53 protein-coding genes and 1 pseudogene are annotated in these 57145 nt (G+C 68.3%); 29 read left to right on the top strand and 25 right to left on the bottom strand.

Going from position 1 to position 57145, the window contains the following annotated elements:
* Positions 1-51: 51 nt before the first annotated feature.
* From E1292_RS04155 to E1292_RS04095, 12 genes are all read left to right on the top strand, one after another.
* The gene (locus E1292_RS04155; protein WP_165974373.1) at positions 52-1164 is read left to right on the top strand and encodes an ROK family transcriptional regulator; all 1113 of its coding nucleotides are present in this window, start codon (positions 52-54) and stop codon (positions 1162-1164) included.
* A gap of 105 nt (positions 1165-1269) precedes the next feature.
* Positions 1270-2532 (top strand): ABC transporter substrate-binding protein, encoded by a 1263-nt coding sequence (locus E1292_RS04150; RefSeq protein ID WP_165974372.1) that lies wholly within the window; start codon positions 1270-1272, stop codon positions 2530-2532.
* On the top strand, positions 2529-3518 hold the full coding sequence (locus E1292_RS04145) for a carbohydrate ABC transporter permease (protein ID WP_132592141.1): 990 nt from the start codon (positions 2529-2531) through the stop codon (positions 3516-3518). The genes E1292_RS04150 and E1292_RS04145 overlap by 4 nt, the downstream gene beginning before the upstream one ends.
* Positions 3515-4366: a carbohydrate ABC transporter permease gene (locus E1292_RS04140; RefSeq protein ID WP_132592139.1), complete on the top strand. Its 852-nt coding sequence runs from the start codon at positions 3515-3517 to the stop codon at positions 4364-4366. Before E1292_RS04145 ends, E1292_RS04140 begins: the two co-directional genes overlap by 4 nt.
* A 38-nt stretch (positions 4367-4404) precedes the next feature.
* Positions 4405-5724: an ADP-ribosylglycohydrolase family protein gene (locus E1292_RS04135; RefSeq protein WP_132592137.1), complete on the top strand. Its 1320-nt coding sequence runs from the start codon at positions 4405-4407 to the stop codon at positions 5722-5724.
* A gap of 345 nt (positions 5725-6069) precedes the next feature.
* Positions 6070-6729 carry a ThuA domain-containing protein gene (locus tag E1292_RS04125; RefSeq protein WP_132592135.1) on the top strand — a complete coding sequence of 220 codons (660 nt, stop codon included), beginning with the start codon at positions 6070-6072 and terminating at the stop codon, positions 6727-6729.
* Complete coding sequence (locus tag E1292_RS04120) at positions 6714-7616, top strand: nucleoside hydrolase (protein ID WP_132592133.1); 903 nt, start codon at positions 6714-6716, stop codon at positions 7614-7616. Before E1292_RS04125 ends, E1292_RS04120 begins: the two co-directional genes overlap by 16 nt.
* 243 nt (positions 7617-7859) lie before the next feature.
* Positions 7860-8933 (top strand): Gfo/Idh/MocA family protein, encoded by a 1074-nt coding sequence (locus E1292_RS04115; RefSeq protein ID WP_220446660.1) that lies wholly within the window; start codon positions 7860-7862, stop codon positions 8931-8933.
* A gap of 146 nt (positions 8934-9079) precedes the next feature.
* The gene (locus E1292_RS04110; RefSeq protein ID WP_132592131.1) at positions 9080-9838 is read left to right on the top strand and encodes a phytanoyl-CoA dioxygenase family protein; all 759 of its coding nucleotides are present in this window, start codon (positions 9080-9082) and stop codon (positions 9836-9838) included.
* Positions 9835-10752: a sugar phosphate isomerase/epimerase family protein gene (locus E1292_RS04105; RefSeq protein WP_132592129.1), complete on the top strand. Its 918-nt coding sequence runs from the start codon at positions 9835-9837 to the stop codon at positions 10750-10752. The genes E1292_RS04110 and E1292_RS04105 overlap by 4 nt, the downstream gene beginning before the upstream one ends.
* Positions 10753-10775: 23 nt before the next feature.
* The gene (locus E1292_RS04100; protein WP_132592127.1) at positions 10776-12851 is read left to right on the top strand and encodes a type 1 glutamine amidotransferase family protein; all 2076 of its coding nucleotides are present in this window, start codon (positions 10776-10778) and stop codon (positions 12849-12851) included.
* Complete coding sequence (locus E1292_RS04095) at positions 12848-13801, top strand: zinc-binding dehydrogenase (RefSeq protein ID WP_165974371.1); 954 nt, start codon at positions 12848-12850, stop codon at positions 13799-13801. Before E1292_RS04100 ends, E1292_RS04095 begins: the two co-directional genes overlap by 4 nt.
* 17 nt (positions 13802-13818) lie before the next feature.
* Here the strand turns inward: E1292_RS04095 and E1292_RS04090 are convergent, their stop codons facing one another.
* On the bottom strand, positions 13819-14802 hold the full coding sequence (locus E1292_RS04090; protein WP_165974370.1) for a LacI family DNA-binding transcriptional regulator: 984 nt from the start codon (positions 14800-14802) through the stop codon (positions 13819-13821).
* Between the two features lie 92 nt (positions 14803-14894).
* Here E1292_RS04090 and E1292_RS04085 point away from each other — a divergent pair, with 92 nt between their 5' ends.
* The 7 genes from E1292_RS04085 (at position 14895) to E1292_RS04055 (ending at position 22507) form a co-directional block, all read left to right on the top strand.
* Positions 14895-15758, top strand: a complete 864-nt coding sequence (locus tag E1292_RS04085) for an AraC family transcriptional regulator (RefSeq protein ID WP_132592121.1) — start codon at positions 14895-14897, stop codon at positions 15756-15758.
* Between the two features lie 270 nt (positions 15759-16028).
* A complete protein-coding gene (locus E1292_RS04080; RefSeq protein ID WP_132592119.1) occupies positions 16029-17204 on the top strand; it encodes an ABC transporter substrate-binding protein in 1176 nt (391 codons plus the stop codon).
* A 241-nt stretch (positions 17205-17445) separates the two neighbouring features.
* The gene (locus tag E1292_RS04075) at positions 17446-18282 is read left to right on the top strand and encodes a carbohydrate ABC transporter permease (protein ID WP_165974369.1); all 837 of its coding nucleotides are present in this window, start codon (positions 17446-17448) and stop codon (positions 18280-18282) included.
* Positions 18270-19271, top strand: a complete 1002-nt coding sequence (locus E1292_RS04070) for a carbohydrate ABC transporter permease (protein WP_132592115.1) — start codon at positions 18270-18272, stop codon at positions 19269-19271. The genes E1292_RS04075 and E1292_RS04070 overlap by 13 nt, the downstream gene beginning before the upstream one ends.
* Positions 19272-19273: 2 nt before the next feature.
* Positions 19274-20485, top strand: coding sequence for a cupin domain-containing protein (locus tag E1292_RS04065; RefSeq protein ID WP_132592113.1), 1212 nt, complete (start codon positions 19274-19276; stop codon positions 20483-20485).
* Positions 20475-21479 (top strand): Gfo/Idh/MocA family protein, encoded by a 1005-nt coding sequence (locus tag E1292_RS04060; RefSeq protein ID WP_132592111.1) that lies wholly within the window; start codon positions 20475-20477, stop codon positions 21477-21479. The genes E1292_RS04065 and E1292_RS04060 overlap by 11 nt, the downstream gene beginning before the upstream one ends.
* Positions 21479-22507, top strand: coding sequence for a Gfo/Idh/MocA family protein (locus E1292_RS04055; RefSeq protein ID WP_132592109.1), 1029 nt, complete (start codon positions 21479-21481; stop codon positions 22505-22507). The genes E1292_RS04060 and E1292_RS04055 overlap by 1 nt, the downstream gene beginning before the upstream one ends.
* A 32-nt stretch (positions 22508-22539) precedes the next feature.
* Here the strand turns inward: E1292_RS04055 and E1292_RS04050 are convergent, their stop codons facing one another.
* Entirely contained in the window at positions 22540-22890 is a 351-nt protein-coding gene (locus E1292_RS04050) for a Rieske (2Fe-2S) protein (RefSeq protein WP_132592107.1), read from the bottom strand.
* 104 nt (positions 22891-22994) lie between these two features.
* Here E1292_RS04050 and E1292_RS04045 point away from each other — a divergent pair, with 104 nt between their 5' ends.
* Positions 22995-24143, top strand: a complete 1149-nt coding sequence (locus tag E1292_RS04045) for an amidohydrolase family protein (RefSeq protein ID WP_165974368.1) — start codon at positions 22995-22997, stop codon at positions 24141-24143.
* Positions 24144-24395: 252 nt separating this feature from the next.
* Here E1292_RS04045 and E1292_RS04040 read toward each other — a convergent pair whose 3' ends face one another.
* A complete protein-coding gene (locus E1292_RS04040) occupies positions 24396-25559 on the bottom strand; it encodes an endo-1,4-beta-xylanase (RefSeq protein WP_132592103.1) in 1164 nt (387 codons plus the stop codon).
* Positions 25560-25811: 252 nt separating this feature from the next.
* Here E1292_RS04040 and E1292_RS04035 point away from each other — a divergent pair, with 252 nt between their 5' ends.
* A complete protein-coding gene (locus tag E1292_RS04035; protein ID WP_165974367.1) occupies positions 25812-26387 on the top strand; it encodes an AfsR/SARP family transcriptional regulator in 576 nt (191 codons plus the stop codon).
* Between the two features lie 1073 nt (positions 26388-27460).
* On the opposite strand, the gene E1292_RS04030 is transcribed toward E1292_RS04035, so the two are convergent.
* The 4 genes from E1292_RS04030 to E1292_RS04015 all read right to left on the bottom strand — a co-directional run bounded on the left by E1292_RS04030 (position 27461) and on the right by E1292_RS04015 (position 30664).
* Complete coding sequence (locus E1292_RS04030) at positions 27461-28228, bottom strand: MerR family transcriptional regulator (protein WP_132592099.1); 768 nt, start codon at positions 28226-28228, stop codon at positions 27461-27463.
* Between the two features lie 371 nt (positions 28229-28599).
* Positions 28600-29088, bottom strand: a complete 489-nt coding sequence (locus E1292_RS04025; protein WP_132592097.1) for a nitroreductase family deazaflavin-dependent oxidoreductase — start codon at positions 29086-29088, stop codon at positions 28600-28602.
* Positions 29089-29167: 79 nt separating this feature from the next.
* Positions 29168-29995 carry an NAD(P)H-binding protein gene (locus E1292_RS04020; protein WP_132592095.1) on the bottom strand — a complete coding sequence of 276 codons (828 nt, stop codon included), beginning with the start codon at positions 29993-29995 and terminating at the stop codon, positions 29168-29170.
* A gap of 15 nt (positions 29996-30010) precedes the next feature.
* The gene (locus E1292_RS04015; RefSeq protein ID WP_132592093.1) at positions 30011-30664 is read right to left on the bottom strand and encodes a hypothetical protein; all 654 of its coding nucleotides are present in this window, start codon (positions 30662-30664) and stop codon (positions 30011-30013) included.
* 66 nt (positions 30665-30730) lie between these two features.
* On the opposite strand from E1292_RS04015, the gene E1292_RS04010 reads away from it, so the two are divergent.
* Entirely contained in the window at positions 30731-31372 is a 642-nt protein-coding gene (locus E1292_RS04010) for a TetR/AcrR family transcriptional regulator (protein WP_132592091.1), read from the top strand.
* A 2-nt stretch (positions 31373-31374) separates the two neighbouring features.
* Here E1292_RS04010 and E1292_RS04005 read toward each other — a convergent pair whose 3' ends face one another.
* Positions 31375-32025 (bottom strand): hypothetical protein, encoded by a 651-nt coding sequence (locus tag E1292_RS04005; RefSeq protein WP_132592089.1) that lies wholly within the window; start codon positions 32023-32025, stop codon positions 31375-31377.
* 302 nt (positions 32026-32327) lie between these two features.
* Here E1292_RS04005 and E1292_RS04000 point away from each other — a divergent pair, with 302 nt between their 5' ends.
* The gene (locus E1292_RS04000) at positions 32328-33035 is read left to right on the top strand and encodes a hypothetical protein (RefSeq protein WP_132592087.1); all 708 of its coding nucleotides are present in this window, start codon (positions 32328-32330) and stop codon (positions 33033-33035) included.
* 51 nt (positions 33036-33086) lie between these two features.
* Here the strand turns inward: E1292_RS04000 and E1292_RS03995 are convergent, their stop codons facing one another.
* Positions 33087-34592 carry a carboxylesterase/lipase family protein gene (locus E1292_RS03995; RefSeq protein WP_220446659.1) on the bottom strand — a complete coding sequence of 502 codons (1506 nt, stop codon included), beginning with the start codon at positions 34590-34592 and terminating at the stop codon, positions 33087-33089.
* Between the two features lie 96 nt (positions 34593-34688).
* On the opposite strand from E1292_RS03995, the gene E1292_RS03990 reads away from it, so the two are divergent.
* The 4 genes from E1292_RS03990 to E1292_RS03975 all read left to right on the top strand — a co-directional run bounded on the left by E1292_RS03990 (position 34689) and on the right by E1292_RS03975 (position 37596).
* Positions 34689-35300, top strand: coding sequence for a TetR/AcrR family transcriptional regulator (locus E1292_RS03990; protein ID WP_132592085.1), 612 nt, complete (start codon positions 34689-34691; stop codon positions 35298-35300).
* A gap of 90 nt (positions 35301-35390) precedes the next feature.
* Complete coding sequence (locus E1292_RS03985) at positions 35391-35855, top strand: GNAT family N-acetyltransferase (protein ID WP_132592083.1); 465 nt, start codon at positions 35391-35393, stop codon at positions 35853-35855.
* 266 nt (positions 35856-36121) lie between these two features.
* Positions 36122-37075 carry an endonuclease/exonuclease/phosphatase family protein gene (locus E1292_RS03980; protein WP_132592081.1) on the top strand — a complete coding sequence of 318 codons (954 nt, stop codon included), beginning with the start codon at positions 36122-36124 and terminating at the stop codon, positions 37073-37075.
* An 89-nt stretch (positions 37076-37164) separates the two neighbouring features.
* Complete coding sequence (locus tag E1292_RS03975) at positions 37165-37596, top strand: peptidase inhibitor family I36 protein (RefSeq protein WP_132592079.1); 432 nt, start codon at positions 37165-37167, stop codon at positions 37594-37596.
* A gap of 164 nt (positions 37597-37760) precedes the next feature.
* Here the strand turns inward: E1292_RS03975 and E1292_RS03970 are convergent, their stop codons facing one another.
* The 13 genes from E1292_RS03970 to E1292_RS03910 all read right to left on the bottom strand — a co-directional run bounded on the left by E1292_RS03970 (position 37761) and on the right by E1292_RS03910 (position 54011).
* A complete protein-coding gene (locus E1292_RS03970) occupies positions 37761-40052 on the bottom strand; it encodes an ATP-binding protein (protein WP_246089912.1) in 2292 nt (763 codons plus the stop codon).
* A gap of 485 nt (positions 40053-40537) precedes the next feature.
* Entirely contained in the window at positions 40538-41026 is a 489-nt protein-coding gene (locus E1292_RS03965) for a cysteine dioxygenase family protein (protein ID WP_132592075.1), read from the bottom strand.
* Positions 41027-41082: 56 nt separating this feature from the next.
* Entirely contained in the window at positions 41083-42318 is a 1236-nt protein-coding gene (locus E1292_RS03960) for a MalY/PatB family protein (RefSeq protein ID WP_132592073.1), read from the bottom strand.
* Between the two features lie 35 nt (positions 42319-42353).
* On the bottom strand, positions 42354-44006 hold the full coding sequence (locus E1292_RS03955) for a rhodanese-like domain-containing protein (RefSeq protein WP_132592071.1): 1653 nt from the start codon (positions 44004-44006) through the stop codon (positions 42354-42356).
* Between the two features lie 14 nt (positions 44007-44020).
* A complete protein-coding gene (locus tag E1292_RS03950; RefSeq protein WP_132592069.1) occupies positions 44021-46345 on the bottom strand; it encodes a molybdopterin-dependent oxidoreductase in 2325 nt (774 codons plus the stop codon).
* Positions 46342-47640, bottom strand: a complete 1299-nt coding sequence (locus E1292_RS03945; RefSeq protein WP_165974366.1) for an amidase — start codon at positions 47638-47640, stop codon at positions 46342-46344. The genes E1292_RS03950 and E1292_RS03945 overlap by 4 nt, the downstream gene beginning before the upstream one ends.
* Before the next feature lie 78 nt (positions 47641-47718).
* Positions 47719-48321, bottom strand: a complete 603-nt coding sequence (locus tag E1292_RS03940) for a DUF1989 domain-containing protein (RefSeq protein ID WP_165974365.1) — start codon at positions 48319-48321, stop codon at positions 47719-47721.
* A complete protein-coding gene (locus E1292_RS03935) occupies positions 48318-49352 on the bottom strand; it encodes a M14 family metallopeptidase (RefSeq protein ID WP_132592063.1) in 1035 nt (344 codons plus the stop codon). Before E1292_RS03935 ends, E1292_RS03940 begins: the two co-directional genes overlap by 4 nt.
* Complete coding sequence (locus E1292_RS03930; protein WP_132592061.1) at positions 49333-50115, bottom strand: branched-chain amino acid ABC transporter ATP-binding protein; 783 nt, start codon at positions 50113-50115, stop codon at positions 49333-49335. Before E1292_RS03930 ends, E1292_RS03935 begins: the two co-directional genes overlap by 20 nt.
* On the bottom strand, positions 50105-50887 hold the full coding sequence (locus tag E1292_RS03925; RefSeq protein ID WP_220446658.1) for an ABC transporter ATP-binding protein: 783 nt from the start codon (positions 50885-50887) through the stop codon (positions 50105-50107). Before E1292_RS03925 ends, E1292_RS03930 begins: the two co-directional genes overlap by 11 nt.
* Entirely contained in the window at positions 50884-51942 is a 1059-nt protein-coding gene (locus E1292_RS03920) for a branched-chain amino acid ABC transporter permease (protein WP_132592059.1), read from the bottom strand. Before E1292_RS03920 ends, E1292_RS03925 begins: the two co-directional genes overlap by 4 nt.
* Positions 51939-52814 carry a branched-chain amino acid ABC transporter permease gene (locus E1292_RS03915; RefSeq protein ID WP_132592057.1) on the bottom strand — a complete coding sequence of 292 codons (876 nt, stop codon included), beginning with the start codon at positions 52812-52814 and terminating at the stop codon, positions 51939-51941. Before E1292_RS03915 ends, E1292_RS03920 begins: the two co-directional genes overlap by 4 nt.
* A gap of 36 nt (positions 52815-52850) precedes the next feature.
* Positions 52851-54011, bottom strand: coding sequence for an ABC transporter substrate-binding protein (locus tag E1292_RS03910; RefSeq protein ID WP_132592055.1), 1161 nt, complete (start codon positions 54009-54011; stop codon positions 52851-52853).
* Between the two features lie 229 nt (positions 54012-54240).
* On the opposite strand from E1292_RS03910, the gene E1292_RS03905 reads away from it, so the two are divergent.
* Positions 54241-55287 (top strand): LacI family DNA-binding transcriptional regulator, encoded by a 1047-nt coding sequence (locus tag E1292_RS03905; protein ID WP_132592053.1) that lies wholly within the window; start codon positions 54241-54243, stop codon positions 55285-55287.
* A 200-nt stretch (positions 55288-55487) separates the two neighbouring features.
* Here the strand turns inward: E1292_RS03905 and E1292_RS50865 are convergent, their stop codons facing one another.
* Positions 55488-55832 carry a TetR family transcriptional regulator C-terminal domain-containing protein gene (locus tag E1292_RS50865; RefSeq protein WP_246089920.1) on the bottom strand — a complete coding sequence of 115 codons (345 nt, stop codon included), beginning with the start codon at positions 55830-55832 and terminating at the stop codon, positions 55488-55490.
* 24 nt (positions 55833-55856) lie between these two features.
* Positions 55857-55973: pseudogene (locus tag E1292_RS53440) on the bottom strand (transposase); the annotation flags it as partial.
* 140 nt (positions 55974-56113) lie between these two features.
* On the opposite strand from E1292_RS53440, the gene E1292_RS03895 reads away from it, so the two are divergent.
* The gene (locus tag E1292_RS03895; RefSeq protein ID WP_165974363.1) at positions 56114-56800 is read left to right on the top strand and encodes an alpha/beta fold hydrolase; all 687 of its coding nucleotides are present in this window, start codon (positions 56114-56116) and stop codon (positions 56798-56800) included.
* 165 nt (positions 56801-56965) lie between these two features.
* Here the strand turns inward: E1292_RS03895 and E1292_RS52520 are convergent.
* Positions 56966-57145: hypothetical protein (locus E1292_RS52520; RefSeq protein WP_220446657.1), on the bottom strand; the 180-nt coding region annotated here is incomplete at its 5' end.

The following is a 57145-nucleotide window of genomic DNA, read 5'->3' as shown; positions in this document are numbered from 1 at the left end:
GACCCCCTGTTCAAGGGGTGGTCGGACCGGTCCCTGGGATCAGGAGGATCGATGCGCCCGGATCTGCCCGACGCGTCAAAGGCGGTGGCGGTGGACGTTCTCGTGCACGGCGCCCAGTCCCGCGTCCAGCTCGCGAAGAAGACGGGTCTGTCGGCGCCGACGCTCACCCGCCTCGTGCGGCCGCTGCTGGACGCGGGTGTCCTGGTGGAGCGCGACTCGGTGCGCACCCCCGGCCGCGGCCGGTCGTCGGTCCTCCTCGACGTCGTCGCCGACGACTACCGGTACATCGGTGTGAAGCTCACCACCGAGTCGATCTACGCCGTGCTCACGAACCTCCGGGCCGAGGTGCTGGCCAGCGAGACGCTGCCCGAGCCGTCGCTCAACGTGCCGGAGGTCGTGTCCTCCGTCGCCGGCGTCGTCTCCCGGATGGCGGCGAAAGCCGGCCGGCCCGTGCGGGGCGTCGGCGTGACCGTGGGCGGCCGGGTGGACAAGGGCGAGACCGTGGCCGACTCGCCGTTCCTCGACTGGCACGAGGTGCCCTTCCGCACGCTGCTCGCCGAGCGGGTCGACGTCCCGTTGTTCCTGGCCAACGACGTGGTGGGCCTCACGCTGGCGCAGCAGTGGTTCGGCTACGGGCGCACCTACCGGGACTTCGCCCTGCTGACGGTCGGCGCCGGTGTGGGGTACGGGCTCGTGATCAACCACGAGGTCGTCCCGACCTTGGTCAGCCCGATCGGCCACCTGCCCGTCGACCCGCATGGGCCGCTGTGCCCCGCCGGCCACCGCGGCTGCATGACGGCCTTCGTCACCTCCAGGGCGATGGCCAACACCGTCTCACTCGCGCGCGGGCGGTCCACCACCTACGATGAGGTGCTAAAACTCGCCGAGTCCGGCGACCCGGCGGCCGCGCGCGTCGTCGCCGAGGCGGCACACGCCGTCGGCCGCGCGATGGCGGCGATCACCTCGCTGACCGGAGTCGAGCGCATCATCCTGTCCGGAGAGGGCGTGCGGCTCGTCGAGATCGCGCCCGACAGCCTGCACGACGGCCGGGTCGAGTACGCCGACGGGCAGGCGAGCGCCTTAGATCCCGTGATCCGGCCGATGAACTTCCTGGAGTGGGCTCGAGGGGCGGCTGTGGTCGCGATCCAGGCCAGCTTCCCGTGAGGTTGGGTCAGGCTCCTCTTGACTCCATAATTTCGCGATGAAATTATGTCGGCCGGATTGCGCCCCATATGGCATAACAGGGCACGTTCACCGAGAGGCCGACGCATGCACATCCCACCCCTGAAAATTCTGGCCGCCGCCGCGGCGTGCCTTCTGGCGGCCGCGTGCACCGGAGGGGTTTCCCCCTCCTCCGACAGCGACTCCAAGTCGCTCAAGTACCTCATCGAGGAGCCGGAGGACGCGGAAGCCCTGAAGGCGCTCGAGGAGCACATCGCCGGCTTCGAGAAGAAGTCGGGCATCGACGTGAAGGTCAGCACGCTGCCCTTCGACAACATGCGGACGGTCCTGCAGACGCAGCTCCGCTCCGGAGAAGGCCCCGACGTGTTCAGCTGGGGCTCGGGCCCGAGCTTCGGCGGGGCGCTCGTCAAGGCAGGCCTGGTGCAGGACCTGACCGGCGCCTACAAGAAGTACGGCTGGAAGGTCTTCGACTTCGCCAAGGAGCGAGTCACCTACGACGGGAAGGTGTACGGGATCCCGGGCGAGCTCGAGAGCATCGGCCTCTTCTACAACAAGAAGATCTTCGCCGATCTCGGGCTCGACCAGCCGCGGAACCTGGACGACCTCAAGGGGGCCGCGAAGGCGATCCGCGCGGCCGGCAAGGTGCCGCTCGCCGTCGGCGACAAGGAGGCCTGGGAGGGCGGGCACCTCCTCAGCATGGCCCTCTCGAGCGCGGTCGGCGGGGACGGAATGGAAGCCCTGTTCAGCGGCGAGAAGGCCTGGGACTCCCCGGAGGTCGTCGCGGCGCTGCGACTGTGGGCCGACTTCAACAAGGCGGGATATCTCCCCAAGTCGCCCACCTCGGTGGACTACGACACCTCGACCGCGATGTTCTTCTCCGGTGAAGCCGCCATGATCCCGACCGGCAGCTGGCTGGTCGGCGAGATCGACGACAACGCGGACTTCGAGGTCGGGTACATCCCCTTCCCGGCGCCCGACGGCCCCGGGATCTTCACCGGCGGCCTGGGCTCGGGGCCCTGGATCTCCGCGACCGCGTCGAACAAGCAGGCCGCGGAGAAGTTCCTCGACTTCCTCCAGTCCGAGGAGCACAGCCGCTGGACGGTCGAAAACCTGCACACCATCCCCCCGAGACCCATGGACACCGCCGGCCTCGACGTCTCGCCGCTGCTGTCCCAGGTGCTGGAAGACACCGCCAAGGTCGGCGCGGGCGGCGACTTCGGCCACAACATCGACGTGATGGCCTCCGACGCCGTCAACGAGGCCATGTACGACGGCGTGCAGGCCGTCCTCACCGGTCAGCAGACCGCTGAGGAAGCCGCCGCGAGCATCAAGACAGCGGCGAAACAGTGACCACCGGCGCCACAGCCGAGGCGGCGGCTCCGGAGCAGGAGGAGACGCCCCGTCGCCGCCGGCCCTGGCGAACCATCAAGGCGGGAACACCGCGCGTCACGCGCAAGGCGCAGGCGCGGCTCGGTGTGTTCATGGTGGCCCCGCTGGTCGCCATGGTGGCGGTCTTCCTGCTGCTGCCCATGGTCAACGCGATCTACTACGTCTTCGTCGACTTCAACGGCTTCGACCCCGACCCGCCGTGGATCGGGTTCTCCAACTTCACCGAACTGGCGCAGGACCCGGACGTATGGGCCGCGTTCAAGAACAACGTCATCTGGATCGTCATCGGCACGTCCGCTCCCATCGTCTTCGGGCTGGGCCTCGCCGTGCTGGTCTGGAACGTCCGGCGAGGGAGCGTGCTCTACCGGATCGCGTTCTTCCTGCCGTTCATGCTGCCGCAGGTGGCCGTCGGTGTCGTCTGGGGCTGGATCTACGAACCCTCGCGAGGCTGGCTCAACCGTGTCCTCGAGACGGTGGGGCTGGGTTCCCTCGCCAAGGGGTGGCTGGGTGACCCGGACACCGCGCTGTACGCCGTGCTCGGCACCGCGATCTGGGCCACCGTCGGCTTCGTCTTCGTCATCTTCCTGTCAGCGTTGCGGAACGTCGACGTGGACCTCGTCGACGCCGCCCGTCTGGACGGGGCGAACGCCTTCCAGCGGCTGCGCCACATCATCCTTCCGCAGATCATGCCGGTGTTCCTCATGGTCACCACCATCACGCTGCTGGGCGGCTTCAGCGTCTTCGACATCGTCTTCGTCATGACCGGCGGTGGCCCGGCCGGTGCCACGGAGGTGCTCGGGACCTACGCCTACAGCAGCGCATTCCAGCTCAACCGGATCTCCTACGGCACCACGCTCGCGTTGGTGATCACCGTGATCTCCATCCCGTTCGCCGTGTGGATGAACCGGCTGCAACGCAAGCTCTCACTCCAGGGAATGGGCGCATGAGGCACCGAACCGCTGGATCCAACACGCGTGGTCGCCTGTTGCTGACCGGCAAGCACCTTCTCCTGCTCGGCCTGTCGGCACTGATGATCTTCCCTCTGGTGCTGACGGTCTCCACGGCGCTGAAGAGCGGCCACGACGTGAAGGTGAACCCTTTCGGCCTGTTCTCGTCGTTCTCCACCGAGAACATCGTGCGGGCCTGGACGGTCGGGGACTTCGGCAGCTACGTGGTCAACAGCTTCCTGCTGTCGGTGCCGAGCACGCTCCTCGTCGTGGTGCTCTCCACGATGGCCGGATACGCGTTCGCGCGACTGCCGTTCGCGGGGCGCAGCCTCCTGTTCTACCTGGTGGTCCTGGGCCTGCTCGTGCCGTTCTTCACCTACATGATCCCGCTGTACTTCCAGCTCCGCAGCATGGGACTGCTGGACAGCCTGCTCGGGGTCAATCTGGTGCTGGCCAGCACGGGCCTGTCGTTCGGCACGTTCTTCATGCGCGCGTTCTTCTCGGACCTCCCCGTCGAACTGGACCAGGCCGCGCGCCTCGACGGCGCCTCCGAGTGGCAGATCTTCCTGAAGGTGATGCTTCCCCTGGTCAGCTCGGGAATCGGCGCGCTCGCCGTGTTCACCTTCCTGCAGAACTGGAACAATTTCCTGGTGCCGCTGCTGTACATCCCCAGCGGTGAGTACCGGCCGCTGACGACGGGCCTGTACCTCTTCCTCGGAGGGCGCTCCATCGACATCGGGCCGCTGGCGGCGGGCACGCTGATCACCATCCTGCCCGTCGTGGTGCTCTTCGTCGCGATGCAGAAGCAGGTCACCCAGGGCTTCCTCTCCGGGGCCGTCAAGGGTTGACCCGAACCCACCTCTAATTCTTCGAGCGAGGACGCAACGTGCACGACGTACTTGACCTGCGCGATCTCGTGCCTGACGAGGCCGAGCAGCTTGCCCTGAGCGGCTACCCGGTCGGCGGGCTGCTGGCCGCCGCCCGTGAAGCGGCGACCGAGGGCGACCTCACCAGGCTGGCCGAGGTGCGCACGCGACTGGCAGGGCTGGAGCGGGATCCCGGCTGGGACTTCGAGGAGCCGGAGGACGACCGCGTGCTGCTGGAGCACGCCGCCACCGTCCCGCCGGTCGAGGCCGACCGGGGGCTCCTGCCGGACCGGATCCGAGGCGCCTGGCTGGGCCGCGCGGTGGGCAACACGCTCGGCAAGCCGGTGGAAGGCCTGACCCGCGTGGAGATCGCGACCTACCTCCGCGCCGCGGGGCAGTGGCCGCAGACCGGCTACCTGCCCCTGCTGGATCCGTTGCCCGAAGGAGTCGGCGCGCTGCACCCGTCCGCACCGGTCGCGACGGCCGGTCACTTCGTCGACGTGCCCCGCGACGACGACATCGACTGGACGATCCTGGCCCTGCACGTCCTGGAGACCCACGGAGCCGGCTTCACGACGGAACAGGTGGCGGCCACGTGGCTGGACCGGGTGCCGTTCACCCAGACCTACACCGCCGAGCGGGCGGCGTACCGCAACCTGGTCGGCGGTCTGCGCCCGCCCGCCACCGCGACCACCGGCAACCCGTACCGGGAGTGGATCGGGGCGCTCATCCGGGGCGACGCCTTCGGCTACGTGTCGCCAGGCGATCCCGCGGGCGCGGCTCGCCTGGCCCTCGTGGACGCCCGACTGAGCCACACGGCCAACGGCAAGTACGGCGAGATGTGGGCGGCCGCGCTCGTCGCCGCGGCGCTCGCCGCCGACAGCGTCGAGCAGGCCCTCCGCCACGCGTTGTCCGTGGTGCCGCCCAGGTCCAGGCTCCGTTCCGCCCTCGCTCACGTGCTCTCGCTGCACGAGCGGGGTGCCGGGCGGGTCGAGGCGCTCGACTGGGTGGACGAGGCACTCGGCGACTACCCCTGGGTGCACACGGTCAACAACGCGGCGCTCATCTCGATCGGCCTGCTGTGGGGTGGGCACTTCATGGACGCGGTCGGCATCACCATCTCGGGGGGCCGTGACACCGACTCCAACGCCGCGACGGTCGGCAGCGTCCACGGCGCCCTGCACGGGCCGGAGGGCGTCCCGCCGGAGCTGGTCGGGACCACGCACGTGCATGTCCGGAGCGCCGTACGCGACTTCGACCGCATCACCATCGCCGAGCTGGCCGCCCGGACCACCCGGCTGGCGGGCGCACTCAAGTCCGGCGGGAGCGCCGACGCATGACCTGGCGGGGCTCCCAGGTGGAGCCCGCGGGCCGGTGAGTCCGGCCTGCTCGCCAGGGGCGGGCCGGCCGGTGGTCGCGCGAGCGCCGGCACTTCCTCGGCAACGTCGCCGGGCACGCCGCCGACCCCGACCACTTCCCGGCGCTGCTCACCGGCCCGCTTGAGGCACGCTCCCGGACGGGCGCCCGCCGGATCGGCGGCGCCGAACTCCGGGTAGTCGTGCGCCACCGGCTGCCTCCGTCGCACCCTGGGCCGGACAGGGGATGTCGAACGCCAGGTGCGGTTCTGGCGGTTTGCAAATCGATTGGCTAGAGTTCCGATCCGGAGCCTCGCACCAAGGAGGAGCATGGACACCCGTAAGGCCCTGATCGTCCGGGGTGGCTGGGAGGGGCACAGCCCGGTCGAGGCGACCGAGCGGTTCATCCCGTTCCTCGAGGAGCACGGCTACGCCGTCGAGGTGCACGAAAGCCCCGAGGTGTACGCCGACGCCGGGAAACTCGCCGCGACCGACCTCGTCGTGCAGTGCTACACCCAGGGCCTCGCCACCGATGAGCAGGTACGCGGGCTGTCCGCCGCGGTCGCCGAGGGCACCGGTCTCGCCGGCTGGCACGGTGGAATCTGCGACTCCTTCCGCGGCTCGCCCGACTATCTCCATCTCACGGGCGGGCAGTGGGCCGCGCACCCCGGCGGCTTCGTCGAGCACGAGGTGGCCGTCGTGCCGGAGAGGCGCGGCCATCGGATCGTCGAGGGCCTGGACCGCTGGGAGCTGAACACCGAGCAGTACTGGGTGCTGACCGACGAGCTGAACGACGTGCTGGCCACGACCACGTTCGGCGTGCGTGACGAGACGCCGTGGCGCGAGGAGCTGACCTGCCCTGCGGTCTGGACCCGCCAGTGGGGCAGGGGCAGGGTCTTCGTCTCGACGATCGGCCACAAGCTGGAGGACCTCGACCACCCCGATGTGCGGACGCTGACCGAGCGAGGTCTGCTGTGGGCGAGCCGCTGACCAGGGAGCCGATCCGGATCATCCTCGACACGGACCTGGCCATGGGGGCACCGGGGTCGGATGTCGACGACGGCTTCGCGCTCGCGCTGGCTCTGGCCGACCCCGGCCTCCGTGTCGAGCTGGTCACAACGGTCGGCGGCAACAGCGACGTCGTGAGCTCGACCCGGTTGACTCGTGAACTGCTCGGGGTGCTCGACCGCGGTGACGTGCCCGTGGTGCAGGGCGCCCCGGTCGATGTCGGCGCGGCCGAGGAGATCGCGCGCCGGGTGCTGGCCGAGCCGGGGCGGTTGACCGTCGTCGCGATCGGGCCGCTGACCAATGTCGCGTGCGCGCTCGCGATCGCGCCGGGGGTCGCCGGCGCGGTCCGCGAGATCGTCGTCATGGGCGGCGTGTTTCTCGAGCAGACGAACGTCGCGGCGATGCCGGGCGAGTACAACTTCTGGTGCGACCCGGAAGCGGCCCAGGCGGTCTGCGAGAGCGGCGCGCGCCTGAGGTTCGTCGGGCTCGACGTGACCCGCCGGGTGCGGCTGAGCCGCGAGGACGCCCGGGCACTGGCGTCCGGCGGGGAATTCGGCCGGATCGCCGCCCGCCACACCGAGGCCTGGATCGACTTCCAGGAGCGGGTCAAGCCGCGAGAGGCGATCGAGCAGGGCAGCTGCGCGCTGCACGACCCACTCGCCGTCGCGGTGGTCACCCGTCCGGATCTGGTGACCTGGGCCGAGGCGCACGTCGCCGTCGAAACGGCCGGCCGGGTCACCCGCGGGGTCGCGGTGGCCGACCTCCTGATGTGGGCGGACCCGCCCGCGCCCAACTGCCGGATCGCGACAGCGGTGGACGCGCCGGCCTTCAGGGAGTTGTTCCTCGAGCGGATGAGGGCTCTGCCGTGAGCCGGCCGGCCGGCGTCGTGGTCGCGGGACAGGTCGACCGCGACCGCGTCCGCCGGGCCGGCACGTCGCCACGGGATCGGGAGCGTTGACCCGCTGCACCGACGCGCCTGACCGGCGTTGACCGGAGGGTGCGCAGCACCTTACCGTTGCACTAGCAAACCGATTTGCATGCACCGGTTCTTCGACCCGCCCATCCGTCCGGCGATGAGTTGCACGCCCCACCCACCACCGAAAGGTACAGAGTTGAGCAAGCTGCGCGTCGGCGTCATCGGACTGGGCGAGGTAGCCCAGGTCATCCACCTGCCCATCATCGGGTCGTTGCCCGACCGCTACGAGCTCGCGGCGATCTGCGACATCTCGCCGGGCCTGCTGAACCGCCTGGGCGATCGCTACCGGGTCCAGCACCGCTACTCCGACTTCCGCGAGATGCTCGCCGCCGGCGGCCTGGACTGTGTGGTCGTGCTCAACAGCGACGAATACCACGCGGACTGTACGGTCGCGGCGCTCGACGCGGGTCTCGACGTGCTCGTCGAGAAGCCGATGTGCCTCAGCCCCCGCGAGGCACAGGAGATCATCGGGGCGCGCGACCGGTCGGGCAAGACGGTGATGGTCGCCTACATGCGGCGTTTCGCACCGGCGTTCACCGAGGCGGTCGAGAGGTTGCCCCAGCTCGGCCCGATCCGCTACGCGCGCGTCCACGACGTGATCGGCGAGAACCGGCTGATCGTCGACCAGACGTCGTACGTCGACCGGCCTGACGACGTCCCCCAGAAGGCGATCGACGAGAAGTGGGCGCGCCGGTCGGCGCTGGTGAAGGAGGCGCTGGGCGACGTTCCCCAGGAACTGGAGTGGACCTATGGGTTGCTCTGCGGTCTCGGCAGCCACGACCTGTCCGCCATGCGGGAGCTGCTCGGCCGCCCGAAGGAGGTATCGGCGGCGAAGATGTGGCGCAGCGGCGGCTACGTCGTCGCCCTCCTCGACTACGGCGACTTCGTCGTCACCTACGAGACGGGGGTGGACGATCAGCTGCGTTACGACACCTACATCGAGGTGTACGGCGCGAGCGGCACGATGAAGGTTCAGTACGACACGCCTTACGTCCGGCACTTCCCGACGACGCTGCACCTGGAGCTGACCGACGGCGACTCCTACGAGCGTTCCGTGCGGCGACCGCACCTCAAGGACCCCTACACCTACGAGCTCGAGCACTTCCACGAGGCGGTCACCACGGGCGCCACGCCCAAAACGACGCCCGAGGACTACCTGCATGACATGGAGCTCTTCGTCGACATCATCCGAGCCCTGGACAAGGGCTGATCGCGCCGCGACGACGTCGCGCGGCGCGGCTCCGGAAGATAAGTCGAGCCCAGCCGAAGATAGGCGTCGTGACCCCGCTCGCGGCGCCGTAGCGTCGTCCTCGCCCCTCCCCGGATCACTCGTACCTGTGGAAAGGTGCCACCGCGATGACCGAGACCCTGACCGACGCCGATGTGGCGTTCTTCCGCGAGAACGGCTACCTGCTGCCCGGCCGCCAGCTGCTCCCGGAGGATCGCCTCTCGCGGCTCGAACTGATCTTCAACGAGCACCTCAGAGACAAGGGCGACAAGCTCTCCGACGAGCTCGACACGCCGCACTACCGCGACGAGCGGCTGCTGGAGCACCTGCTCTCCGACGAGGTTCTCGACTGGATCGAGCCGCTGGTCGGCCCCGACATCGCCCTCTGGTCGAGCCACTTCATCTCGAAGGACCCCTTCACCGGCCGGGCCACCCCGTGGCACGAGGACAGCGCGTTCTGGGAGGGGCGCTTCGACAACTACGACAACATCGTCACGATCTGGCTCGCTCTCGAGGACGGCTCGTTCAAGGAGAACGGCTGCATGAGGGTCATTCCCGGCTCCCACCTGAACGGCGGCTTCTCGGACGACTACCAGCCGACCGACATGACCCGGCAGACGTTCCACGCCGAGCTCGCCGGTGTGGACGAGACGAAGGCCGTCTACTTCGAGCTGGAGCGCGGCGAGTTCTCGATGCATGACGGCCGGATCGTCCACGGCGCCCGAGCCAACACCAGCGCCAGACGTCGCACCGGCTACACCATGCGGTACTTCCCGAGCTCGGTGAAGATGCGGGACGTCCCACAGAACGAGGGCTGGAAGATCTGGCTGGCCCGAGGGGTCGACCTCGCCGGCAACGACTACGCCAACGCACCCGCCGGCTCATGAGACTGGGCCTTCTGACCGCCTGCCTGCCCGGCGAGCCGCTCGAGGACATCGCCCGGTGGGCCGGCAACCACGGATACGCCACCCTCGAGGTCGCGGCCTGGCCCGACCGGCCCGGCCGCGACTGGGAGGCCAGCCACCTGAACGTCGAGGCATTCGGGCAGGCCGACGCCGACAGGGTCAAGGCGATCCTCGACCGGCACGGCCTGACCCTGTCGGCGGTCGCGTACTACGAGAACAACCTGCACCAGGACCGGCAGGTCCGTGAGGCGACGCACGCGCACCTGCGCCGGTGCGTCGACGCCGCCCAGCTGCTCGGCGTGCGCCTGGTCGGCACCTTCGTCGGCCGCGACGTGACGCTGACGATGGCCGAGAACCTCCGGCTGGCCGAGCGGGTGCTGCCGCCGCTGGTCGAGTACGCCGCGGCCCGCGACGTTCGCCTCGTGATCGAGAACTGCCCGATGGAGGGCTGGCATCCCGACGGCTACCCGGCCAACCTCGCGTACTCGCCCGAGCTCTGGGGCTGGATGGCCGACCTCGGACTGTGGCTCAACTACGACCCCTCGCACCTGGTCTGGCTCGGCATCGACCCCTTGGCGGCGCTCGAGGCGCACGCCGGCCGGATCCTGCACGTGCAGGCCAAGGACGTCGAGGTGCACGCCGCCGCCCGCGACCGGTACGGGGTGTTCGGGCAGGTGCTCGGCAGGCAGCCCTGGGTGAGCGGGTGGTGGCGCTACCGCATCCCCGGCCTCGGCGAGGTCGACTGGCGGCGCCTGATCGACGCGCTCCACCGGCACGGGTACGAAGGCGCCGTCTCCGTCGAGCACGAGGACCCGGTCTGGAGCGGTGACCCCGGTCGCGTCCGCCAGGGCTTGACCATCGCACACCGCACCCTCGCCCCGCACGTCCACATCTGATCGACCGCCAGGAGGACCCGTCCATGCACCGCGGCGTCTACTTCGATGCCTGGTTTCCCCGCCAGCACTGCTACCACCCGAGCCTCCCGCCACGCCGGCTGCGCATGGTCGACGACCTCGTCGACTACCGCGCCACCGTGCTGGTGTGGGCGTCCATGGGCGGTGGCTCGCTGGCCCTGCCGTACCTCGAGCAGGAGGCGTTCGGCCCGGTCGACGCCCGCTCGCGCTTCTACGGCTTCGTCAACGACAGCGAGTTCATCGCCGCCTGCCACGAGAGGGGCATCAAGGTGCTGGGCATCGTCTTCGAGGCCCAGGGCTGGGAGTTCCCGGTCGAGCTGACCGACGAGGAGGACGCCGTCCTCGCCCTCAACGAGCTGCGCGGCGTGGGCAAGCGCGACTGGATGGGGCTGCGCGAGTTCTCCTCCAACCGCTACCCGAAGTTGTGGAAACCGGTCGAACACTACTTCCCCGGCGGGCTGGTGAACTCCGAGGGCGAGCCGGTCACCGACCTGATCGAGGAGTGCGTGGCCCGCGACATCCACGGCCGGCCCTGCCACGCCCACTGGGTGGAGTGCCCGGATCGCGAGCACCAGTGCTTCTACATGGACCGCAACAACCCGGTCTGGCGCGAGTACCTCAAGGCGGTGATCAGGATCCAGATCGATGCCGGTGTCGACGGGATCCAGCTGGACGAGGCCGAGCTGCCGATGGGCGCGTTCCAGTACGGCGCCTGCTTCTGCAAGGACTGCGTGAAGGGTTTCCGCGCCTACCTCCGAGGGCTGGAGCCCGCGAAGGCGGACAGCGTGCTCGACGGGGTCGACCTGGAGACCTTCCACTACGGCGAGTGGTTGCTCGCGCAGGGCTACGACTTCCGGTCGAACCGCGAGTCGACGCCGCTGTTCGGCGACTACTACGCCTTCCAGTGCCTGTCGATCAAGAAGTACTTCGCCGAGCTCGCCGGCTACGCCCGCGCGTACGCCCGGTCGCGCGGCCGCGAGATCATCGTCTCCGGCAACTTCTTCAACGTCGAGCCGATGTACCTCGCCCTCGCCGACGACGTCGACCTGGTCATCACGGAGATGCGGAACACGACGTACCGCCAGCCGGAGTGGTACCGGTACGTCGCGGCGTTCGCCGGTGACAAGGACGTGGTGGTGGTCGAGAACCCGTACGGCGGCGTCGTCCCTGAGCTGATCGACCTGCTCGGGAAGGGCAGGGGGTACGACCTGTTCCGGCTCTCGTTGTTCGAGGCGGCGGCGATGGGCTCGAACATGTCGGTGCCCTACGGCTCGTGGATGGGCAGCGTCATCGAGGACTCCTTCTACGCGCCCCACGAGCTGGCGAGCGGGGTCCAGGCGTTCCTGGCCGACCATGAGCGGCTGTTCGCGCGCCGGACCGTCAACGAGGTCGCGGTCGTCTTCGGCGTCGAGAGCACGCGCGAGCTGATCGGCAAGGCGGACGTCAGCGACAACACCACCAACGCGCGCGACGAGTCGGTGGTGGTGCCGTACCGCGTCGTGACGAAGACGCTGTCGGACGCGGCGGTGCCGTACGACGTGGTGATCTGGCCGGACGGCGTCACCGCACCGGACCGCTCGAGCGCGGAGGCGTTGCTGCGGTACTCGACCGTGATCCTGCCGGACGTCTTCGCCCTGACCGAGGGCCAGGTGGCCGCCGTCGAGGGGTACCTCGCGGCCGGCGGGACGGTCGTCGTCACCGACCGGGTGGCGCGCTCCCTCCCGCGGCACGCCAACGTCCGCACCGCGCGCCGTGGCGTGCTCGACGAACTGCTCCCGCACGGGCGGCAGGTCGAGACCGCGGTGTCGGCCGCCGCGAACGTCCAGCACCTGGCCGACGGCTCCTACGCGCTGCACCTGGTCAACTACGACTACGACCGCGATGCCGACGCGGTGCGCGAGCTCACCGATGTCCCGCTCCGCGTGCGGCTGCCCGAAGTCAGGAAGCACGCGACCGCGGTGACGTGCGACGGGACACGAACACCGCTGGAGGTGGCCCGCGAGGACGGTGCGCACGTCGTACGCCTCGGCTCGCTGGGCGTCTACGCGATCGTGGTCTTCCACGACGGGGAGCTGCCGTGAGGATCGCGGCGCTGCGCGGGCGCGAGACCTGGCAGGTCGAGGAGGCCCCGGTCCCGTCGATCGGGCCGGACGAGGTGCTGGTCCGCGTCGTGGCCTCGGGCGTGTGCGCGTCGGAGCTCGAGCCGTGGCTGACCGGTCCGCCGGCGGGGGAGGCCCGGTACCTGGGCCACGAGGTCAGTGGCGTGGTCGCCGAAATCGGCGCCGACGTGACGGCGCCGGCGGTCGGGGACCGGGTCGGCGTCTGGGTCACCGAACGAGGCTTCGCGGAGTACGTCGCGGTGCGCGCGGCCTACTGCTTCCCGGCGGGCGACGGTCCGCTGGACGAGGCGCTCGCGGAGCCGATCGCCTGCTCCGTCAACGCCGTCGAGGCCGCCGACGTGCGCCTGGGCGACGACGTGGTCATCGTCGGGGCCGGATTCATGGGCAACCTGGTGCACAAGCTCGCCGCTCTGCGCGGCCCGCGGCACCTGATCGTGGCGGACGCGCGCGCCGACGCCCTGGAGCGCGCCGCGCGGCTCGGCGCGACGCGGACCGTCGACGTGACGAAGGAGTCGCTGCCCGACGTCGTACGGTCACTCACCGGCGGGCGCGGCGCCGACATCACGTTCGAGTGCACCGGCACCCAGCGCGCGCTCACGGTGTGCGGTGACACCACCCGGATGAGCGGGAAGATCGCGATCGTCGGCTTCCACCAGGGCGCCGACCGCACCATCCCGCTGGCGTACTGGAACTGGATGGCCTTCACGGTCGTCAACGCCCATTTCCGCGACCTCGCGGTGATCATGCGCGGCATGTCGGTCGGCATGCGCCTCCTCGCCGGCGGCGTGTTGTCGATGGACGGCCTCGTCAGCCACCGCTTCCCGCTCGACGAGATCGACGCCGCCTTCGCCACGCTGCGCGGGAAGCCCGAGGGGTTCGTGAAGGCGGTGGTGACGTTTCCGGACGTGTGACCGTGGCCGGCCGCCGCTCAGGCGGTGCCGCGCTCGATCAGCGGGCAGGGCAGCACGACGGTCCGTCCGGCACCGGTGTAGCGGCCCGACATCCGGCTCATCAGCAGGTCGCCTGCCGTGCCGCCGGCCTCGTACGCCGGGTTGCGGACCGTGGTCAGATGCGGTGTCACGATCGTGGCGGCGTCGACGTCGTCGAAGCCGACGATGGCCACGTCCTGCGGGACGGAGAGTCCCAGCTCGTGGGCCACGTCGAGCGCTCCGATCGCCATCAGGTCGTTCGCGCAGAAGACGGCGTCGGGCCGGGCGTCGAGCGCCATGAGGGTCTTCATGGCTTCGTAGCCTCCCTTGCGGGTCCAGTCGCCGCGCACCATCCGTTCGGCGGGGACCTTCCGCTTCGCGGCCTGCATGGCCGAACGGAAGCCCGCCGTGCGCGCCACGCCGTAGTGGGACGGGCCCTGGATCATCGCGATCCGCTCGTAGCCGCGCGAGGCCAGGAAGGAACCGGCAGCGCGGGAACCGGTCTCGTCGTCGGGGATGACCGCGTCGCAGAGGGGGTGGTCGAGTTGGTCGCCGATGCAGATGATGGGAGTCTGCTGGTCGACCTCCCCGAAGTTGACCTGCGACGCGGTCTCGCCGGACGCGAAGACGATGCCGTCCACTCCGCGGTCCATGGCGTCCTGGAAGAACTTGCGCTCCCGGTCGTGCTGGCCGTCGGTGTTGCAGACGTACGTCCCGTGCCCGGCGGCGTCGACGGCGTCCGCGAGGCCCCGGGTGAGCACGGCGTAGAACGGGTTGGTGATGTCGGGGACGACGACCGCGATCATGTGCGACCGCCGGGTGCGCAGGTTGCGGGCCACGATGTTCGGCCGGTAGCCGAGCTCGCGGATGGCCTCCATCACGGTGCCCCGGGTGGCGGCTCCGACCGCGCGCTTGCCGGACAACACGTGGGAGACGGTCGTGGGGCTCACCCCGGCGCGGCGGGCGACCTGCGCGATGGTCACGCGAGAGTGTGGGCTGGACGCAACGTCGCTCCTCGACATGGCGGTATTCTACGGGATCTTGCGGCAAAACGATTTGATGGGACGGGTCGTCCATGACCGACCTGGTCGAGCGGTTCAGCACCGAGTCGCTGCTCCTTCCCGACAGCGGCGCGCGGGTGATGCGCCCACGGCTGCACGCCGTCGACGTGCACTGGCACGACTACTACGAGCTGTGCCTGGTGGTCTCGGGGGAGGCCGAGCACGTGGTGAACGGTGTCGCGCGATCGATCGGCCGCGGGAGCGCCTTCCTGCTGTCGCCCGCGGACTTCCACGCCATCCGGTCGATCGGCCACGAGCCGCTCGGCTGCTACAACACGGTCATCGACCCGGGGCTCATGGAGCGGCAGCTCGCCGGCCTGGGGCCGCCTTCGGTCGGTGACTTCCCGTGGCTCGCCGACGACTTCCTCGCCGCGGAAGCGGACCTGTGCCGGCTCCAGGCCGAGTTCGAGGAGCCACGGCTGGGCAGCGCGCGGCTGATCGAGGCGCTCGTGGGGTGCCTTGTGGTCGAGCTGGCGCGGCACCAACGGGTCGAGACGCCGGTCGCCGACCACCGTCCGGGCGCGGCCGACGAGTTGCGGGCCGCGGTCCGCTACGTCGACCGGAACTTCCGCGAGCCGATCTCGCTCGCCGACGCCGCCCGGCGGGCGCACCTGTCGCCGAACTACTTCAGCGAGCGGTTCCGGGAGCACACCGGCTCGTCCTTCCAGAGCTATCTGCAGGAGCGCCGTCTGCGGTTCGCCCGTTCCCTGCTCGCGTCGACCGCGTTGTCCGTGACCGAGGTGTGTCACGCCGCCGGCTTCAACACCCTCTCGCACTTCGGCCGTGCCTACCGGCGCCGGTACGGCACCGCTCCGTCAGACCGATCGAGGCGCACGGACAGCCGCGCTTCCGGGGGTCTCGGGGCCGTCACAATGTGAACGGACGCCGCCCGAATCCATTGACAAAACGCCCAGCTCTTGGCGAGACTCCCGCCAGGGCGCCAATCGATTTGCATCAGTCGGAGCTCCGTATCTTCGGCTGAGCGAGTAGTAGGGAGCGGTGTGGTGAGGTTCCATGGATCCTGGACGGCTCCGGCGATCATTGCGTTGGCGCTCGCGACGTCTCTGACCCTCTCGTCGTGCGGAAGCGACGGCAACAACCCGAACACCGAGGTCGGCAAGGGCGCAGGTCCGGTGAAGGACCCGACCTTGCCGCAGACTGTGACGTTCTTCTCCTGGGTCGGCAACGAACCGCAGATGAAGAAGATGGCCGCCGCGTTCCACAAGCAGCACCCGAACATCACGATCAAATTCGAGAACGCCCCCGCGGAACAGGCGCAGCAGGTGCTCAGCACCCGCATCGCCGGCAACACGGCCCCCGACGTCGCCTACATCAACGCCAGCGACACCAGCGACTACGCCGCCAGAGGAGCGCTCGTCGACCTCGGCAACTACATGGGCCGCAGCGAGGTCGTGAAGCCGGACGACTACGTCGACGGCTTCAGGACGTTCGTCACCTGGAACGACAAGATGTGGGGACTGCCGTTCGACGGCGAGACCACCGGTCTGTTCTACCGGACCGACCGCTTCCAAGAGGCCGGGATCGACGGCCCGCCGAAGACCTGGGACGAGTTCAGGTCCGACGCCGAGAAGCTCACCGACACGGCGAACGGCAGGTACGGCTTCGAGATGTTCGCCTCGGAGGCGGCCTACTACTTCTACCCCTGGCTCTACCAGGCCGGTGGCGACGCGCTGACCAAGGACGGCAAGGACATCGCCTTCGACAGCGCGGCGGGCAAAACCGCGGCCGCCTTCTACGTGGACCTCGCCAAGTACTCCCCGCGGGACTACCTCAACTCCAACTCCTACGACGGCCGGGTGGCGTTCGCGAAGGGGGACGTGGCGATGTACGTGGCGGGCGCCTGGTTCGCCGGCACACTCGCGGATGAGTACCCCAAGATCACCGGCAAGTGGGCCGCGGCGCCGCTCCCCGAAGGGGCCGCCGGGTGCAAGACCACCCTCGCCGGAGACTCGCTGGTCATGTTCAGCCAGACGAAGGTCTCCGACGCCGCGTGGTTGTGGATGGAGTTCCTCTCGCAGCCCGACAACCTGGCCGATTGGACGTACAAGACCGAGGGTACGCTGCTGCCCCCGACGAAGTCGCTGCTCGACGGCGACGACCTGGCCAAGGAGAAGCCGATCCTGAAGCCCTTCGCCGACCTGATGTCGTGCGGCGTCGCGAGCACGGTCGCCAACCCCAAGTACCCGCGGATCGAGACCATCCTCAACGAGGAACTCAGCAAGGCCATCTACGGCGACCAGACCGCCGCGGAGGCGCTGGACAACGCCGCCCAGCAGGGCAGGGCGATCCTCGGCCGCGGCTGACCGAGCGTCCACGGCACGGGACGACGCGCCACGGGTCGGCCCGTCCCTGCGGCGTACGGAGGAGAGGGAGAAAGTGATGGCGCAGCCGGTGGTGCGGACCGAGACGGACGCAGCGCCTGTGAAGAACGGAGGGCGGTGGTCCCGGCCACGCCCCGGGCCCGGGAGCCCGCACGCGAACCGGCGCAGCCTCCCGGCCCGGATCTGGAAGGAACGGTCGGCGTACGTCTTCCTGATGCCCGGCATGCTGATCTTCTCGGTCTTCACGCTGGCCGCGCTGATCTTCGCCGTCTACCTGACGTTCCACCGGTGGAGCATCATCGAGCCGGACAAGCCGTTCGTCGGCCTGACCAACTACCGCGACATGATCCACGACGAGCGGTTCACCGAGTCGGTGCTGAACACCATCTACTTCAGCGGCGCCTCGGTCCCGCTCTCGATGGCCACCGGACTGCTGCTGGCGCTCCTGCTCAACCTGCCGCTGCGACTGCGCGGCCTGTTCCGGACCGCGTTCTACCTTCCGGTCGTCACCCCGTTCGTGGTCTCCGCCATCCTCTGGAAGTGGCTCTACAACGGCGACTACGGGCTGTTCAACTACTACCTGCTGCAGGCGCACATCATCGATGACCCCCTGCTGTGGCTGTCGGACAAGAACCTCGCGATGCCGGCGGTCGTCCTGATGAGCGTGTGGGCGGGCACCGGATTCTCGATGGTGGTCTACCTCGCCGGCCTGCAGGCGATCCCCCAGGAGCTCTACGAGGCGGCCCGCATCGACGGCGCCGGCGTATGGCAGCGCTTGCGGTACGTCACGATCCCCATGCTCCGGCCCACCACCCTGTTCTTGCTCGTCATGGGGATCATCAGCTCGCTGCAGGTCTTCACCCAGATCTTCGTGATGACCAACGGCGGACCGGTCAACAAGACGACGACGATGGTCTATTACATGTATCTCTGGGCGTTCAAGTATTTCGACATGGGCTATGCCAGCACCTTGGCGTTCGCGCTCTTCCTCATGCTTCTCGTGTTCACGGCGCTGCAGCTGCGCCTTTCCCGGCAGGAGCCCGGCGCATGGGCGGCGTGAGCGATGGGGTCGACCTGCGCGAGGCGGCGCCGGCGGCCCCCGGGCCCACTGGGCCCACTCCGCCGGCCCGCGAGCCGCGGAACGGGAAAAACCGGTTCGGGTTGCGGCAGAAAGCGGTCACGTACCTGGTGCTCGCCCCGCTCGCGATCTTGTTCTTGGCGCCGTTCGCATGGCTGATCAGCGCTTCGTTCCAGCCGATGGGGGAGATCTTCTCCACGACGCCGCACTGGGTCCCGGAGAGCCCGACCCTGGAGGGGTACAAAGGCTTCCTGAACGTCGGTGACCTCACCAACGCCCAGCAGGCCCAGGGGCACGGTGACTGGCGGTGGTTCGCGAACAGCGCCTTCGTCGCGCTCACGATCACCGTGCTGCAGACGTTCTTCAACGCCCTGTGCGCCTACAGCTTCGCCAAGCGCCGGTTCCCCGGACGCAACGTGATCTTCGTGCTCTTCCTGGCGACGATGATGGTCCCCGGGCAGGTCACGCTCATCCCGAACTACCTGATCATCCAGCACATCCCGTTCTTCGGCGGCAACGACTGGATGGGGAGCGGCGGGCACGGCTGGCTCGACTCCTACTGGGGCCTGATCATGCCGGGGATCGTGTCGGCGTTCGGCATCTTCCTCCTCCGCCAGTACATGCTCTCCATCCCGGACCAGCTGCTGGAGGCCGCCCGCATCGACGGTGCGAGCGAGTTCCGGATCTTCCGGTCCGTCGTGCTGCCGCTGTGCGGGCCGGCGCTCGCGGCGAACGCGATCTTCACCTTCCAGGGGGCATGGGAGGACTTCTTCTGGCCCCTGATCATCATGTCCAGCCCTGACAAGATCACCGCACCCGTGGGCCTCGCCCTGTTCGTGGTGCAGAACCGCACGTCCTGGACCTTGTTGTTCGCCGGGTCGGTGATCGCGACCCTGCCGATGATCATCGTGTTCATCGTCTTCCAGCGGAGATTCGTGCAGGGCATCGCCCTCACCGGAATCAAGGGGTGACCATGGCGGCGGCGAATCCGGGCGTGGCCCGGGACGTGCTCACCCGGCTGCTCGAAGCCGGGAACGGCGTGCTGAGGTGCGAGCCGGCCTGGGTCGCGCGCGACTTCCTGCCGCCGGGCCGGCGGCTGGGCCTCCCCGAGAACGCCTACGACGTCGGGGAGCGAGGCGCCATCTGCGAGCGGTGGCTGGCCTCGACGACGAAGGCGGACAACCGCGTCGGTCCCCAGGACGAAGGGCTCAGCCACGTCGTGGGGGAGCACGGCGAGCGGCTCCTGCTGCGCGACGCCGTGGCGGCCGACCCGGCGGCGATCCTGGGCGCGGCGTACGCCGCCTCGCACCCCGCCGGGCTGGGCCGGCTGGCGAAGATCTTCGACTACGCCTACCGGCTGCCGTACCACATCCATCCGCCCCAGGAGTACGCGTCGCTGGTCGGCCGCAACGCGAAGGACGAGTCCTACCATTTCCTGCCGGGTGTCGACCGGGGCGCGCACCCGGAGACGTTCTTCGGCGTGCACCCGTGGATCGCGGAGGAGTCCGCGCACGCGGTGCTGTTGCCCTACCTCGTCGACTGGAACAGCGACCTGATCCTCCGGCATGCCCGCGCGGAGCTCCAGGTCGCCGGCGAGGGCTTCCACGTGCCGTCCGGCGTGCTGCACGCCCCCGGCACGGCCCTCACCCTCGAACTGCAGGAGGACTCCGACGTCCTGTCGATGTTCCAGGCCCTGAACGCCGGCCGGATCATCTCCAAGGACCTGCTGTTCAAGGACGTCCGCCCGCAGGACCGCGAGGAGCACGGCGAGCGGTTCGCGCTCGGCTTCGTGGACTGGGAGATCAACGGCGACCCCTGGTTCTACGAGAACCGCCACCTGAGCCCGCAGCCTGTCGCCGGCGCGACCGGCGACGGCGAGGAGACCTGGGTCTTCTACAACACCAGCAAGTACGCCGGGAAGCGTCTCGTCGTCCCGCCAGGCGGCGTCCACCGGCTGCGCGAGCCCGGCGTCTACAGCACGTTCGCCTGGACCGGCGAGGGCAGGTTCGCCGGGCACGAGGTGCGCGGCGGCGAGCCGGGCCGGGACGAGCTGGTGGTCACCCACGACGCGGCGACCCGCGAGCACGAGGTCGCCAACACCGGAAGCGAGGACCTCGTGGTGTTCCTGTTCTTCGGGCCCGACCTCCACACGGAGGCTCCATCCATCGCGGGCCATGCGAGGTGACGGCGAGCTGACGGTCGGGCTGCTCGGAGCCGGCATGATCGCCGGCGTCCACGCGCGCGCCTACCGCGGCTCCCCGGGCGTCCGGCTGGTCGCGGTCGCCGATCCGGTGCCGGGCAAGGCCGGGCGGATCGCCGGCGAGCACGGCGCTGAAGTCGTGCCGGACCTCGACGCGCTGCTCGACCTGGGCGTCGACGTCGTCGACGTCTGCACGCCGCCGACCGCCCATGCCGACGCCACGATCGCCGCCCTTCAGGCGGGCAGGCACGTGCTGTGCGAGAAGCCGATCACGCGCACCATGGACGAGGCGCGTCGTGTCCTCGCGGCCGCCGAGGCCGCACCCGGACTGCTCTCGATCGGGCAGGTGGCCCGTTACGGCCCGGACCACCGGCTCGCCCGCGACCTGGCGGCGTCGGGCGAAGTCGGGCTCGTGCGCATGCTCGGGCACTCGACGACGACCTCGCTGCCGGGGTGGAGCGAGGCGGGATGGCTCGCCGACGCCGCGACATCCGGCGGGCCGCTGCTCGACCAGGGCGTGCACGGTTTCGACTACGCCCGGTGGGTGATCGGCAGCCCCGCCGTACGCGTGCACTGCATGGCGGCCGGCAGCGGTGCGGGCGCGCTGACCTACGCCCTGGCGACCGTCCGCTACGAGAACGCCGCCATCGCCCACATCGAGTGCAGCTGGGCCCACCCGGCCTCGCGCGGCTTCAAGCTCCGGGCGGAGATCATCGGCACCGACGGCCGGCTGTCGTGGGACTACGACCACATGATGGGCGGCGTCCTGCACGCCCGCGAGGGCGACGCGGAGTGGTGGGACGTGCTCGGCGAGCGCGAGTTCGCCCTGGAGCTGAGCACGTTCTTCGCGGCCTGCCGCGCCGGCGGACCCCCGCCGGTGCCCGCCGTCGAGGCGGTCGAGTCGCTGCGCACGGCACTCGCCGCCCTCGAGTCGGCCCGCACCGGCCGGACCATCGACCTGACCACGTGGGAGCCGTGATGAGCCGGAAGCCGGTCGGCGTCGCGATCCTGGGCGCCGCGCACACGGGCCACGCGTGGGCCTACTCGCGCGCGCTCACCGAGTCGCCGAACGCCCACGTCGTGGGCCTGTGCGACCCCGAGCCCGAGCACATCCGCTGGATCCGCCAGGACTTCGGCGTACCGCTCGCGGGCGACGCCGCGGCGCTGCTGTCCTCGCCCGAGGTGGACGCCGTGCTGGTGTGCGGCGCCAACGACGAGCACCGCGCCCACGTCGAGCTCGCCGCCGCCCACGGCAAGCACGTCCTGTGCGAGAAACCGATCGCCACGACGCTCGAGGACGCCGAGGCGATGGTCGACCACTGTGCGGCCGCGGGCGTGCAGCTGCACGTGGCGTTCGTGTCCCGGTTCCTGCCCCTGGTCGAGCGGGCGCGTACGGCGGTGCGCGACGGCCGGTTGGGCGACCTGATCGGCCTGGTGGGCGCCAACCGCGGCCGCCCGCCACTGCCCCCGGCGTACCCCCGCTGGATCACCGACCCGGTGTCCGCCGGCGGAGGCGCGCTCATCGACCACTCCGTCCACGTCACCGACGTGATGCGCCACGTCAGCGGGCTGGAGGTGGCCGAGGTGTCGGCCGAGGCCGGGTCGCTGCTGTGGAACCTCGACGTCGACGACGTCGCGGTGGTCTCGCTGCGCATGGACAACGGGGCGGTCGGCAGCATCGACCCGAGCTGGTCAGTGCCGGCGGACCACCCCTGGGACTACGACTTCTCCCTCCGCCTGGTCGGCACCGAGGGCTCGCTGGAGATCACCGACGGGGCCGAGGCGCTGAACGTCGTCAGCACGCGCGAGGGCGGCCCGCGGGGCCTGCGTCGGGCGTCGTTCGCCGAGGACGCCGATCGGGCGATGATCGAGGCGTTCCTCGCGTCGGTGCGCGCGGGCGTGGTCATGGACCCGTGCGCGACGGGGCAGGACGGCGTGCGCGCCTTGGAGGTGGCGCTGGCGGCCTACCGTTCCTCGCATCTGGGGCAGGTCGTCGAGCTCCGGTAGCCCGCCGTCCCGCGAGCGGTGCCCGGTGCCGCTCACGCGTGCAGCACGACCTCGCCGTCCTGCTGGGTGACCCGGTAGGTCCTGAGTCCGAACCGCTTCGGCTCCAGGAGCGACCGGCCGCTCTCGATGTCGAACTCCCAGCCGTGCCAGGGGCAGCGGATCACCAGGCCGGCCTTGCCGTAGACGTACTCGTGCGGGCCGGCGGCGACGAAGGTGCCGCTCAGCGAGCCCGCGCACATCGACGCACCCATGTGCGGGCACCGGTCGCTGATCGCGTAGAACTCCTCTCCGACGCTGATGACGCCGACCGGCCGCCCGTTCACCTCGACGGTCCGGCACCCGTCCCGGCGCACGTCCTCGACGCTGCCGACCCGAACTTCCATGCGCCCACCCACTGACTCTCTACCGCAGTGCCAATCGATTTGCTATGCATGACTATGACGGCTTCGCGTCATCTCGGCAACCACTGTCCGGACAGGAGTTCCCCATGGCCGACCTGCGTGACCAGCCCCTCGCCGAGGCGTCCGCGACGAGCCGCTACCGGCTCGTCGACTGCGACGTCCACCCGGTCACCAAGACCGGCCTCGGGGAGCTCCGGCCGTTCCTGTCCCAGGCCGAGCAGCGCCGCCTGGGCCTCGACGAGCGCCGCGACCTCACCACGATCGGGCATCGCGAGGCGGTGTCGATCCCGCGGAACATGCTCTACATCAACCCGGCCGGGGTGCTCCGCGACGACGCCCGCGCTCCGGACGGGTCCGCGCCGGGCGCCGACCCGGCCTTCACGGCGCGGCAACTGCTCGACGGCAACGGCATCGACCGAGCCGTGCTCATCGGCGGCGAGATGCTCGGACTGGGGGCCATGCCCGACCCGGACGCCGCGGCGATGATCGCCTCGGCGTACAACCGGTGGCTCGCCGCGACCTGGTTCGACGCCGACGACCGCTACCGCGGTTACATCGTGGCCGGCGCGCAGGACCCGCTGCTGGCGGCCCAGGAGATCCGGCGCGTGGCCGAGGACGAGCGCTTCGTCGGGGTGCTGCTCCCGCTCACCGACATGCTGATGGGGCTGCGGCACTATTACCCGATCTACGATGCCGCGAACGAGGTCGGCATTCCGGTCGCCGTCCACCCCAACTCGGGCGAAGGCATCTTCCGCACCTCGCCGCCGATGGCAGGCGGGACGCCGACGTACTATGTCGAGTGGCACAGCGGGCTGAGCCAGGTGTTCCAGGCCAACCTGATCAGCCTCGTGTGCCACGGGGTCTTCGAGCGCTTCCCCAACCTCAAGGTGATCCTCACCGAGGGCGGGCTGGGCTGGATCCCCGACGTGATGTGGCGGCTCGACAAGAACGTCAGGGGCCTGCGCGACGAGGTGCCGTGGGTCAAGCGGCTGCCCAGCGAGTACATCGTGGATCACGTCCGGTTCACGACGCAGCCCCTCCCGGAGCCGAAGCGCCGCCACCACCTGCACGTGCTCTGCGAGATCGCCCACGCGGACCGCACCCTGATGTTCAGCTCCGACTACCCGCACTGGGACTTCGACGACCCGCGGCACGCCCTGGCGTCGCTACCGCCGGCGATCAGGCAACGGGTGAGCAGCGACAACGCCATGGAGACCTACGGCGACCGGCTGTGATCATGTTGCGCCGATCCGCCGATCCGCCGATCCGCCGATCCGCCGATCCGCCGATGCGCCGATGCGCCGATGCGCCGATGCGCCGATCCGCCGGGGTTCGTCGCCCTCGGCCACCACGCGCGCTCGGCGATGGACGGGGACGACGAAGGAGCAGACATGCCCGCCGGATGGCCGCCGCTCCCTCGGGATCCGGCTCTGACCGGCCCGTTCGCGCCGGCCAGAGCCCGGGAGCGCACCCCCTGCCGGGTCTGATCAGAGCGGCGGGCGTGCCGGAGCGTTCTGGAAGGCCTGCAGGATCGCGGTGTATGCCGGCTTCGGCTGGAGGTTCTCGTCGAACGGCAGCGGCCGGCGCGCGGCTCCGTCCTGGCGCGGGAAGTCCTCCTGCAACCACGTGTAGCGGTCGCTCAGCCCGAAGTTGAGCACGACCTTCACCGCGGGCTCCTGGAGGGCCACGGACAGGTACCGCGAGTACACGTCCGCCACGGCCGCGTCACGGCTGGGGATGTCGGCCTTCAGGCCGTCGTCCTGAACATCCATCTCCGTGATGAAGATCGACAGGCCTCGCGCCGCGACGTCCGACAGAAAAGCCCGGTAGGCCGCCGCATCGAACCTCCGGGCGAACCCGTCCGCATTCAGGTGTGCCTGGACCCCCAGCGCGTGCACCGGGACGTTCCTGCCCTGCAGATAGTCGATGGCCTTGAGCATCGACGTCCGGCGAGCGGCCGCGTCCGACCCGGTCTCGAATCCGAAGTCGTTGATGAGAAGCAGAGCGTTCGGGTCATGCTGGTGGGCGAGGTTGAACGCCTCCTCGACGTAGGTCGGCCCGATCGTCTGATACCAGGGCTCGACGGTCCAGAACCCGTTGGCGTCCTTACGGCGCCCGTCGGTCACCTCATTGGCCACCACCCAGGCCCTCACCTGTCCCGCGTAGTGCGCGACCTCCTGCTGGATCGTCCCGAAGAGGAGGTCGCGTGCGTCCTGCGTGCTGAGGTTGTACAGGGCATCCGGCTCCCACCCCTCACCCAGCCCCTCGTCCCAGACCAGGTGGGCCGCGAGCACCGGCTGAGCGTTGCCGGCGGCGAACGACACCATCTGGTCGCCGTAGCTGAAGTCCAGAGGCGAGTCCTGCGTCGGCTTGAGCCGATACCACAGCAGGTCGTCCTCGGTGAGCAGCATCCCGCTCTCGCGCGCGTACAGCGCCGCGTAGTCAGGGTCCGGCTGCACCTGCCACGTCGCGGCCGAGGAGCCGTACCGGATGCCCTTGGCCAGCGCTGCCTGATACAGGCCGCCTGCCGGTGCCGCCCAAGCCGCACCCATGGTCATGAACGGCGACGCGCCACCACCCAGCAGCGCCGCGGCTCCCAGGCCGCTACCGACGAGGAACGACCTCCGACGGAGACCTCCCTGACCTGCCATCGCCTACTCCTTCACCGAGTCGTCCGAAGAACCGCGCGCGATGCAAATCGATTTCCCTACAGATACACCCGTCGATCACTCGTGGGAAGGCCCAAGGGCGAGCCGACCGCGAGTCGCCGTCAACGTCACCACGCCGCCACCGTCCCCTTGGCGCCGCCGAAGTCTGGTGGTGTCCCCTCTGCAGTCGCTCGTTCGTCGTACCGGTGAGAGCCACTGCCCCGGCTGGAATGTCTCGCCGAGTAGGAGGTGCTGGTGCCCCAGGTGGAGTTCCTCCTCCTGGGGCCGCTGGAAGCCCGCGTCGGCGGCCGGGAGATCACCTTCACCGCGAAGCGCCGCGCCCTGCTCGCCGCGCTCGCGCTGGAGGCCGGCCGCGTGGTTTCCGGGGATCGGCTGATCGAGGAATTATGGGGGGACGCCGTTCCCGCCGCTGCGGCCAGCAGGGTGCGGACGCTGGTCGCAGACGTACGCAAGGCATTCGGCACGGCCGGCGTGATCCTCACGCGGCATCCCGGCTACCTGCTGGACCTGGAGCACACCGAACTGGACGTCGACGTCTTCTCGGGCCTCAAGCAGCAGGCTGCCCTGAGGCACTGCGAAGGTCGGGAGGACGAGGCCATCGAACCGCTCGACCGGGCATCGGGCCTCTGGCGTGGGGATCCGCTGACAGACCTGTACGGGCCGCGCGCCGTCAGCGAAGTGCAACGCCTGCTGGAGGAGCGCCGTTCTGCGATCGAGACGAGGGCTGAACTCAAGCTGGCCCAGGGACGTCACGCGGAAGTGATCGCGGAACACGTCACGTCGAGGTGTACTCGACGGCTCCGCTGGTGAGGATTCTCTCGGTGTCCCCGTCATCTGCCACGTCGGCCTGAGGCCCTGGACTGCCTACGGTGTAGACACCGCTCATGCGCGTGAACTTCGGCCCGCGGCAGGTGTAGGTCGTCTGCCCGCCGTTCTGGCGGATGTTGACCCCAGAGGGTTTCCGCTGCTCGTGTAGTTACACCAAGCGAGGTACGTCTTCCCGTTGGGATGCGTGATCGACAGCGGAATCCGGATGGCCACCGGCCTGCCGTTGACCTTGACGAAGTAGCGCGCGCGCCCCAGGCGAACCTGGTCTGCCAGACGTCTCCCTGGCTGTATCTGACGCAGTGCGTCGATCCGGGCGTGAGGGCGTAACGATCCTGTGCGCCGGTGGTGGCTGAAGCCGTTGGAGTGACGAACGCGCTTGTGCTGGCGAGTGCCAACACCGCGACGAACGCTCGCTTTTTGTTCATGGTCCCCTCCCAGGTATCGCCTGCTGGCGACTGTGGTCGCCGAGTTCCCGGCAACCGCTGTTTGGCGAGGTTCACATAACAGCGCAACGTCCTCCAGGTAAAAGTGCGCCTAACCCTAGGAAGCTCAGGGCGGTTTCCGTGATCAGTAACCGTGCAGGACACGGATAGCAACAGGTTGGGATCGTCCTGATATTTGGTCAGGCTTCCTCGAAGAAAACCCAGAGCATCCATCCTGGACTGTCCCAGTCACTTTGGAAGCGAATGGCGCCTACAACATGGTTGACGTAGTATCGCCCTGCTATCTCGCAGTCGGATCCCTTGGCATACGCCTGGATGGGACGCCACTCCGCCCAGGCCGGGGAGGCCAGAGCCATGGTCCCCCCGAAGGCCAGCGCGGCGGAGAGAAGGAGCGTGGTAAGTCTACGGCGCATGGGCGGTCTCCCGTCGCAGAGATGATGCCTCGGTCGTACACGCATATGTGCCTGTCACAGCGCCCAGGCCATTGTTCCTTGCGTGCCGAATTTATCGTTCGCCGCTACACGGACACCATATTCCGGCTACATCGCATGCGGCGGTACCGAAGCTGTTCTGAAGGATCTGCAGCTCCTTCAGAACCTCATTCAGCGAGATTCAGCTCAACCGGGCGTGCGCGTATGCGGCCATGGCGTCGCGCATGTAGCCTGCCAGCCCTTCGGCGATCCGCTCGTAGTTCGCCCGGAACCGCTCGTCGTCGGCCTGCATCCGGCCTAGATGCGCGTACTGCGCCGCGGTCGGCGTCCAGAACCGGCTCATATGCCGGTAGTGAGCGTCGAGCTCGGCGAGAACGGCGGGGTCGTCGGCGGGCGTGCCGGTGGCCATGAGCTCGGCCATCCGGATCATTCCCGCCGTTGCCTCCTGCTGCATGCGGTCGATCTCCTGCGGCGTCATGGTGTCCAGTAGTTCCTGCTGCCCCGACTGCTCCCATTGCTCCGGCCACCGTTCCCGGGCCTCCGCGCCGTACCGCGCCCCGTCGAACCCCTCGAACAGATTCTCTGGCCTACTGATTTTGGACATGTCGTTCTTCCCTTCGTTCGCCTGGAGTTCGGTGATGGTGCGAGCCACCATGCGTGCCACGGCATCCAGCCGGTCGCGCTCTCCCAGCAGTCGCTGGTGGTGCTCGCGCAATGCCGCCACAGGGTCGGTGTGCCGGTCGATGATCTCCTTGATCTCGGTGAGACCCAGGTCGAGCTCCCGCAGTACCAGGATCTGCTGTAACCGCAGCAGTTGGCGCTCCTCGTAATGGCGATAGCCGTTCCCGCCGACCCAGGCAGGTGCAAGCAGCCCGATCTCGTCATAGTGGCGCAAGGTTCTCGACGTCACACCCGACATCCGCGCCACCTGTGCAATCGACCATGCCATGGCCCGCTCACCCGTTCCCTGCCCATCACCGAGCCGGTTCTTCCCGGCTCGTCCATGACGGTAGATGTTGACGTAACGGCACAGTCAAGCTGGGACGACGGTCAGGTACGCGCGGACGGGGAGCCGCCCGATGAGCAGCCACAGTCCGGAGCCGACGTGCCAGCATCTCCTGCCAGCTGGTGCGGCTCTTTCACCGCTCCCAGGCGTGCGACATCCCGTACTCGTAGATCAACGACTACTCACCGGCTTTGCCGGAGCAGGATCGTCAAGAGGGCAACGAAGGGAAACGTTGTGAGCATCGGGCCGAGCCCGCGTTCTCCGTGCGCGAGGCCATGGTCTCCGCCTGCCTGAGCCGGGCAGGGCCTCAGGTGTCACACCGCTGACCAGGGGTCACCGCCGAGCGGGGTGAGCTCGAACACCGGGTGGCGTCCGGCCTCGGCGATGAAGTCCTCCACCGGGGAGTCCTTGGTGGCCTGGAAATACGGTCGGGTGGGCGCCGAGAAGCCCACATAGCGCTTCAGGACGGGTCCGGCCTCCACGGGCGCGAGCTCCCGGATGGTGTAGGCGCGTGTGGTGAACCGGCGGCGCAGGATCACCTTTCCGGCGGCGCGAGCATTGAGCACCCAGGAAACCGCCCCATAGGGGGCGACCAACCAGCGCCTGCCCTCGTGCTCGACGATTGCCATCGGCTGGGTGCGCAGGCGGCCGCTCTTGCGGCCCCGGGTGGTCAGGAGATAGCCGCGGGGGATCAGGCCCGCGCGGATGAGCACGCCGACGATCGTGTTGCCCGCCCGGATGATCCGGCCCGCAGGGTACGGTCTGGTCGGCCCGGCGGCCTCGCCGGGGTGGCTGGCGGCCATGTCATGCACCTTTCCTCGGTCGTGCCGCGGGGGCGGCTCACAGAGCGGCCTTCGGCATCGTCGTCTGCTCGCTTCGGCTTCAGCCGAAGTGGTCAGCGTGTCTGCTGGCCCACTCGGCATACGTGTTCGGCGGGCCACCGGTGGCCTGGTGTACCCCTGGGAGGATCGGGGCGGTCGTGCCGGTGGCGGCGGCCAGGACGCCGATCATGGCATCCGCGACCGCGGGTGGGTGGGAGGCGACGAGGGATGTACGGACTTCCTGCGGGGACAGCTCGGCGAAGCGGAGGGGCCGCCCGAGAACCTCGCCAAGGATCGCCACCCGTTCGACGGTGGTCAGCGGTTCCGGCCCGGACAGTTCGTACGTGTGGCCCGCGTGGTCGTCGTCCAGCAACGCGGCGGCGACGACCGCGGCGATGTCGTGTTCGTCGACCGGTGCCAGCGAGGCGTCGGGGAAGGCGTCGTACACCGTGTCCTCGGCACGGATCGCGGGCGCCCATGACAGGTCGTTGGCCATGAACGCAGTCGGCCGGACGAACGTCCAGGGCATGCCGGAGGCGCGTACGGCGTCCTCATTGGCTCGATGCTGCCGCTCGATCAGGCCGGGCCCACCGGGGAGCGACGCCGAGGACAGCAGGACGATCCGGCGTACGCCCGCCTTCCGCGCGAGCGCCAGCAGGTCGGCGACGGGCCACCCGGGCACGGGGAACAGGTGGGCCACGTCCACACCCTCGAACGCCGGCTCGACGGACGCCGCCACCCGGAGATCGCCGGACATGGCCACGGCGCCGCCGGGCAGCTGGACATCGTCGGGACGCCTGGTGAGCGCCCGCACCGCCGCGCCCGCCGCGGTCAGTTCGTGAACCACCCGGCCGCCTATCCGGCCGGTGGCCCCGGTCACAAGTATCACGTTCTTGTTCCTTCCTCAGATGTTCAGCAGGGCGATGCTGTAGGCGACGATCCAGGAGGCCCAGCCGAGCCAGCCGAGCAGGCCGGCCACCGCGCTACGGTTACGGCCGTCGGCGTTGTACGGGGCGGCCGTGGAGGAGACGAACAGCAGGGCCGCGCTGATCCAGCCCAGCCACGCGTGCCAGGCGGGGATGAACGCGAGGCTCACTCCGGCGGCGGTGAAGCCGAGCACCGCGATGGCCAGGAAGACCTGGTTGAACCCGAACAGCACGGTGCAGAACGCCCACAGCCCGGCCACCGAGCCGCGGTGGTGCCGGGCGGCCGCGGCCATCCCGAACCGCAGCGACTCGACCATCATGAAGGTGGCGTTCTGCATGAGGACGCCGGCGAAGCCGGCCAGCGCCCAGGCGTTGCTGCCGGGCTGATCGCCTCGCCAGAGCGCCGCGAGCAGCCCGGCGGCGAACAGGGTGGTGAACAGCCAGGCGGCCGGGGCGAAGACCGAGGGCGCGTTGATCCGCTTGCCGATGCCGGCCAGCGCGTCGGTGACCGCGTCCAGGGACTGGCCGGTAGTGGGCTGCGGGAGTCCGGCGCGGACGTAGATGACGTTGATGACGATCGCGAGCAGGACGAATCCCATGCCTGCGACACCCGCCAGACTGGTGATGGTCACGGTGACCACCAATTGGATTTACGACGCATATATTGAATATAAGCCACGGAAAGACTGGATGCAATCATGGAGAAGGAGACAGGGCGGCGCCGCTACAACTCGCTGCGCCGCGTGACGCAGGCGCAGCAGACGCGAGCGGAGATCGCCGAGGCCGCGCGCCGGCTGTTCCTGTCACAGGGATGGGCGGCGACCACGGTGCGCGACGTCGCCCGGGAGGCGGGGGTCGCCGTTCCGACCGTGTACGCGGCGTACCAGAACAAGGCGGGGCTGGTCTGGGCGCTGGCCGACGCCGCGGACCTGGCCGCGGACGTGCCCCAGATGATCGACGAGCTGGAGGCCACCGACGACCCCCGGCGGCACCTGGCCGCGATGGCCGGCTACGACCGGCGTCTTTTCGAGCGCGCGGGCGATCTCATCACTCTGATACGTGACGCGGGCCGTACCGAGCCTGACTTCGCGGACTTCTACCTGCGGGGCCGGCGACAGGTCGGCGAGTACCGCACCCAGGTGTTCTCCTCCTGGCCGGACGGCACGCTCCGCCCCGGACTGGACGTCGCCACCGCCGTCGACATCTACGCCGCGCTGTGCAACATCGACGTCTACACCACCCTCCGCATCGAACGCTCCTGGTCGCCCGACCGGATCGAGCGCTGGTGGGGTGAGGCGTTGGCGCGCGAACTGCTGCGCCGTTCGACCAGCGCCCCATGAGATCAGACGCCCAGCAGGGCGATGCTGCAGGAGACGATCCAGGCCCCCCACCCGAAGGCGGCGATCAAGCCGGCCAGCGCGAAGCGGCTGGCGCCGCCGACGGTGTACGGAGTCAACGAGGAGAAGACGATCATCAGCCCGGCGGTCAGATATCCCAGCCAGGTGTGCCAGGCGGGGATGAACCCGAGGCTCGTGCCGGCGACGGTGAAGCCCAGTATCGCCATGGCCAGGAAGACCTGGTTGAAGCAGATCAGCACATCGGTCAGCCTCCACAGGCCCACCACCGAGCCACGGTCATGGGCGGCGGCCGAGGTCATCCCGAACCTGAGCGCCTCCGCCGCGGTGAAGACGACGTTCTGCATCAGGACGCCCGCGAAGCCGACCAAGGCCCATGCATCCGTCTCCATGTTGCCGCGCCACAACGTCGACAGCAGCCCGGTGGCGAAGACCGTGGTGAACACCCAGGCGAAGGGCACGACCACGGAGAGCCTCTGCAGGCGGCCGCCGATCGCGGCGAGGGAGCCGGCGATCGTCTCCATGGACTGGCCCGACGTCGGGGCCGGGAGGCCGACACGGATGTAGGCGCAGTTAAGGATGATCAGCATCAGCACGAACCCGACGCCGCTCATGGCCGCCAAGGTAGTGATGGCCATCGCCACCTCCCATTGATTTGACGTAAGCTATATTGAATATCGCACAGATAAGGGCTGCGAGCGACCATAGAGGCACGGTCTTCTCGACCCGCACGAGACCCGCTGGCCCTCGCCCACTCCGCGAGCGCGCACCGAGACGAGCACATGCCCTGGCAGGAGCGCTGTTTGACGAGCAGGAGCCAGCGCCGGCAGGCGTGGAGGTGAGCTACCCCGCTTGAGCAGTGCCGCGGAGGGGGATTCCACGTCGGAGTCCCGGGTAGCAGCCGTCCCGAAGATGCAGTCTCCGCCCCAAGGAGCAGGCCATGGAGTGGTGCACCTCCCTTGTGCGGTCCGGGCTGGCTGCCACGTTCGGCACCGCCGCACGGCTGCGACGTGGGCGCCCGCTCCACCCGGCCGGGCTGGTCCTCGAGGCGCGCCTACGCCTGCACGGGACCCCACAACCGTGGGGCGCCCGGTTCCTCGACCGGCCGCTGGACCTGCGAGGGGTCGCCCGCCTTTCCCGCTCCACCGGCCTACCGCCGCCACTCCCCGACATTCTCGGGCTCGCCTTCCGCTGGCAGCAGCACGACACCACCGCCGACCTGCTGCTGGCCACCACCGGCCACACCACGCTCGGCCGTCGCCTGCTGCGGCCCGCGACCCGCTGGACGGGCATGTACACGTCCCTTTCCCCGTACCAAGCGGGTGAACGGACAGTCCTGCTCGGCGCGCTGTTGCACACACCCGCCCCGCTGCCGGCCACGCTCGATACTCTCGCCCGAGCAGTCGAATCCGGCCCGCTCCGCGCGGAGCTGCTCGCCGCCGATCCGTGGGGACCGTGGCATCTGTTCGGCCAGGTCGAACTGTCCGGCCCGGCGATCGGGGACGCGGACATGCCGATGCGGTTCAACCCCCTCCGCCACCCCATCCCGGGTCTAAGTCCGGCGGGATGGCTGAACGAAGTACGCGACGCCGCCTACGTAGCAGCTCAACAGGTGCCGGATCCTGCGGACAAAGCCCTCACCTGGTAAGGCGTTGCGCCCGCGTCCCGGCCGAGTCGTACGCCCCCGGCATCTTCACCCCTACGAGAGATCGAAGGGTGCGGGGGGGTGGCCTTCCCAGATCCGGCGGGAGGCCTGTTCGGGGTAGGGCAGAGTCTCCGACCCGGCGTCCAGGACGCGGGTGAGCCGCCGGCCGGGGCGGTAGGCGGCCCATCCCGCGTCGCCGGTGGTGACGAAGCGGATCCATGCCTCCCTGAGTTCGTGGGAGAGCGCGACGGCCTCGGGGGTGGGCTCGTCGCCGATGAGCTGTGCGCCGACAGGGCTGTCCAGGGTGCCGAACGCCAGGGGGATGTCGAGGCTGTGGCAGGCGCCCAGGGCGCCGCCGAGGGCCGGGGCGGTCCAGCGCAGTTCGAACAGGTACGAGGTGCCGCCGGCTGCGGCGTTGGCCTCGGCCAGCTGCTGTGACGGCATGCGGAAGAGGGCGTCGGAGTACACCGTCTCCACCAGCTCCTCCGGGCCGGCCTGCGGGAACGCGGCGCGGTACGCCCCGGCGCCGTGCGGCTGCGGGGCGAGCAGCTCCAGGGCGGCCTGGGCATCCTGCTCGGTGTAGGTGCCCTGGCGTCCGCTCATGACGCTGAAGAAGCGGAACTCGTCCCGGGTGTGGCCGACGAGCAGCTCGGTCCCGCTCGCGCGCCCGCCGGTCAGCGCGGGCCAGGGCGTTTCGGGGAGGACGTCGCCGTCGACGACGGGGCACAGGGCGGTGCCGGTCTCCGTGAGCCGTCCCCAGCTCTCCCGGTGTGCGTGGAGGCCGGCGTTGAAGGAGGTGAGCTCCGCGGCCAGATGCCAGGGGTCGATGTCGCGCAGGGCCGCAGCGGTGGGGGCCGCCGCGCCGAGCCGGTGCGCGAACGCGGAGGTGACCTGCCGTGCCAGCGCGGGGGTGCTGTGCAGACCCGGCACCGAGTGGGCCATGGCCCGCCGGAACAGGCCGCGCGCCGGCTTCATCGTCAGCAGGGCGGCGACCGACCCCGCCCCGGCGGACACCCCGGCCACGGTGACCCGGCCGGGGTCGCCTCCGAAGGCGGCGATGTTGCGCTGCACCCACTCCAGCGCCGCGATCTGGTCGAGGAATCCGCGGTTGGGTGGCACGTCGTCGAGGTACGCGAAACCCTCCGCGCCCACGCGGCAGTTGATGCTCACCACGACGAGTCCCGCCTCGGCCAGCGCCGCCGGGTCGAACATCGGGTCGCTCGACGCCGCCGAGAGGTAACCGCCCACGGGGATCCACACCAGCACCGGCAGTCCTGCCGCGCCCGGATCCGGGGTGCCGACGTTGAGCGTCAGCCAGTCGGTGCCCTGCGGCGGACCCACGTCGATCGGCAGGGACAGCGGCACCAAGGGGCCGAACTCCGCCGCCTGCCTCGTCCCCTCCCAGCGGTCCGGCGGGGCGGGCGCGGCGAAGCGGAGCGCTCCGACCGGGGGCCGGGCGTAGGGGATGCCGCGGAACACCGCGTGCCCCTGCCGCCGGCGCCCCTGCACCACACCTTCCGTCGTCCGCACCCTTGGCTGTTCGGGCAGTCGTTCGGGCATGACGCTTCCTTCCTCGAGTGGACCCCAAGGTTATAAGTCACCTGTATTATGTCAACTGTATGGGAAAGGCTCCGGGCAACGAGGGAGAGGCCGGCGATGCCGAAACAGGTGGATCACCGCGGACGCCGCGAAACGATCGCCCGCGCGCTGTGGCGGGTGGTGGAGCAGCGCGGCGTCGCGCATCTGACGATGCGCGTGGTGGCGCAGGAGGCGGGCATCTCCCTCGGGCAACTGCAGCACTATTTCGCCTCCCGGGCGGCCATGCTCTCCTTCGCCATGGACTTCGCGTCCGAGCAGACCTCGCTACGCGTCGACCGAGGGCTCGAGAGGCTCGGCGACCGCCCGCACCCCCGTGACGTGCTGCGGCTGACGCTCGCGGAAATGCTTCCCCTGCATGCCGACGCCCGCGCGACCAGCCGGATGAGCGCCGCCTACGTCCTGGAGGCGCTGCACGACGAGGCCGTCCACGAGCAGGCGCACCGCGGCCTGGTCCAAGGACGGGCCCTCACCGAGCAGTTGATCCGCCAGGCCATCGCCGACGGGCACATCGACCCCGACCGCGACCCGGCGACCGAGACCAACCTGCTCCTCGCCCTCACCGGCTTCACCCCCCTGATCGAACTGCACGTGATCGAGCCCGGGGACGCGCTCGCCGCGATCGATCTGCATCTCGACAGGCTCTTCAACGGGCACGGTCGGAGCACGTGACCCGGGCCGCGCGCAGGGACAGGGCCGAGGCGAGACTGGCTAGCCTGATCACAGGCACGGTGAGGACGACAGCAGAGGAAGATCACACTCATGACCGCCGACGGCTTCCGCACGCTGTCCGTCCGAGCCGGGAGAGCGGCTGACGTGGAGCATCTCGCGATCCTCGACCCGGTCGCGGGATCCGACGGTGGCGAGCGGCGCGGCAACATCCGACGTTGGTGTCGCGACGGCGCCGTCCTCGTGGCCGGCACGCCGACCGGGCTGGTCGGCTACGTCGTCGTGGAGTACACCTTCTTCGAGCAGGGCTTCGTGACGATGCTCATGGTCGCCGAGCCCGCCCGTGGTCACGGCGTTGGCGAGAGGCTGCTCCGTGCCGCAGCAGCCTCATGCAGGACCGGGAAACTGTTCACATCGACGAACCTGTCCAACCATCCCATGCAGCGACTGCTGCAACGGATCGGTTGGCGGCCGGTGGGGATGGTGCACGGCCTCGATGACGGTGATCCTGAAGTCTTCTATCTCTGCGCTTCCCAGAGCGCCGAAACCGCGGGGTGAGTCCGAACAGACAGGGCGACCGGTGACGTCCAACCGGGACACCCGGGCCGACCCCGAGGGAGCGGGGCGTGGGTGAGCGTGATCGGTCGAGGTCACCCGCACCCCGTCCGCCACCTGGTCCGCATGGTCGGCCTGGGCCAGGATCGCCGCGAGGCCGCCGCCCGCCGTCCTATCAGGAGGGGTCTCTGTCCCCTATCTGCCTGGTGCCACAGAATCCCCTTAGGCAGGATCGCTGAGAGCTGATCACGAAGAAAGGGACGGCCCTCATGCGTATCTCCAGTGTGCCGGGCTTCGGGCGCTGGTTGTGGACGGTGATAGCGCTCCTCGTCACCACCGCTGCCCTGCCGACGGCTCCCGCGTCGGCGGCCGCGTCCGCGACCGCGACGTACAAGATCTGGCACTGGAACATGGCCGGGCATCATTCGCACCTGGGCTCGACCACGAACGGCATCATCCAGGCGATCGCCGGATCGATCGGCTATCGCAAGCCGGACTTCGTGTCGATCAACGAGATCTGCCGCAACCAGTACGGCGCCGTGATCGATGCCCTGCAGGACATGGGCTGGCCGGAGAAACCCACGAACTTCGCCCGCTACGAGCCGATGACGGCGACGGGGGACCCCGGCTACTGCGCCGGGCACGGCATCGGCATCGCGATCTTCAGCCGTTTCGCGCTGGGCGACACACTACGGCAGACGTTGCCCTACGACGGGTCGGGCAAGCAGCGCAAACTCCTCTGCGCGCACGTCGCCGCGCGACCCGGGACCAGATTCTGCACCACCCACCTGACGACCGTCGCCGCCTACAAGGCCGCTCAGGTGGGCCAGGTGCACGGCGTCCTGGAGTCCTTCCGCTCCAGGGGTGACGTCCCGATCATCGCGGGCGACTTCAACGTGCAGCCGGACTCACCGCTGCTGAACACCTGGTACGACGCCTCGGTCAACACCGACGCCAACCACGGCAACCTCGGCCGTTACCACGAGCTCGACGACCGCGAGGCCCTGTGCCCCGGCTGGGGCGAGCAGACCACCGAGAGCAACAAGCTCGGGGCCTGCGGCCAGTCGGGGAAGGTCGACCTGATCTTCGTCCCCGCCGAGCGGCTGACCCGCTACAGCGCCGACGCCCATCCGATCGGGCACGTCTGCGGCGGCAACCGCGACAAGCCCTGCTCCGACCACCGCATCGTCGACGCCACCGCCTCGGTCACGACCGGGGAGTGAGGCGACCTCACTGAGCGACCCCAGGCACGTCGCCTTGGTTCGTCGTGCCCGAAATCCGTCGGGCACCGCTGATAACAGGAAGGCAAGCAATGAGTCTCACGAAGAAGGCCGCCATCGCCGTGCTGATCGCCGGAGCCTGTGTCGCCGGAACGTCCGGCGCCGCCTCCGCCACGCCCGAGCGCGCCGAACTCCCGGGTGTCGTCTCGATAGAGGCCGGCGACGCGCCGGTGGCCACTGCGGCGGCCGGCAGCCTCTGCGTCTATCAGGCCCGGGATTACCTGTCGGGACGGTACTGCCTCAGCACCGGCGACGGCGATCTGCGCAACAACCGCTACCACATCGGCACCGCGTCGGTTAACGACACCGTGAGTTCGTTCGTCAACCGGACCGACTATGTCGTCGAGTTCTGCAACGTGATCAACTTCGGAACGCCCTGCGTGTACGTTCCCCCGATGAGCGCGGCGCCGGACCTCGCCGACTGGGACAACAGGTTCTCCTCCATCCGGTTCCACCCGGCCTGACCAGCGAGTTGCCCGGCCTGGGCCGCTCACCCGCGGTCCGGGCCGGGCGGCGGCGTACGGCCGGGAGGCGGCCCGCGAGCCCCGCCGCAGGTCGCGGTAGGGCGGGATCCGGCGCGTTGGCTTCTCCTGGTGGCAGGACCTGAGGCCGGCGGCACGGATGGTTGCTAGTGCTGGCCCGTGGGTCTTTCGTTACGCGCGGGCGTATCTCGTTCCCTGGCCCAGACGGCGATCTGGGTGCGGGAGTTGAAGCCGAGCTTGCTCAGTATGTGCTCGACATGTCCCTCGGCGGTGCGCTGTCCTATCACCAGGGCGGCTGCGATCTCCTTGTTGCTCATCCCCTGCGCGACGAGGCGCGCTATCTCGGTCTCCCTGCGCGTCAGCGGCGACCATGAGGTCTTCTCGCCGGGCGGCTCGTTCGCCAGGTCGGTCTCACCCAGGGCGAAAGAGATCTTCTCGTCGTACGACAGCCCGGCACCTCGACTGACGGCGGCTTCGAATGCCTGCTTGCCGAGCGCCTCGCGGGCACACGACTCGCATTCGTCGTGTAGGCGAAGGAACTGCCTGTACCTGAACGGAACTATGTGCACCGTCCGCTCGAGGCTCCGCACGATTCCCAGCAGCGTGGCCGCTCGCCGGTGTTGCCCCTGACCGGCGGCGATCCAGGCCAGCACCTCGATGTTGAACCTGCTGCCGAGCACGTCGTCGATCGAGTGCTGGAACCGCAGGCTCTCCCGCTCCAGCGCGGTCGCGCGCTGAGCGTCGCCCCGCAACCAGAGCGGAACGCCGAGCACCGTCATCGCGTATGCCCTGACCCACCTGTCACCGTGCGCCTCGCATATGGCCAGGCACTCCTCGCCGGCGTCCACGGCGCGGGAGGTGTCGCCCAGCAGGGCGCGGGCCAGGCACAGCCGGACCAGTGCGCGGGTCAGGCCCATCGGGTCGCCGGTGGTGCGGTGACGGGCGACCGCCTCCTCGTATTGGGCGACCGCCGACCCGCCGTCCCCGCGGTACATGGTGATGGTTCCGGCGTAGAGCGCGGCGTTGGCCAGCACCGCCTCCAGCCCGAGCTGCTCGCCGATCGCCCGGGCCTGCCGGACCATCGACTCGGCGGTGACGAGGTCGGCCTGAGTGTTGGCCAGCCAGGCGTTGACCACCATGGCTCGGCCTCGAAGCTCGCTCGGCTCGGTGACCGCGGACAGCCCCTGGTCCAGGCGGTCGCGTCCTTCACTCAGGTAGTCGCCGGTCTTCCAATGCTGGACGAGGTCCGTGGCCATGCCCAGACCGGTTTCGGCCTCCTCCGGCGCGGCGAAACAGAATTCCAGGGCCTGACGTAGATTGGCGTGCTCGATCCGCAGCCTGGCGAACCATTCCACCTGGTACGGGCCGAACGATTCGGCGCGCGCCCGTGCCGCCAGGTCGCGGTAGTGGTCGCGGTGCCTGCGCCGCAGCTTCGCCTCCTGGCCTGAGGCGAGCAGTTGCTCGCGGCCGTACTGCCGGATGGTCTCCAGCATCCGGTAGCGCATCCCCGCCGGGCTCTCCTCCCGGACCAGCACCGACTTGTCCACCAGCCCGGCCACCAGGTCGAGGACCTGTTCGCGGGCGATGCCGTCGCCGGAGCACACCGCCTCGGCTGCTTCCAGGTCCAGTCCACCGGCGAATACCGACGCGCGGGCCCAGAGCAGCCGCTCCGGCTCCGTGCACAGGCCGTAGCTCCAGTCGACCAGCGCGCGCAACGTCCTCTGCCGGGGCAGCGTCGCCCGCGGCCCGGTGGTGAGCAACTGGAAGCGGTTCTCCAGCCGGGCCAGCAGCTGTTCCGGCGACAACATCCTCAGCCGCACGGCCGCCAGCTCGATGGCGAGGGGCAGGCCGTCCAGCTGGCGGCAGATCCGCTCCACCGTCTCCCTGTTGTTCTCGGTGACCTCGAAGCCGGGCAGCGCAGCCGCGGCCCGCTCGGCGAACAGCTGCACCGCCTCCCCCTGAGTCCGGGCCGGCGGCTGCGGATCATTGAAGAGCGGCAAGGACAGCGTCGGTACGGCCAGCACGCGTTCGCCGGCGATGCCCAGTGCCTCCCTGCTGGTGGCCAGGATCCGCACCTCGGGCGCGGAGCGCACCAGCGTCGCGGCCAGCACGGCGCACTCCTCCAGCAGGTGCTCGCAGTTGTCCAGGACCACCAGCATCTGCATGTCCCGCACATGTTCGACGAGCACCTCCACGGGCGGCCGGGAGGAGCGGTTCTGCACGTGCAGAGCGCTGAGCACGGTCTGGGCCAGCAGCTTCGAATCCTCCAGCGTCGCGAGCTCGACCACCCACACACCGTCACGAAAGGCCCGCTGGACCTCGGCGGCCACGTGGATCGCCAGCCGGGTCTTGCCGACGCCGCCGACGCCGGTGAGGGTCACCACGGGTGCCGTGCCGAACAGCCGTTTGGCTTCGGTCACCTCCAGCCGTCGCCCCACGAAACTGGTCACCTGAGCCGGCAGCCGGCCTGGCCTCCGCCTCCTGACACTTTCGGTTGTGCCTGTGTTCATGAGCGCCTCGCGCTGGCCTCGATCCCCAGCGGTCACCACGGTGGGACCGCCCGCAACACGCAAGCTATGAGACCGTCCGACCTGGTGTCACATCGGGTAAGTACACCGCTGCACGGATGCTAAACACCTGGCTCGCGGCATGCGGTTCTCGCCGTGCGGCCACGGTCATGGCCTTGCCCGCCGTCGACCGCCCGGCACCGTGTCGCACCCCCCATTGACAGGAAGCTATAGGGTCAAATCTATTGATCGGTTGATAAGTCGGACATTTGATCTCCCATACTGGTAAAGAGGTGGTCATGTCCGTGACCGCTGACGTCCGGAGGGACGTCAGCGCGTTCGACGGCGCTGTGCCGGACCCCGCGGACGACCGGGCCGGCGATGCCGGCTTCGGACGAGGGAGTGGGTGCGGTCTCTCAGCAGTTCATGTATTTCCCGCTCGAGAATTCCCGCATATCCCGCCCTTCCACAGTCCAGCGCCTGCGGACCAAGCCGGTCAGATCCTTGCCGTACACATGGATCTCGACGGTGTCGGTGTCGGTCAGGTTGTGCATCGAATGAATGTCGTCATCGGGGATCAGGAGGGAGACGGCTCCGTGGTCGTGCCGGTAGTTTTCGACGGGACGCACGGTGTCGTCGTCATGCAGCTCGTAGCGCCGTTCCTCGATCCGGTTGGAGATCACCCCGATGGCTCCCCACGTTTCGTGCGTATGAGGAGGTGCGACCTCTCCCGGGGCCCACACGATCGAACTGATCGTGAAGGTGGGTGAACGATGCAGGATGTAACGACCGCGTCCCCCGTGCAGCGCCGACCTCACGGTGAACTCCGCGGGGATGGGATCCGGTCGTGCGACGAGTTCCTCCAGCAGAGCGCCCACCGTGGTGGCCAGGGCGTCGTCAGGCAACCGCTGCTCCGCCGTGGTGAGGTCTCGCAGATCATGGATGAACTGTTGCAGGGGCTTCATGATGTCCTCGCTTCGCGTTGTGGTGTTCCGTTGTCGGGCGGGCCTGGCTGCGAACTTCGCGCATGCCCGGTGAGAGGATTCGGCAGTGCTGCTGTCATACGATTGAGCGCCTTGCGCAAGATGCGAGGTGAGGTGGCGAAGTTCAGCCGTGCCCACGACGTGTAGGGAACACCGAAGTCCTGTCCTGCCTGGAGAGCGACGCGGGCGGACTGCAGCAGGAAATCGTGGGCCGTACTCACGCCTGCCGGGATCCGGGTGAAGTGCAGCCAGGCGAAGTAGGTGCCTTCAGGGACGTGTGCGCGAACATTCGGATGTTGGTCCGAGACCCATTGGAAGACCTGCCGGCGGTTTGCCTCGAGCGTTTCCAGCGCGTCGCCCAGCCACTCGTCCCCTCCGCTCCAGGCGGCCACCGTCGCGGCCGCGGCGAGCCCTGACACCCGGCCCAGAGCCCGGTCGGGAAACACGTCGAGGAATCGACGATGCAGAGGTTCGGAACCGAAGTGCATGACGCCGCATCGCAAACCGGCGATGTTGAACGATTTCGTGGCCGATTGCAGGGTTACGGTGGGAGCCGCGGAAACCGTTGCGAACACCGTATGGCGATGCGGAGCGTACACCAGGTCGGCGTGCACTTCATCGGACACCACCACGATCCCGTGTTCGGCTGCGATGTCGGACACCCGGCGAAGCTCGATGTCGGTGAACACCCGGCCCGTCGGATTATGAGGATTGCAGAGCAGCATGAGGGTGACGTCGGGGCGGGCGGCTTGCTGTTCGAGCAGATCGAAATCGATGACGAAGCCGTCGGTCTCCTCCAGCAGCGGCACATCGACGACTTTCCGGCCGCTCACCCTGATGCTTCGCATGAAGGGGGGATAGATGGGGCTGAAGACGATAACGCCATCCTCTGGTTCACTGAAGGCCAGCACCGAAGTCGTCAGGCCCTGCACCAGGTCCGCGATCACCGCCACCTGGTCGGCGCCGGCCTCCCAGCCGAAGCGGGCGCGCATACGAGCCGCGAACGTCTGCGCGACACCGCGGTGCTCGGCATCAAGGGGATAGGTGAACTGCGCGGATTCGGCGGCCTCCAGCACGACGGACCTGATGGCCGCCGCGGGCTGGAAATCCATGTCAGCCAGCCACATCGGAAGCACGTCCGGGGGATAGGTGTGCCACTTCTTGCTTATCTGGGCGCGGAGTTGCATCTCCGTGAGGGGCAACGCCTCAGCCATGATCTCCCCGATTCCGCGAAATCTCGCTGGTGCGTTCACGGTGAGTCCTTTCCGGTCGAGGACTCGGTGGTGGACATGAGCTCCGCACCGAGGCGTTCCTCCCAATCGAGGTAACGCACCATGTCCTCGCGGCTGCGCTCGAGCAGCTTGGGTCGCCGGGCGACGAGTTCCGCGTCTTCCTTGGCCTCGGCCAGCGACACGTCGGCGCCGTCGAGCCCTTCTTCGACCGGGTTGCCGGCCGCGGCCCACCGGTTGACGCCCCCTTCGAGGACCACGACGTCCTGGTAACCCATGCCCAGCAGCGTTCTGGCCGCAAGCGTGGAGCGGAGCTCCCGGTCGGAGGCGACCGCCAGGGGAGTGCCGGGAGCCGCGTAGGCTCCGATGCGGCGTTCCAGATCGCCTCGGGGAACCCACACGGAGCCGGGGACGTGACTCAGCGCGTATTCGCTGCTTCGCCTTACATCGACCAGCACTCTGCTGCATCGCAGCAGCTGGGCCTGCAGCCGATCGGCATCGATCGTGCGTATGTCCGGTCGGGAGAAGCTGAGGTCATCGAGGTAGGCCTGCGGATGGCCGGCGACGACCGCGCCACCGTCACGGGACCACTCCTCGAGACCGCCGGCGAGCCACGCGACTCGGCGGTATCCGATACGCGACAGCAGTCCTGCCCCGATCCTGGCCCGTGTTTCGTCATTCGAGTAGCACACGAGGAGGGCGTCACGGACACCGATGTGTTCGTCGACCGCGTTGGCGAGCTGGCCGGCCGGACAGGAAACCGCGCCCGGGACATGCCCGGCGACGTACTCCTCCGCCAGGCGTACATCGATGATGTAGCAGGCCTCACCACGCTCTACGCTCGTCCTGACCTCAGCGGCCTGTATGGGGAAGGCCTGCGTGTCGTGGACGAAATCTGCCGCGAACGCTGCTGCTCGTGCCGGCCCGTCCTCGGTGATCATCGGTGAGTTCCAGGGGCTCGCCTCAACCGAGAGCTCGCGACCTGACATCACCCACGCCATCGTCCCGTTGCGAAGCGCGAAAACCTTGCTGAATCCGGCCCGCTTCAGAAGGTAGGCGCCGACGATGCTCCGGGTGCGTCCAGCGCAGTGAACGACGATGGGGTGGTCACTGCCCAGCCCGTCGATGCCGGAGTTGTACAGGGTGGGGACCAGCTCGCCGCCTGGGACGTGAAACGCCCCTGGAATGTGTCCCTTGGCGTACTCGCTCGCCGTACGGGCGTCGAAGATGAACGCTTGCGAGCCGGCGGCGAGGTCGGCGATCTCGTCGGGGTCGAGCTGCTGCACCTGGTCGGTGACCGAGAGCCTCTCCCCGAACGTCTTGCCGATGACGTTGACGCCGTAGACCGGCGCACGGCCCTCCTCGGCCCAGCGATTCATCCCGCCGGCAAGAACCCTGACGTCCTGATATCCCAGCTCCCGGCAGGTCTGTGCCGCCAGGCCGCTTCGATGACCTGTGTTCGAGTAGAGGACCAGGGGAATGTTCTTCCAGGGCACCAGCTGTTCCAGGCAGATCTCGATGAGACCGCGGGGGAGGGGACAGCTGCCCGGTATCTGGCCGAGCGCGTATTCGCCTCGTTCGCGTACGTCCAGGAGCGCATGAGCGGTTCCTGCGTCGCGCCACCGCTCGATCTCGCCGAACTCGATGAAGGATGCGTGATTCTCGGACGTCATGAGGCACCTGCCTTTCACAGGGGAGGAGTTTCGAGGTGGGCGTGGCCGCGTGCCCCGGAGGGAGGACGATGTGCGCGCATGGCTGGGACTCGTCCCTGGTGAAGGCGCACTTCGACACCCACCAGCTGCCCGGTGCAGCCCTGTGCGAGTCGGGACGTGCCGCGATCCCTGGTCAGGGTGTTCACGTTCCCGTGGCTGCATGGGGAATCGACATCTTGAGGGTTCAGCGGGTCGTACCACGCGCCCGTGGACAGCCGCACACAGCCCGGTTTGATGTCGGTGGTGAGGACGGCTCCGGCAAGGCAACTTCCCTGCTCGCTGGTGATGAGCACGACGCAGCCGGGCGTGATCCCGCGTGCGGTCGCGTCGTTCGGATGCATCAGCAGCGGTTCTCGTCCATCGATCTTGCTTCGCCGGCTCGTGATGCCCATGTCCAGCTGGCTGTGGAGTCGGTGCGCCGGTTGCGATGTCACCAGGACGAGCGGATACGCGGCGGTGGTGCCGGAGGTCGGCGGCAGCCAGCTGGGATGACCCGGACAGTCGTCATAAGAGAACGAGGCGATGGTCGCCGAGGTGAGCTCGATGCGCCCGCTGGGCGTCCTGAGCGGCGCGTTCTCCGGATCCCGTACGAAGTCGTACAGCATGATGTGATCGTCCGGGCCGCCCGGCAGTTCCACGTGCCCGGCGGACCAGAAGTCTTCGAACGACGGGAGATCGGCGCCGTGGATCGAGGACTGGCTCCGCCAGACCTCGTACATCTGGTGCAGCCACTTGCGTTCGGAGTTGCCCTCGGTGAAGAAGCAGCCGGCTCCCAGCGCATCCGCCAGCTCAGCGAACGTCTCGTAGTCGGTTCTCACGTCGCCGGGAGGGTCACATACCTGATGCATGGCGATGAGACAGGGGTCGCTGCGTGAGGCGCCGATGTCGGAGCGCTCCAGGAACGTGGCCGAAGGAACGACGATGTCGGCGTGTTTCGCAGTCGCAGTCCAGTACGGCTCGTGCACCACCACCGTGTCCGGTGTCGCCATTGCTCGGCGCAGCCGGCTGATGTGCTGGTGATGGTGGAACGGGTTACCTCCGCACCAGTACACGAGTCGTGCATGCGGGTAGTGGTAGGTGCCGCCGTTGTACTCGAAGGGCGCACCCGGGTGGAGAAGCATGTCGGAGATGCGCGCCACGGGGATGAAGGCGTCGACGGGGTTGTCTCCCTGCGGAAGCGTTGGCAGCGGGCCTGGCAGTCTGGGAACACCCACGTCCCCCATGGATCCGTAACCGTGCCCGAAGCCGCCTCCTGGGGTGCCGATCTGACCGAGGACGGCCGCCAACGCGATGGCCGCCCAAGGCGGTTGTTCCCCATGTTCGGCACGTTGGAGTGACCAGGTGACGGAGACGAAGGTACGGTTCGCCGCCATCTGCGTGGCCAGAGCGTAGATGTCGCTGGATGCGACCCCGGTGATCTCCTCGGCCCAATGGGGATTCTTGGGCACACCGTCCGTGTGTCCGAGGATGTAGGCCTCAAGCTGCTCGTATCCGGTGCAACGCGTGTTGAGGAACTCGGCGTCGTGCAGCTGACCCGTGATCAGCACCCAGGCGAGCGCGAGCATCATCGCCACATCCGTGCCGGGATTGATCGGACACCAGCGGACGTCAGGCCCGTCCGGGCAGTCCGTCCTCATCGGACTCACCACGACGATCGTGGTGCCGTTGTCGACGATCCGCCGGAGGGAGGCCTCGCTGCGATGCCTGGTGATTCCACCAGGGGCGACCTGCATGTTCTTGGCCGGCAACCCGCCGAAGGCCAAGATCATTGTGGTGTGCTCGGCTAGGACTGACCAGCTGGTCAGGCCATGGACGGCGTCGACGTCCGGACCGAGAACATGGGGCAGGATCACGCTCGATGCGCCGGTGCTGTAGGTGTTGACCGAACCGGTGTAACCACCGATGGTGTTGAGGAAACGATGCACCTGGCTCTGCGGATGGTGGAATCGCCCCGCGCTTCCCCACCCGTAGGAACCGCCGAAGATGGCGGCGTTGCCGTACGTGGTGATGACGCGTTCCAGTTCGGTCGCCAGAATCGCGGTGAGGTCGGGCCAGTCCACGCGAACGAACTCGTCGTTTCCCCGTGCGCTGCCGGCTCCTGGTCCGCCCTCCAGCCACCCCCGTCGCACCATGGGGTGCAGGACCCTCGCCGGATGGTCATGCGCCTCACTCATGTTGCCCAGAAGAGGGGACGGGTGCGCATCCAGCTCATGCGGGGTGACGGTGAGGGCGTCGTCGTCCAGCTGTGCCCGGAAGGCGCCCCAGTGCGAGCTGCTCGGTCGGCCTGCGTTGGCGTTCATTGCCTCAGCCCTTCCAATGACGGGCGACGACGGTGCCATTCGGTTGCCTCCTGCAGCGCCCTGGCGATGCTGAGGACCTCGCCATCCCGGCCCGGGGCGGCTGCCATCTGGAGCCCTACCGGCAGACCATCGTTCGCCATTCCGCAGGGAACCGAGATCGCCGGCTGGCCGGTGACGTTGAAGCAGTAGGTGTTCGCCAGCAATGCGGCCTGCATGTCGGCCGCTCGCGCAGGGGTGCAGTCCTCAACCCTGGGAGCGGTGATGGGGACCGTCGGACCGATGACGGCATCGAACCGGCGCTGGCTCTCCAGCATCTTCGCCGCGAGCTCTCTGCGCTCCTCCCTGGCCACGCGGTACCGCCGGCTGGAGACCGCGAGCCCGGCCTCCAGACGTGCCCTTACATCGTCTCCATAGTCTTCACGACGGTCCCGCAGCCAGCGGCGATGCACCTGAGCTGCTTCGAACGCGACGATCGTGCGGGTGGTGAGACAAGACTCCTCTTCGTGGAGAAGCTCGAAGGGCTCCACCGTCGCGCCCAGCCCTTCGACAACGTCGAGCGCGCGGCGGAAGACATCGCCGACAGCCGGGGATGACCGGGAGACATGTGACATCACCACGCCCAGACGAGCCCCGCGCAATGACGGCCGCAAAGGGCTGTCCGGTTCGATCGGGTCGTCCAGGACCAGACTCCGGAAGATGTGAGCGCAGCCGGTGGCCGTGCGGCTGAGTACGCCGATGGTGTCGCAGGAGGGACTGAGCGGAAAAACCTGTGAGGTGGGTATACGGCCCAAGGTCGGCTTGAAGCCTGTGACGCCGGTGAGGGCCGCGGGTATGCGTACGGATCCTCCGGTGTCGGTTCCGAGTGACGCGCTGCAGGAACCGGTGGCCACTGACACAGCGCTTCCGCCGCTGGATCCGCCACAGATGTGGCGACGATCCCAGGGATTGCGCGTGGTCTGGGCCTTGTGATTGACGTTGGTGGCGCCGTAGGCGAATTCGTGCAGGTTGGTCTTCCCGATATGCACCGCTCCCGACAGCTCCACGCGACGCCAGCATTCGGCGTTGTCGGCGGCCTGCTCGTTCAGCCACGATGATCCGGCCGTGGTGTGCAGTCCGGCGACGTCGATATTGTCCTTGACGCTCACCCCGATTCCTGCCAATGGCCTGGGAACGCCTTTCTGGATCTCGTCCTCCACCAGTCGAGAGACCTGGTGAACCAGGTCCTCGCTGACGGACCGGAAGGAGCTCAGCGCCGGTTCCCAGCGGTTGATCGCCTCCAAGTAGCCGGCGGCCACCTCTCGAGGAGAAACCTCTCCCCGGCGGAGAGCGGCTCTGGTCTCTTCCAGAGTCAGATCAGGCAGTGACGTTGACATTCATGTCACCCCGTCGAGGACGACGGCCGCGATCTCCCGAGGACTCCCGCCATTGATCGGCATGATGTCCATCGGACACACGGACAGGAATGCGATGAGATCTCTGTCCGCCCGCAGATCGACATAGGAGCCGGCCGGCGCGGACGATTCCCGGAAGGTTATGGTTCCATCGGGGGCGACGGGAGAGTTCTGGAACAGATTCAGAGGGTCGGGCAGCATGACGCCAGCTGCATGTCCTGCCGCGTGCAGAGCCGACCTCAGATTGTCAGCGCAGTTGCGATGGCCCGGAGCATCGAGCTGCTGATAACGCCATCGGTCGCATGGGGGCATGGTCATGTCATGGACACCGGGCGACGTATCGGCGGCCATCGTGATCAGCGGAACCCGCCGGCAGGTGACGAAGGCACTGCCCACCACCGGACGGATGGTTCGCAGAGCCGCACGGGAGTGGCTCATGCAAACGTGCTCGGTCCAGTCGTCCGCGGCGAAGAACCATGCGTCGACGACCTGCCCGCCGAGCGAGTTGACCACACGCAGAGTTTCTCCCGCAGCGACGCGAAGGGTCGCGATCTCGGCTGCTTCGACCTTGATCTGCCTGCTCATGGCGCCCTCCGAGAGGCTGAGGCCAGATCGACATCGCTCCATTCGGTGGCGACGAATGCCACGCGATCGCCGGAGTGCACGATGGGGTCACGCCGGATGCCGATCAACAGTGCCGGCGAAGGCATACTGATCGCGGCCACGACGTCGCCGAAGACGTTCCGGACCTCGCCGAGAGGTTGTCCCGCGGCGGCCACCTCGCCGGGACTGACGAGTGGATGGAAGAAACCCCCGTCAGGGGTGGTGACGTGTGTCCGCCGAGTGGCTCGGCATATGGAGGTGGGCCATTCGAACGGGGTGCCCTTCGTCGTGCCGATGGCCGTGGCGAGTCGAACGAGACCCGCAACGGCCCTGTTCACAGCCCCACGGTCGAGTCGGCCTCCTGCGCCCACCTCCAGCATGAAGGCGCGCTTGCCCAGCTCCAACATCTGGTAGTCCAACGCACCGGCTATATGACCAGGCAGTTCGCCTGGACCCGAGACGTCCATACGGCAGGCCACCCGTGGATCGAGCAGGGAGATCATGGACAGGAGATCGTGCTCCTGGGCTCCTCGCGGGTGCAACTTGTAGACGGCGTAGTTGCAGGCGTCGAGGAAGGAGCCCATCGTATGGACGTTGACCACGACGTCGGCCAGTGGTGCGAGCTCCTCGAAGAGGCGATGGGCGAGCCGCTGCGTGCCGAGGAAGTCGGCCCTTCCGGGGAAGCTCTGATCGAGATCTACTCCGTCGAAGGGAGAATGCTTGCGCCGGTAGTCGAAGGCCAGGGGGTTGGCGACGGGCGTCACCACGACGTTGCCGTACAGGGGAAGTGACGAGACGGCACGGAAGAACTCCGTCGCCACGATCGCCGATTGCGACTCGTCACCATGGACCGCCGCATTGATCCACAGGCAAGGGCCGCTGCCTTTGCCGCGGGCGACCATGTAGGGAATGCCGATCATGTTGCCGCTGGCCAAGCGCCCGGCCTCGACCAAGCCCCGGCCGGTCTCGCCGACGATCGTACGGCTCAGGTGGTCAGATACCGTCGTCGTCATGACGTCTCCTGTCGGGTTCGCGTCCGGGAGCGGCGGTATCAGGCCTGCCTCCGAGAAAGACGTTCTTCATCTCCGGATCGTTGAGGACCTCCTCGGCCGGACCATGTCGATGGATACGGCCGTCGACCATGACGACGGCGATGTCCGAGGCGGCCAGACCTTCGATCACGTTCTGCTCCACCATGACGACGGACACGCCGTGATCAGTGATCTCCTTCAGCTTGTCGAAGATCTGGCACCGCGCCTTGGGGGAGAGCCCGAGCGATGGTTCATCGATGAGCAGCACCCTCGGATGCACCATCATCGCCATGGCGATCTCCAGGAGTTGCTGCTGCCCTCCACTGAGATTTCCGGCCGCGCGCGTTCGCTGGGCGGCAAGGGCAGGAAACTGGTCCAACGCTTCGGCGACCGCGACCGCACGGTTGCTGCGCGGCAGCGTGTACACCCCTAGCTGCAGGTTCTCCTGCACTGTCATGTGCGGAAAGTTGCAGCGTCCCTGAGGCACCAGGCTGATGCCGGCCTGCAAGCGGCCCCAGGCGGGCAATGCGGTGATGTCACGATCGCCGATACGGATGGAGCCCTTGCACCACCGGGTCAACCCGTAGATGCCTTTGAGCAGGGAAGACTTTCCTGCTCCGTTGGGGCCCACGATGGTGGTGAGGCTTCCGCTGGCGAATCCGTAGGTCAGATCGTTCACGATGGGCACACCCGACAGATATCCGGCGGAAAACGCCGAGACGCTCAGATGCCGATCAGCCGGCATGACCGTCCCCCTTTCTTCCGAGGAAGGCTTCGTACACGGCCGGGTCGTCCCAGATGACTGAGGGCGGTCCCGCGGCGAGCTTCTTACCTGCGTCCAGCACGACGACTTCGGAGCAGCAGGAGGTGATGAACTCGACGTTGTGCTCGATGATGAGAAACGTCTGGCCCTCGGTGTTGGCCTGCAGAATGGCATCACGGATCAAGTCGATGATCCGCGGATTCACCCCCGCCAACGGTTCGTCGAGCAGGGCGATCCGTGGCTGGGTCACCAGCACCGCGGCCAGGGCGAGCAACTTCTTCTGGCCGTAGGACAGGATGCCGGCAGGTGCTGAACGAAGCTGCTCGAGTCCGAACTCGACCAACCAGGACGTTGCCCGCTTCCTCTCCGCCGAGCGCCGGCGAGAAGCTCCCGACCGTCCTGCCTTGTACAGTCCGCGGAGCGAAAGACTCATGTGCTCGTCCAGGGTGAGCTGGTCATACAGTTTCACGGTCTGGAACGTTCGCACCAAGCCGGCCCGGGCGATGAGGTGTGGCGCCTTGCCGAAGATGGACTCACCGTCCAGCAGGATCTGGCCGGAGTCCGGCCGCACGAAGCCGGTCACGCAGTCGAGAGCCGTCGACTTACCCGATCCGTTCGGGCCGATGAGGCCGAGCACGGTGCCCGTGCTGAGGGTGAATTCGACGTCTGACAGTGCCGCGACGCCCATGAATGACTTGCCCAGACCGGTGACCTGCAGGGCCGGCGGGGCTGCCGCTCCGAGGGTGGCCGTCACGATCGACCTCCTCTCATGTCACGTAGTTGTCTGTTCATCGCTCGTGCTCGGAGGAACCCCCCGACACCTTGCGGGAGGAAGAGCAGCCCGAGAACCAGCAGTGCGCCATAAACGATCAGGCGAGCCTCGTCGGCCATGCGCAGCATCTCGGGCAGAACGGCGAAGAGCACGGCACTGTAAGCGACAGGCCAGAAGGTTCCGGCGCCGCCAAGGATCACGATGATGAGCATGACCTGCATGAGGTAGAAGTCGAAGATCGACGGATCGATGGTGGTCAGCCGGAAAACGTGGAGCGCCCCTGTCAGCCCGGTGACGAACGCGCAGAAGGAGAAGACGGCGAGCTTGTAGTTGTTCGTGGCATAGCCTTGTGCCTTGGCCAACGGCTCGTTGTCGCGGATGGCGATCATCACGGTGCCTGCGGACGATCTGACCAAGCGCTGCATGGCCCACAACGCGAGCACAGTGAAACCGGCCAGCAGGTAGTAGTAGCTCCTCGGCGTATCCGCCACCAAGTCGACGGGGCCCAGCGACAGTGACGGGGCCGGTAGCCCGAAGATGCCCTGCCTGCCGCCGGTGACGCCGGTCCATTCCGCGGCGACGACGGCGCAGAGCAAGGTGAAGCTGAGCGTGATGATCGCGAAGGCGCCCTCCGACAAGCGCACCGTCACGGCTCCGACCACCGCGGCGACCAGGGCGGCTACTCCTCCTCCGGCAAGGAAGGCCACGGGTTGCCACAAGTCGGTGTGGGTCACCAGCCAGCTGCTGGCGTATCCGCCGATGCCGACAAAGGCGACCTGCGCGAAGGAAAGCATTCCGACGTAGCCGTACAGGAGGTTGAAGGCCGTTCCCAGCACCATGAAGGTCAGCGCCAGGTTGGCGACGTCGATGAAGTAGTCGTTGGTCACCACGGCGGGGACGAGCGCGATGGCGGCGGCTGTGGGAAGCAACGGACCGAGGTGGCGGCCTCCCAGCCACTTGTGCAGGGGAGACGAGCTTTTGCGCGACATCACGTCATTGGTTTCTTCCGGTTCATGCACGTGCAGGGCCGCCGTCATACTCGTACCTCTGTCGAGAAGAGGCCCTGCGGCCTCACCAACATGATTGCGATCATGAACAAGAAGACACTGATACTTTGAGTCATGGCTGACCCGTAACCTCCGGCGAAGCTTTCGAGCATGCCGACGAGATAGGCAACGATCACCGCACCGGGCACGCTGCCCAGGCCGCCGATGACGACGATGGCGAACACCTTGAACACGATCGTGATGCCCATCTGCGGGCTGACCGTGAAGACCGGCGTCAACGTCGCGCCCGCGATGCCGGCCAGGCCGACACCGAGAGCCATCGCAAGTCTGCCGATCCGCTCCGGGGAGATTCCCACGACCAGCGCCGCGGTGGGATTCTGCGAGACACCGCGCATGGCCCGACCCACCTGCGTGCGGTTGAGCAGCAGATAGAGCGCCCCGAGCGTGGCGACCGCCACAACGACGATGAACGCGCGTCCGGTCGGGATGATCACGTCCCCCAGCAGGAGGTGCCCCTGCGGCCTGCTGTCCTCGGGCAACTGCCGTGGCCCGGCGCCCCAGAGCACGATCGCTCCGTTCTGGATGATCATGGCCAGGCCGAGAGTCAGCAGCATGCTCCTGGAGAACGCTCCGTCTGGAGGAAGGCGACGAAGCAGACCTTCCTGCAGGACGATGCCCAAGATCGCCATGGTCGCCGCGGTGAGCAGGATGCCTATCCAGTAACCGGTGAGCGGGATGAAGAAATAGGCGGCGAACGCCCCCAGCATGTACAACGCCCCATGGGCGAAGTTCACGACATTGAGAACGCCGAAGATGACGGCCAGGCCGGCGGCGAGCAGCGCATAGCTGGACCCCAGCACCACGCCGTTGGCGAGCAATTCCCAGGTGTACGTTGCATCCATGATGACCTCCAGTCGTCAGGCTGTCGACCAGACGGATCAGGTGACGACATCCGACACGATGACGGTCTTGCCGTTCTTGATCTGCAGGATGAATGCCTTGTCATGGGCCTGGTGGTAGGCGTCGAACTTCACCGTGCCACCGGTGAGCGAGGTGAAGTCGGTCTTCACCAGTGCTTTCTGAATGGCCTTCGGGTCGGAGCTCTTCGCCCGGCTGATGGCATCCGCAAGCACCATGACAGCGCTGTAACCCTCGAATGACTCGTAAGTCGGCGGGGTCTTGTGTGCACTTTCGTAAGCCTTGGCGAACTTCGCATTCGCCGGCGTCTTGATCAGGGAGCTGTAGGGATAGACGCTGGACGATCCGGCGAACTGTTCGTCCTTCAGAATTTCGAGGTTCTGGCCCTCGAGTTCGACGCGGCCCGTCACGGGGAGTTGCAGGCGGGCGCTGGCCGCTTGACGCAGGAACGACAGGTGATCGGCACCTGAGATGTAGAGGGCAACCGACTGGGTGCCGTTGTTGCGGTACTTGCTGATCTGCGTCGAGAAGTCGGAGGTTCCCTGGGCCACGAAGTCGACGCCCGTCACCGTGATGCCCTTGTCGTTGAGCGCCTTCTGGAGAGCCGCGGCACCTGTACGGCCGTACGTACTGTCTTCAGCCAGGATGGCCACCTTGCGAACGTCGCCTGCCTTGTGCAGGTAAGAGGACAAGGCGACGGCGAGGGTCGCGTCAGAGGGATTGATGCGGAAGGTGAAGTCGTTGCCTCCCTTGCCTGCTGCCGTGGTGATGTCAGGTGATGTGGACGTCGCCACCACCAGGGGCACCTGATAGCGCTTGGCCAACGGCATCGCGGCAAGGGTGACCCCACTGCAGAGAGCCCCGATGACTGCGGAGACCTGTTGCTGGGTGATGAGCTTGGTGACGGATCCGACGCCATCGGTGGGGTTGCAGGCGTTGTCCTGGGCGGCGAGGGTGAGTTTCCGGCTCCCCAGGAGGCCGCCGTCCTGGTTGATCTGATCGATGGCCAGCTGTACGCCGTTGCGTTCGTTTTCGCCGAGTGCAGCGGCCGGTCCCGACAGAGGGGCGGAGAGGCCGATCGTGATGGGGCCGGAGTTCGTATCCGGACTGTCGGTCGAGCTTGCACAACCTACGACCGTGAGTGCTAGGGCGGCGGCTGCTGCGAGTGTTCTGGTACGCATCTTCTGTACCTCTTAGCTGATCGGACGCCGTGCGCGACGCGTCCGTTTCATGACCTGGCTTGGTGATGCCCGGTCTTGCTGGTGGCAGTCGGCCCGAGGTTCATGCTCCAACAGCTACCTACAGTCGACTGCATGTAGCTACAATCGACTGCATGTACGCTGCCTGTCAAGTGCCTCATCTGGTTGAGTTCCTGCGACCCCGCACCGCCACATGGGGAGGCAACAGTTGATGAACGAGCCGTCAGGCCGTGGATCGAAGCCACCGACGCACAAGTTGATCGCGGAGAAGGCCGGAGTGCATCCTTCGACGGTGTCGAGGATCCTCCGGCGTGCCCCCGGACCCCGCAGGTCCGATTTCGCCGAGACCGAAGAGCGGGTGCGGGAGATCGCGAAAAGTCTCGGCTATCGCCCCGACCTCACGGCGGCCAGCCTTCGCACCAAACGCAGCATGGTTCTGGGGGTCCTGCTGCCGAAGCTTCACGACGTCGTACTCGCCACGATCCTCAGCGGTATCGACACCGAGGCCTTCAGCCTCGGCTACCAGACCATCGTCACCAACACCCTGGGCGCACCCGAAAGGCGCTGGGAACGGGTCGAGATGCTGCTCAGCCGCAAGGTCGACGGGCTGGTGATCGGGGACGCCACCCTCGACGAAAGGATTTACGAAGAATTGTCCCGCTCCCGGACTCTGCATGTCCTGGTCAACCACCGCGCTGAAGGGCACGTGTCGGTGACCGGTAACGATGCTCTAGGAGGAAGGTTGGTGGGCGAGCATCTCCTGGAAGCAGGTCACCGCGAGATCGGCATCATCGCCGGGCCGCGTTACCCCACCGCTCTCGATCGAGTCCGAGGCTGTGTGGAGGTGTACGAGCGAGCCGGCATCGCCGTCGGCGAAGCGCAGATCGTACACACGGATTTCGACCCCCAGGGAGGGCGGAAAGCCGCTCAAGAACTGCTCACGTTGCCGCGGCGCCCAACGGCGATTTTCGCGGTCAACGACTCCGCGGCCATAGGGGCGATGGGGGCGTTGAGGGATCACGGGCTGGTTGTGGGACGCGACATGGCACTGGTCGGATATAACGACATCGCGATCGCACAAGATCTTCCGATCCCGTTGTCGAGCGTGCACACGCCCCTGCGGGAGATGGGGGAGACCGCGGCACGATCGCTGATCGACATGCTCGAGGGGCGCACCAGTGAATCGGTCGCGCTTCAGCCCCGGCTGGTGGTCCGTGACTCGAGCTTCTCGGCCGAATCCGTCCCGACGTCGACGTGAGCCTTCCGGAACCAGAGCCTCGGCCGGCACGAGTGCGAAGGCACGCATGTCGGCCGCGCTCGTTCTCGTTGTCGACGAGGCGCTGCCCACCAGCGACCGGGTCGACACGAAGCCATGTTCCACGTGCTCACCGAAAGGGAGGAGACCGACAGCCTCGCCAGATTCGGCCTGTTGTTGTCGTTGAGGGGCGTGGTATCCGCTTATGTGCCTGGCCCGGTGAAGAGCCGGTCGAGGTGTGCGGTAAGCAGGGCCAGGGCGGCGGGGGAGTCGTACTGGCCCGCCAGGACGCTGGACTGCAGGCCGGTGACAAGCGCCAGGGCGATGGATGCGGCGCTCTCGGGGTCTTCGCGCCCGGGGATCTGGCCGGCCTCCTGTGCCTGGCGAAGGTGTGAGGCGAGCAGGTCGCGCAGGGCGTTCGCGTACTTCAGTCCCTCGGGAGCCAGGTGCGGCTCGGTGAGAGTGAGCGTGTAGTGGGCCGTATAGGCCAGGATGATGCGGCGGCTCTCCTCGTCGGATGGGATGAGGGCGGTCAGGACGCCGTACACGAACGCCCGGGGGGTGACCGGGGATGTCTCGGGGTGCACGCCCAGGTCCCGGCCGACCGACGCGTACGTCCGGCTCGGGTCAGACAGGTACAACGCGACGGCGTCCGCCTTGAACTCCGGCGGATACGACTTCATCGCCACGTGGAACTCCTTGCCTCCGGATGTCCATCATCCGGCACTCAAGGTGTCCACACTTCGGGGGGAGGGCCCACCTCCTACGGCACGACCCGCCTCTGTCGCGGCGGCGCGGCCGAGGGGTTGCCGGTGGTGTTCCTGCCGGGATGGGCGGCAACTCCCTGGGCTGGCCCTACAGCAGTGGACCGGTGGGCAGGGCGCATCCGGTCTACCTCGTCGATCCCGTGGGCGCGGCGGGCCGCAGCGTGCAGACCCGGCCCCTGGGCGGACCGGACGACCTGGTCGGCTGGTTCGCCGAGGTGCTCGACGGGATCGCCGTCGCCGCCGCGTACGTGGTGGGCTACTCCTACGGCGGTTGGCAGGCACTGCTGTCGGCCATCCGGACCCCCGCGCGGGTGGCGGGAATGACGTTGCTCGATCCCGCGGCCTTCCGCACCGCCACGGCACGCCATCTGGCCTGGGCCATCGCGTGCGGCATGGGGCTCCACTGCCCGCCCCCGGTGCGCCGGGTCCTGGCGCGATGGTTGCACACCGACTCGATCAACAGGCCTGAACGCATCCTGGCCGCAGTCGCCGGCACGTACCTCTACCGGCAGGCGCTGCCACCGATGGTGCCCCTGACCGACGAGGAACTGGCCGAGGTGAAGGCCCCGACACTCATGCTCTTCGGCGCGCACAGCACCATGCACGACTCGGCCGCCGTGGCCCGACGGCTCGCCCGCCTGCTGCCCGCGGCCGAGGTCGAACTGCTCCCCGGCACCGGCCACTCCCTCGCCCTCGACCTGCCCGACCTGGTGAACGCACGGATCCTGGAACACGCCGCACGCTTCTGACACCGGCGACGCGAGGATCGGCGCGGACGAGACCGCCGAGCACTCCGCCGTCGCCGCCCTGGCCCCTGCCCGCCTGCGCGGCCCGGCGTTCGGGTTGCTGGCCGCCACCTTGGTGGGCGGTGAGCTACGACGGCGCCCGTACCAGGCGGCGCTGTGTCGTAGGGGTCAGCTGTGGCCAGGCGTGGGCGGTTCGGCTCCCCGCGACAGCGGCAGCACCGGAATGCGCAAGGTGGTGGTGCCGGTCGTGAAACGGAAGGTGACGTCCGTTGGAGTGGCCCCGAGCGGGCGGTTGATGTCGATGAGTTCCAGGTGCGGGCGATTGTGCCCCTGCTGCAGGGGGAGGGT

It is taken from the genome of Nonomuraea deserti, assembly GCF_004348685.1.
Taxonomy (GTDB): Bacteria; Actinomycetota; Actinomycetes; order Streptosporangiales; family Streptosporangiaceae; genus Nonomuraea; species Nonomuraea deserti.
This window is presented reverse-complemented; position numbering and strand designations above follow the sequence as displayed.

What these genes read in the sequence shown, in the direction of transcription:
- E1292_RS04110 (WP_132592131.1), top strand. Translation starts at nt 9,080, where the DNA reads ATGACCGAGACCCTGACCGACGCCGATGTGGCGTTCTTCCGCGAGAAC.
- E1292_RS04155 (WP_165974373.1), top strand. Translation starts at nt 52, where the DNA reads ATGCGCCCGGATCTGCCCGACGCGTCAAAGGCGGTGGCGGTGGACGTT.
- E1292_RS03995 (WP_220446659.1), bottom strand. Translation starts at nt 34,592, where the DNA reads ATGCCCGAACGACTGCCCGAACAGCCAAGGGTGCGGACGACGGAAGGT.
- E1292_RS03930 (WP_132592061.1), bottom strand. Translation starts at nt 50,115, where the DNA reads ATGCCGGCTGATCGGCATCTGAGCGTCTCGGCGTTTTCCGCCGGATAT.
- E1292_RS03910 (WP_132592055.1), bottom strand. Translation starts at nt 54,011, where the DNA reads ATGCGTACCAGAACACTCGCAGCAGCCGCCGCCCTAGCACTCACGGTC.
- E1292_RS03980 (WP_132592081.1), top strand. Translation starts at nt 36,122, where the DNA reads ATGCGTATCTCCAGTGTGCCGGGCTTCGGGCGCTGGTTGTGGACGGTG.
- E1292_RS03915 (WP_132592057.1), bottom strand. Translation starts at nt 52,814, where the DNA reads ATGGATGCAACGTACACCTGGGAATTGCTCGCCAACGGCGTGGTGCTG.
- E1292_RS03985 (WP_132592083.1), top strand. Translation starts at nt 35,391, where the DNA reads ATGACCGCCGACGGCTTCCGCACGCTGTCCGTCCGAGCCGGGAGAGCG.
- E1292_RS04140 (WP_132592139.1), top strand. Translation starts at nt 3,515, where the DNA reads ATGAGGCACCGAACCGCTGGATCCAACACGCGTGGTCGCCTGTTGCTG.
- E1292_RS04055 (WP_132592109.1), top strand. Translation starts at nt 21,479, where the DNA reads ATGAGCCGGAAGCCGGTCGGCGTCGCGATCCTGGGCGCCGCGCACACG.
- E1292_RS03940 (WP_165974365.1), bottom strand. Translation starts at nt 48,321, where the DNA reads ATGAGCAGGCAGATCAAGGTCGAAGCAGCCGAGATCGCGACCCTTCGC.
- E1292_RS03955 (WP_132592071.1), bottom strand. Translation starts at nt 44,006, where the DNA reads ATGACGTCCGAGAATCACGCATCCTTCATCGAGTTCGGCGAGATCGAG.
- E1292_RS04105 (WP_132592129.1), top strand. Translation starts at nt 9,835, where the DNA reads ATGAGACTGGGCCTTCTGACCGCCTGCCTGCCCGGCGAGCCGCTCGAG.
- E1292_RS04085 (WP_132592121.1), top strand. Translation starts at nt 14,895, where the DNA reads ATGACCGACCTGGTCGAGCGGTTCAGCACCGAGTCGCTGCTCCTTCCC.
- E1292_RS03960 (WP_132592073.1), bottom strand. Translation starts at nt 42,318, where the DNA reads ATGGCTGAGGCGTTGCCCCTCACGGAGATGCAACTCCGCGCCCAGATA.
- E1292_RS04150 (WP_165974372.1), top strand. Translation starts at nt 1,270, where the DNA reads ATGCACATCCCACCCCTGAAAATTCTGGCCGCCGCCGCGGCGTGCCTT.
- E1292_RS04050 (WP_132592107.1), bottom strand. Translation starts at nt 22,890, where the DNA reads ATGGAAGTTCGGGTCGGCAGCGTCGAGGACGTGCGCCGGGACGGGTGC.
- E1292_RS04070 (WP_132592115.1), top strand. Translation starts at nt 18,270, where the DNA reads ATGGGCGGCGTGAGCGATGGGGTCGACCTGCGCGAGGCGGCGCCGGCG.
- E1292_RS04075 (WP_165974369.1), top strand. Translation starts at nt 17,446, where the DNA reads ATGCTGATCTTCTCGGTCTTCACGCTGGCCGCGCTGATCTTCGCCGTC.
- E1292_RS03990 (WP_132592085.1), top strand. Translation starts at nt 34,689, where the DNA reads ATGCCGAAACAGGTGGATCACCGCGGACGCCGCGAAACGATCGCCCGC.
- E1292_RS04025 (WP_132592097.1), bottom strand. Translation starts at nt 29,088, where the DNA reads ATGGCCGCCAGCCACCCCGGCGAGGCCGCCGGGCCGACCAGACCGTAC.
- E1292_RS04030 (WP_132592099.1), bottom strand. Translation starts at nt 28,228, where the DNA reads ATGGCATGGTCGATTGCACAGGTGGCGCGGATGTCGGGTGTGACGTCG.
- E1292_RS03905 (WP_132592053.1), top strand. Translation starts at nt 54,241, where the DNA reads ATGAACGAGCCGTCAGGCCGTGGATCGAAGCCACCGACGCACAAGTTG.
- E1292_RS04100 (WP_132592127.1), top strand. Translation starts at nt 10,776, where the DNA reads ATGCACCGCGGCGTCTACTTCGATGCCTGGTTTCCCCGCCAGCACTGC.
- E1292_RS03920 (WP_132592059.1), bottom strand. Translation starts at nt 51,942, where the DNA reads ATGACGGCGGCCCTGCACGTGCATGAACCGGAAGAAACCAATGACGTG.
- E1292_RS04065 (WP_132592113.1), top strand. Translation starts at nt 19,274, where the DNA reads ATGGCGGCGGCGAATCCGGGCGTGGCCCGGGACGTGCTCACCCGGCTG.
- E1292_RS03935 (WP_132592063.1), bottom strand. Translation starts at nt 49,352, where the DNA reads ATGACGACGACGGTATCTGACCACCTGAGCCGTACGATCGTCGGCGAG.
- E1292_RS04060 (WP_132592111.1), top strand. Translation starts at nt 20,475, where the DNA reads ATGCGAGGTGACGGCGAGCTGACGGTCGGGCTGCTCGGAGCCGGCATG.
- E1292_RS03950 (WP_132592069.1), bottom strand. Translation starts at nt 46,345, where the DNA reads ATGAACGCCAACGCAGGCCGACCGAGCAGCTCGCACTGGGGCGCCTTC.
- E1292_RS04040 (WP_132592103.1), bottom strand. Translation starts at nt 25,559, where the DNA reads ATGGCAGGTCAGGGAGGTCTCCGTCGGAGGTCGTTCCTCGTCGGTAGC.
- E1292_RS04005 (WP_132592089.1), bottom strand. Translation starts at nt 32,025, where the DNA reads ATGGCCATCACTACCTTGGCGGCCATGAGCGGCGTCGGGTTCGTGCTG.
- E1292_RS03895 (WP_165974363.1), top strand. Translation starts at nt 56,114, where the DNA reads ATGGGCGGCAACTCCCTGGGCTGGCCCTACAGCAGTGGACCGGTGGGC.
- E1292_RS04045 (WP_165974368.1), top strand. Translation starts at nt 22,995, where the DNA reads ATGGCCGACCTGCGTGACCAGCCCCTCGCCGAGGCGTCCGCGACGAGC.
- E1292_RS03975 (WP_132592079.1), top strand. Translation starts at nt 37,165, where the DNA reads ATGAGTCTCACGAAGAAGGCCGCCATCGCCGTGCTGATCGCCGGAGCC.
- E1292_RS04000 (WP_132592087.1), top strand. Translation starts at nt 32,328, where the DNA reads ATGGAGTGGTGCACCTCCCTTGTGCGGTCCGGGCTGGCTGCCACGTTC.
- E1292_RS04125 (WP_132592135.1), top strand. Translation starts at nt 6,070, where the DNA reads ATGGACACCCGTAAGGCCCTGATCGTCCGGGGTGGCTGGGAGGGGCAC.
- E1292_RS04010 (WP_132592091.1), top strand. Translation starts at nt 30,731, where the DNA reads ATGGAGAAGGAGACAGGGCGGCGCCGCTACAACTCGCTGCGCCGCGTG.